This is a genomic window from Alloalcanivorax xenomutans (assembly GCF_900217905.1).
GTDB classification, from domain to species: Bacteria; Pseudomonadota; Gammaproteobacteria; order Pseudomonadales; family Alcanivoracaceae; genus Alloalcanivorax; species Alloalcanivorax xenomutans.
The window spans coordinates 114,741-171,217 of the sequence record NZ_OBMO01000008.1 but is presented as its reverse complement, the minus strand read 5'-3'; the positions used below and the strand labels follow the sequence as shown (position 1 = coordinate 171,217).

The following is a 56,477-nucleotide window of genomic DNA, read 5'->3' as shown; positions in this document are numbered from 1 at the left end:
GCTGGATTACGAGGCTTTCCTTGCCGAGGGTGATCCGGAGTTCCAGTGGCAATGGCCGGACAACGAGTGGAATGCGATTTCTCTCAACTACACCTCCGGCACCACCGGCGATCCCAAGGGCGTGGTCTACCACCACCGCGGCGCCTATCTGAATTCCCTGGGCAACCAGGCCACTTGGTCCATGGGGTTGCACCCGGTGTATCTGTGGACGCTGCCCATGTTCCACTGTAACGGCTGGTGTTATCCCTGGACCATCACCGCCCAGGCCGGCGTGCATGTGTGTCTGCGCCGGGTCGACCCGCAACGTATTCTGACACTGATCCGCCAACATCAGGTCTCCCATCTTTGTGGCGCCCCGGTGGTGTTGAACGCTCTGATCAATATGCCGGACGAGGCCAAGGCCGCCATTGATCATCCGGTCAACGCCATGACCGCTGGTGCGGCGCCACCGGCCAAGGTGATCGGCGCGGTGGAGGAAATGGGTATCAACGTCACCCATGTGTATGGGCTGACCGAAGTCTATGGGCCGGTCACCGTCTGTGCCTGGCACGGCCACTGGGATGAGCTGCCATTGGAGGAGCGGGCGACAATCAAGTCCCGCCAGGGTGTGCGTTACCCGACCCTGGAAGGCGTGATGGTGGCGGATCCCAAAAGCCTGCGGCCGGTGCCCAAGGACGGCGAAACCATTGGTGAAATCTTCATGCGCGGCAATACCGTGATGAAGGGCTACCTGAAAAACGAAGCCGCTACCCGCGAAGCCTTCGAGGGTGGCTGGTTCCATACCGGTGATCTGGCGGTGTGGCATGCGGACGGTTACGTGGAGATCAAGGACCGTCTCAAGGACATCATCATTTCCGGCGGCGAGAACATTTCCACCATCGAGGTGGAGAATACGCTGTACCGTCACCCTTCCGTGCTGGAAGCGGCGGTGGTGGCGCGTCCCGATGAAAAATGGGGTGAGACGCCTTGCGCCTTCGTCACCCTCAAGGCCGGGCAGGAGCACGCCGCTGTTACCGAGACGGATGTGATCGGCTTCTGCCGTGAACACCTTGCCGGATTCAAAGTACCCAAAACCGTGGTGTTCCAGGATCTGCCGAAGACTTCCACCGGCAAGATCCAGAAGTATGTTCTGCGGGAGTGGGCGAGAAACCTGTAGCTTTTGCCTCGCTCCGGCGCACTCAGCAAGCCGCCGGGGCGAGGTTTTTTTGAGTAAGGCCCGATAGCCGGGGCCCGCCCGGCGTTTCCGGTAGCAAGCTTTCCGACAACAACAATGACCCTGCCGGCGCTCGCCGGTCGAGGAGAACGACAATGCAAATGTATCAACGCAAAGACGGCGAGCAGCAACCGTGCTGGCCGTTGGGGCCCTTCCGAATCCGCTTACCGTTCGTTCATTACCGCTGGGAAATGGCGGAAATGATTCAGGCGCTGATCATGTTCGTGGTCAGTCTGGCGATGATCCCGCTGCTGCAGAAACACCTGGGCTTGCCTTATGACGTGGCACTGGCCTATGTGGTGATTTGTGGCATCGGCTTCATGTTGCCGGCGCTGCTGGGCGTGCCGCTGGTGCCGGGTTGGATCACCCCGGCGATACCGGTGGTGGTGTTGTATCTCGGCCAGTTCGAACCGGGGCCCGAGGCGATCCAGGGCCTGTTCGCGCTGCAGTTTCTGGTGTTTCTGATTTTCCTGATTCTTGGTGTCACCCGCCTGGGTAGCGCGCTGGTACGCATCATCCCCAACTCGATGAAGGCGGGGATCATCATCGGTGCCGGCATCGCCGCCATTACCGGTGAGATCAGCGAGGGGGGCCGGGTCGCCAATACGCCGATTTCGTTGGTGGTGGGCGGTCTGATCTGCCTGTACTTCATGTTCTCGGCATCGTTTCAGGAATACGTGAAGCACTTCCCTCTGGCGCGCAAGATCGTCAATTACGGCATGGTGCCGGGCATGTTGGTGGCGATCGGTGTGGGTATCGCTGTCGGCGAGTACACAATGCCGGAGCTGCAGTGGGGCATCACCCGCCCGGCCTTCGACCAATTGTGGCAATACCTGCCATTCGTCCACGGCATTCCGGATGCCAAGGTGTTCCTGTACGCGGTTCCCACCGCCGTGATCGCTTATGTGATTGCGTTTGGTGACATCATCGTCGGCCAGTCCCTGATGCAGCGGGCGGATGAATTACGCAGTGACGAAGTGATCGAAATTGATCTGGACCGTGTTCATCTGGTGACCGCCATCCGCAACGCGCTGCATGCTTTCTTCGCTCCCTATCCGGGGCTGGCCGGGCCGCTGTGGACAGCGGTCGGCGCCACCATGGCCGAGCGCTATAAATATGGCCGGGACGCCATGGACTCGATCTACAGCGGTGCCGGGACTTTCTGGATCGCCGGCTTCCTGGCGCTGTTCATGCTGCCGCTGGTCAGTTTTTTCCAGCCGGTACTACCGATCGCCTTGTCGCTGACGCTGATTCTGACCGGCTATATCTGCCTGATGGTGGGTTTCGAGCAGCTCAACAGCAACCTGGAGCGGGGCATCGCCGGCACCATGGGCGTGGTGCTGGCGGTCTATGGCGCTGGTTGGGGGTTGGCGGCCGGGGTCATTCTCTACCTGGCGTTGGAGCGGCCGCGTTTGCTGGGCGGCTGGAAGCAGGCCGGCGCCGCCGAGTGAGCAGGCCGGGACGCGCCGCCCCGATCAAGCTATCATGCGAGGCCAATTTTCATCATTCCGCCGGGCCCGGCCCGGCGTGACCGGGAGAGAGATTATGCAAGACGTGGTCATCGTCGCCGCCACCCGCACCGCCGTCGGTGCTTTCCAGGGGTCCCTGGCCAATCTGCCCGCCACCGCCCTGGGTGAAGCGGTGGTGCGCAAACTGCTGGCGGATACCGGAGTGGCAGCGGATCAGATCAGCGAGGTGATTCTCGGCCAGGTGCTCACCGCTGGTGCCGGCCAGAACCCGGCGCGTCAGACCGCGATCAACGCCGGCCTGCCGCAGCAGGTGCCGGCGCTCACCATCAACAAGGTGTGCGGTTCCGGTCTCAAGGCGGTGCATCTGGGCAGCCAGGCAATCCGCTGCGGGGAAGCCGATATCATCATCGCCGGCGGCCAGGAAAACATGAGCCTGGCACCTTATGTGCTGCCCAAGGCCCGCACCGGTCTGCGCATGGGCCACGCCTCGCTGGTGGATTCGATGATCCAGGATGGCCTGTGGGATGCCTTCAACGACTACCACATGGGCATCACCGCCGAGAATCTGGCGGAGAAATACGGCGTTACCCGGGAGGAGCAGGACACCTTCGCCGCCGCCAGCCAGGCCAAGGCGCTGGCCGCCATTGAAAGCGGACGTTTCAAGGATGAGATCACGCCGGTAACGATCCCCCAGCGCAAGGGGGATCCGAAGGTGTTCGACACCGACGAGCAACCGCGCGCCGGCACCACCGCCGAGACCCTGGCCGGCCTGCGTCCGGCGTTCAAGAAGGATGGCACGGTGACCGCCGGTAATGCCTCCACGCTGAATGACGGTGGTGCCGCGGTGATGCTGATGAGCGAAGCCCGCGCCAGGGAACTGGGGCTGCCGATCCTCGCGCGTCTGGCCGGGCAGGCCAGCGCTGGTGTGGATCCGGCGATCATGGGCATCGCCCCGGTGTCCGCCACCCGCCGTTGCCTGGAACGGGCCGGCTGGACTCTGGATCAGGTGGATCTGATCGAGGCCAATGAAGCGTTCGCCGCCCAGGCGCTGTCCGTGGGCAAGGAACTGGAGTGGGACGCGGAGAAGGTCAACGTGAATGGCGGCGCCATCGCTCTGGGACACCCGATCGGCGCGTCCGGTTGCCGTATCCTGGTCACTCTGCTGCATGAAATGCAGCGCCGTGACGTCAAACGCGGTCTCGCCACGCTGTGCATCGGTGGCGGTCAGGGCGTGGCCCTGGCGGTGGAACGCTGATCGAACCGAGTGCGGTGGCGGCTAATCGGCTACCGCACTCGACGCAAGAAATAATCGTCATTTCTTCTTTTTACGCTAGCAAGCCCCTCGACTCCCTCCTCGCCCCGGTTCAATGTTTTTTATATCCACAAAGCAAACCGGGGACGAGGGCTCAATCATGGGGGATTGGCCTATACGTTCCCTTCTGACATAGACTCATCCTGGACTCCCAATACCTGTAACAGGAGATTCATGGATACCCCGGACCGGCAACTTCGCTGTTTCGTTCACATCGCGGAACTCAAGTCACTTTCCAAAGCCGCTGAAGAACTGAATCGAACGCAGTCATGGATCAGTAAGGAACTGGCGGCGCTGGAGACGGGCCTGGGAAAGTCCCTGTTCACTCGAACCGGCCGTGGAGTGGTGCTGACCGAAGCTGGCGAGAAGCTGTACGAAGTTCTCAAGCTGTCTTATCAACAAATCGATCAGGCCGTGGATGCCATTCGCCAAGAGCACGGCATCACGCGGGGCACCGTGCGCCTGGCAACGGTGCATACGCTGAGCTATTACTTCATGTCGGATGTGGTGGCGAGCTTTGTTAGCAAACATCCCAGCGTCAATTTGTCACTGCTGGGGCGGAGCTCACCCGAAGTCGTGGAGCTGGTGGAAAGCGGAAAAGCGGATTTGGGCTTCGTCTACGACTCCGCTGTGGCGTCCCGTTCCTTGAACTCCCAACCCTTATTCGATGATGACATGTGCCTGATCACCCATCAGGAATCTGCCCTCGGTGTTGATGGCAGTATCGATCTGAATGATGTGGATCTCAGGCTTGTTGGCTTCCCGTCACATTATGCACTTCGGCGTATGCTGCAAAGTGGGGGACTGAAACCGATATATGTGGCGGAGGCGGAGACTATTGACGCTATGTTGAAGCTGGTTTCGTCGGACGTCGGTGCTTGCATTCTTCCCGGGCGTATTCCGGATGCGCTGCTTGCTGATTACCAGCTTCGAAAAGTCCGGATAGTCAATCCTTTGCTACGCCGGAAGGTCGTAGCTATCAGTCCGGGAAAACGATCATCCTTGCCTTTGGCGGAGGACCTTCTGCAATGTGCGTTACGCATATGCAGGCAATTGACATAAATCATGGAATAGCTGGTATGACTCTCACTCCATGGCTCTGAAAATATAGCCCTCCGATACTGACTCCTGATTATCAATGTACAAAGGAGTCAGCATGAATTCCTCCCTTAGAGAAAAATCCTATTTCGATCAGCGAGCGACGCAGGAGATGGAGAAGCATCTTCATGGCGTTGAGCGCGATGTTCGGGAAACCATGGCCTATGCCTGCCGCATCCTGGCGATGACCGAGCAAGAAGCCGGTCTGGCAGGGCAGATAAGCGTTCGCTCGCGGCGTCCTGGTGCTTATTGGACACTCCGGTTCGGGCTTGGTTTCGATGAGGCGACTCCTGATGATTTTATTGAGGTCGATCGCGATCTACATACCTTAACGGGAGAGGGGATGGCTAATCCCGCCACCAGATTCCATCTTTGGGTCTATGACGCGCGGCCGGACGTCAACGCCATCATTCATACTCATTCACCCTGGGCGTCGGCCCTTGCCGCGGCGCGGCAGCCGTTGGTGATTTCGCAGATGGATATGACGCCTCTGCACGATGATTGTGCCTTCCTGGCGGACTGGCCTGGGGTGCCTATCGCTGATCAGGAAGGAGTGATCATTTCCGAAGCTATCCAGGACAAGAAGGCGATTATCCTGGCTCATCACGGCTACTTAACGGCCGGCGTATCCTGTGAAGAAGCGACCTACCTATCCGTTTATCTGGAGCGCGCTGCCCGAATGCAGATCCGGGCGCGTGTATTCGGACCGCTAACTCCTGTGGACGACGAGCTTGCCCGGGAAGCCCACGATTACCTTCTCAAACCGTCGATCGTTAACGCCACCTTCAACTACTGGGCTCGACAGACACACGGCATTCCTCCATTGCCGACGAAATGAGCCTGGCTCTCCTCTGAAAACAACAAAAACGCATAAAGGAAACTAAAATGACTACGCATACGCCCGCGGCGGCGCGCTCTCGCCGCCAATACATCACCGCCGGACTGGCCAGCATGATGGGGACGACCATCGAATGGTACGATTTCTTCCTCTATGGCACCGCCGCGGCTTTAATATTCAATAAGATATTCTTTCCTGAGTTTGACCCCCTCACCGGGACCCTGGCCGCGTTCGCCACCTACTCAGTGGGGTTCTTTGCCCGCCCTCTCGGTGGCTTGATATTCGGCCATTTTGGTGATCGGGTCGGACGCAAATCCATGTTGCTCATTACACTATTTCTGATGGGGATCCCAACTATTCTTATCGGTCTGATTCCCACCTATGAAGATATAGGTTATTGGGCCGCAATCCTGTTGGTTCTGATGCGCTTCCTGCAAGGCATTGCCGTGGGGGGCGAATGGGGCGGTGCTGTACTAATGGCGGTGGAATCGGCGCCTCAGGGCAAGAAAGGCTTCTTTGGCAGCTTACCTCAAGCCGGGGTCGCTCCCGGCCTGATCCTGTCGTCGTTCGCCATGGGGTTAGTTGCCACTTTGCCGGAAAGCGACATGTTGAGCTGGGGGTGGAGGTTGCCATTTCTGGCTAGCGTCGTACTGCTTTTGATTGGTTGGTTCATCAGGGTGAAGGTGGCCGAATCACCGGATTTTGAGAAGATGGAAGAGAGGGGGAACAAGGTCGACGTACCCGCATTGAGAGTTCTGCGGTGCCACCCAAAGGAAGTGCTCGTGGTGATAGGAGGGCGCTTGGCCGAAGTCACATGGTTCTACACAGTGGTTACCTTTGCGCTTACCTATGCTACCGGTACGCTTGGACTGGATCGTGGCATTATGTTGGATGCTACTATCTGGGGCGCCTTCGCGGCCCTGATATTCATACCGTTATTCGGGATGCTGGGGGATCGGATAGGCTACAAATGGATTTTCATGGGAGGCTCTATCGGGATAGCGCTGTTTTCACCGGTGTTTTTCTCTCTGCTGCAAACTCTGGATGTAACGTACATCACCCTGGCTGTAGTGATTGCAATTGGTGGTGTGTATTCATCACTGTATGGCCCCGAGGGTGGGTTGTTCTCCGCTCAATTTCCGCCGGAAGTGCGCTACAGCGGCATCTCCATTGCCGTTCAGGTGTCGGGGGCCATTGGCGGTGGGCTGGCGCCCATCGTGGCGACCTCGTTGCTCGGCCTCGGTAATGGCGACCCTCGTTATATTGTTTGGTATCTGAGCATACTCGGAGCCATTGCCGTGGTCTGCTCATTCCTGATGCACGGCCCAAAGCGGTTCGCCATGCCGGATCGTATAACGGAAGGGGTGGGTGTATGAAAGTCGCGATAATTGATTACTACTTTTGGATGAACTCGGACTGGGCCTACCTTGGTGCGGATCGTCTGGAAGCTCTGGCGGAGCGATGGAATATTCGGGTGCGATACAGGCCGGTCGATCTGCCCGACGTCTATTCCAGAACAGGGGGGCAGCAGCTGAGTGATCGGTCACCTGAGCGGCAGGCTTATCGCGTACTGGAGTTAAAGCGATGGTGTCGTAAATTGGGAATATCGATTAATACGCAACCCGCTTTCATGTGCCCGAATGCGGATCTGGCTTCTTGCATCGTCATTGCCGCTGATCGTCAGGGACTCCCGGTAGGAGCATTGTATAAGTCGATTCTCCATGCCCAGTGGTGTCAAGACAGGGATATCTCTTCGGAGCGGACATTACTCGATATCTTGCGAGAGAGGGGGGTGGATGGTGATCGTCTGATCTCTCTCGCCAAACAAGACGATATCGTGGATCTTTATCGTCGCTATACTGATGAAGCAGTGGCCGCCGGTGTGTTCGGCTCTCCGTCTTATGTTTTTCAGGGTGAACTTTTTTGGGGGCAGGATCGACTGGAGATGCTGGAAGGCGCCATACAACGGACAACAAGGCTGGCTGACAGTTAAACAGACAGAAACAAAGACCCGCTTGGGCGTTGTCCTGCCGATGCTTCAAATGGAATACGATGGCGATATAGTCACCGTATTCCGCTGTCGAGGGGTTCGATGCTCGTTCAATCGGACCGCTTCAACGGGTCATGCCCTTATAGGCCTGATAACGCGATCCCTCTTCGTACTCTTTCACCCGCTCTTGAGCCAGGGCCTTGAACCCGTCCGGCTCCCAGGTGTATTCCTTGCGGCCGTCGTCGCGGGGGATGCTCAGCGTTACCGGCTTGCCGGCGATCAGCGACGCGCTGATATCGTGAGCGGCGTCCACGCCCTTGAACGAATAATGGGTGTGGCCCTCCAGGCAATTTTCCGAGGAGGGAAATTCCTGGCCGTTCACCTGCATCAGACGGGACGGATCCGGGGCGCTCAGGGTTATGGTCTTGCCGTCGCTCTGACCACAGCTCGCCGCCGGCGCATCGAATACGCCGAGGAACTGTTCGGTGCTGCCGATGATGGTTTCGAAGGTGAACACCATTTGCATCTCGCCGTCGGTGGACAACGCCGCCACGGACAGGCGGTTGTCTTCCTCGGCCTGGGCCACGGTTTTCCAGGTGGTGCCTTCGGCCTTGCCCAGGGGATACAGATCCCCGGCCAGGGCGGAGGGGCTGAACAGGGGGAGGGCGATCAGGGGGACGAGTACGCGTTTTTGCACGGGGGCTCTCCTTTGCGCGTCAAAAACGCGCAAGTTTAGGCATCGCGTGCGGCGTCTTCAAAGGCACCCTCTGGAACGGTGACCTGAGTCTCAAATGAGCGGATGGCACCCGGTGTCAGCTTACCCGCCGTTGCCGGCCTTCCCAGAAGGGTTTGCGCAGCTCGTACTTGAGGATCTTGCCGGCGCCGGACATGGGCAGAGCATCACGGAACTCGATGCTCTTGGGGCATTTGTAGCCGGCGATCAGATCACGGCAGTGAGCGTCGATGCGCTGCTCGTCCAGTTGCTGACCGGGCGCCGTCACCACCACCGCGTGCACGCGCTCGCCCCAGCGTTCATCGGGTACACCGATCACCGCGCATTGGACGACCTCCGGCATTTTCAGTAAGGCGTTTTCCACTTCCGCGGAATAGACGTTCTCGCCGCCGGTGACGATCATGTCCTTGATCCGGTCGACTACGTAGATAAAGCCGTCCTCGTCCATGTAGCCGCCATCGCCGGTGTGCATCCAGCCGTTGCGCAGGGCCTCGGCGGTCTGTTCCGGCTTGTTCCAGTAGCCTTCCATGACCATGGGGCCGCGCGCGATGATTTCGCCCACCTGGCCCGTCGGCACGTCGTTATCGTTTTCGTCGACGATACGGACTTCGGCGTTGGGCAGCGGATAGCCGGCGGACTTCAGTTTGCCGGCACGGCGTCCCTCGGCGGTGTGGTGCCAGCCGCTGAGGATCGAAATCACCGGCGACAACTCGGTCATGCCGTAGCTCTGCGAGAATTCCGCGCCGGGCAGGACTTCCATGGCCCGCAGCAGCAGCGCCTCGTCCATGGGGGAAGCACCGTAGCGAAGGTACTTCAGCGCTGAAAGATCGTGCCGGGAGAAGTCCGGATGATCCAGCAACATGCGCAGCATGGTCGGCACCAGAAAGGTTTCTTCCACGCCTTCCCGCTCGATGGTGTCCAGCACCACCGCCGGATCGAATCCCGGCAGAATCACATGGGTGCCCTGGCGCACCGCGATCTGTACCACGGAGGCCATGCCGGCCACATGAAACAGCGGCGAGGAGTACAGCGCCACCGGATGACGGCTGCGTTGCACCGCCGCCATCTGCCCCAGAGTGCCGGAGTACAGATTGCGATGGCTGAGCATTACTCCCTTGGGCGCGCCGGTGGTACCGCCAGTGTAGAGAATGGCGGCCAGTTGTTGGTGGCTGGCGATCTGGTCGCCCAGCTCGGGGGCATCGGCGATCCAGCTTTCATAGCCGGTGAGATCCGCCGGTGCGTCGTCGTCCAGATAGATCACTTCTTCCAGAGCCTCGGACAGTTCCCCCAATCGCGGCACCATGTGGACGAAGTTGCGGTCCACCAGCAGCACCCGGGTGCCGCAGTCGTCCAGGGAGTAGGCGATTTCCCTCGGGCTCCAGCGGATGTTCACCGGGTTGATCACCGCGCCGCGCCACCAGCAGCCGTAAATGGTTTCCAGATAACGGTCCGAGCCCAGGGCGAGAATACCGACGCGATCGCCGGGTGCCACGCCAAGTCCCTGCAGGGCTCCGGCCACCCGGGCCACCCGCGGGACCCACTCGGCGTAGCTGTGACGCCGCCCGTCGCAAACGGTGGCGGTGCGCTCGGGGCATTGTTGCAGGGCCTTGTGCAGGGATTGCGTGAGGTACATGAGGGATTTTCTCCAGGAACCATTACATGAGGTTGGGCAGGAAGGTGACCAGATCCGGGAACAGGATCAGGATGGCGACGGTGATGACATCCAGGACGATGAACCAGGTCACCCCGTGGAAGATCTGGCCGAGGCTGACGGAGCGGCCCACCACACCTTTTATGATGAAGCAGTTGATCCCCACCGGCGGTGTGATCATGCCGATTTCCAGATACTTGATCATGATGATGCCGAACCAGATCAGATCGTACTCCAGCCCCTTGATGATCGGGATCACCACCGGCAGCGTCAGCAGCATGATCTCGATGGAACCCATGAAGGTGCCCAGGAACACGTAGAGCACGGTCAGCGACAGCAGGATCACCACCGGTGGCACATCCAGATTGCCGGCCCAGGAGGTCAGCTCCGAGGCGATGCCGGTGAGGGCGGTGAAAGAGGTCACCATGTAGGCGCCGATCACCGCGGCGAACAGCATGGACGTGGTCTTCAGGGTTTCGTTCAGGGCGTTGCGGGTTTTTTCCCTGTCCAGACGACGGGTGACGATACACATCAGGAACGCCACCGCGGCACCCACCGCGCCCGCTTCCGAAGGCGTGAAAATACCGCTGTAGAGACCGATCACGATCAACGCGATCAGCGCCAGCATGTTCCAGCTTTTCTTCAGCGCCGCCATCTTCTCGGCCATGTCGACCTTCGGCACTGGCGGCGCCAGGGCCGGATTCATTTTGCTGCGAAGCATGACGAAACCGACATAAATACCGAGGGATAAAATGCCGGGAACGATGCCGGCGATGAACAGCTTGGCGATGGACTGGTCGGTGAACACCGCGTACAGGATCATCAGAATGCTGGGTGGAATCAGCGAGCCGAGGGTGCCGGAAGCGGCCACCACGCCGGTGGCGAGGCGCTTATCGTAACCGTGCTTGAGCATTTCCGGAATCGCCATGCGGCCCATGGCGGCGGCGGTGGCCAGGCTCGAACCACTGATCGCGGCGAACAGCGCGCAGCCCACCGAGGAGGCCACGGCCAGGCCGCCGGGGACCCGTGCCAGCCACAGCCGGGCGGTCTGATAGATATCACGGGTGAAACCGGCTTCGGTGGCCAGGTAGCCCATCAACAGGAACATGGGAATGGTGGTGAAGGTGTATTCCGCGGTGGAGGAATAGGGCAGATCCGACAGGAACTGATTGGCGGTGCTCAAACCGCGCGCCAGATCGAATTCGCCGGTGCGTACCGCCATGACCAGCACCAGGCCGACATAGCCGGTACTGACCAGTACCACGGCAATGGGAATACGCAGCAATAACAGGGCCACCATTACCACGGTGACCACAATGCCGATCGTAACCGGATCCATTGGATCTCCTGTTGTTATCGTTCTTGAAGGGGCGATGCGCCCGAAATATTCAGAGGACCCGTGCTATCCCGATAATGAACGGTCAAGCGTCCTCGGATTCGCGCAAAGTGCGTTCCACCTCGGACTCCGGCGGCTCGCGGGTCCAGGGCATCAGCAGTTGAATCAACATGCGCACGCACCACCAGGTCAGGCCCAAGGGAATCAAGGCGCGCACCGGCCATTCTGGTAACCCCAGCGTGCTGGCATAGGCGATTTCTCCCCACTCATAGGATTCCCAGGCCTTGCCGGCGCTGAGCCAGGCCATCCAAGCGAACATGACGATGCCGATGATCAGACCGATCGAGACCAGGGTTTCCTGCAGCCAGCGGGGCAGGTGATCGGTGAGCACGGTGACTTCGATGTGGGCGCGAATGGATTGGACGTAGCTCAGTGGCACGAACACGATCGCCACCATCAGCATTTCCGAAAGCAGCAGATCATCGGGGACCGGGCTGCGGAAAAAACTCCGCCCCACCACCGACACAAAGGTGATGCCGACCATGGCGGCGAGCAGGGCCTGGGACAGCCATACCAGGACCTGATCCACCCGGTCCATCACACGAACGGGCCACGGCATTCGAGACATGGATCAGTTCCCGGCGACTTTTTCGGATTGCCAGGGGTAGCCGTTATCCGCCACTTCTTTCTGCACCGCGCGCAACTCGTTCTGGAAGCTTTCGAAGATTTCCAGAGCGCGGGGGTCACGCTTCGCCAGTTTTTCCGCGTAGGCCCGTTCGACTGGTTCCAGGGCGGCTTGCCAGGCTTTTTGCTGCTCAGCGGTGAGGATATGGAATTCGGTGGGGAACTCCTTGTTGGTGCGCATCATCTCACGCGCATCCTCGGCCTCCTGGAGACCGGCGCGGGCCATGCGGGTGCGATACTCATCGTTCAACTCGGCAAAAACCTGCTGTTGTTCCGGCGTCAGGCTGTTCCAGGTATCCAGGTTCATGTTGACCACCACCATGGACTGGCCGATACCGGTTTCCACCGCGTACTTCGCTACTTCGTGGTGTTTGTAGGGGGGCATCAGATAGGTGTAGGTCTGGGCGCCGTTGATGGTGCCGCGATCCATGGCGGAATAGATATCGGCGAACGCCACCTGCACTGGTGTCACGTTCCAATTGGCTTGCTTGGCCGCCTGTACCGCTCTCGGTGTCATGCGGACCTTGTCGCCGTCGAAGTCATCCGGTGTCAGATAGGGGCGGCTGGTGCTGGCGTTGACGCGCGGGCCGCTGGAGTAAGCGATCAGATGCACCATGTTGTTCTTCTTCAGTTCCTCCGCCATGGCCGGGTTTTTTTCCAGTACACGGTGCCAGGCTTCATTGGCGATGTAGTTATCACCGGAGCCGATTTCGGTTTGCGACAGCGTCCACAGCGGGAAGCGGGATTCCACATATTCCGGGTTCATCGGCGAAATGTCGGCGAGCCCGGAGCTGAGCGCCTGGGCGGAGTCATGGTACTTGACCAGGCTTTGCAGCCAGTGGACTTCAATTTCGACTTCGCCGTTGGTGCGTTCCTTGACCTCATTGGTCCACCAGCGCAGCACCTCGTTGCTGGGGCGGTCGGTGGGCGGCGCGGGAGTGGCGTAATGAAGCGTACGGGTGTCCGCGCCGGCCAGAGCACTGGTGAGGGAGAAAGTGATGGCCGCGCCCGCGACCATCAGATGTTTTTTCAGCGACATTGGTAGGGCCTCCGCTATTACTATTCTTATTTAATGGGTCGATCCATTACATTCGAGGCAGGGGCGGCCAGCGGGCCACCCTATTCGAATTTCAGTCTGTCGGTCCCCCGGTTGGGCAACAATGACCTATCGCGACAAAAGATTTGGCGTAAAGCGCCAGCGCGATCATTGCTGATTGGTTTGTTTCGGCAAGACCTGTTCCGGCAAAAGCGGAGCGACCGCCGGTTCAGCGTTCCGCCACCTTATCCCGTTCCCAGGGGTAGCCGCTTTCCTTTACTTCCGCCGCCACTTCCCCGAGACGCTCCTGAAAACGCTCGAACACCGATACCGCCTGGGGCGCGCGCTTGCCGGTTTTCTCCGCGAAGGCACGCTCAACCGGCAGATAACCGGTTTCCCATTGGGCCTGTTGCCGGGCATTGAGAATGTGGTATTCGGTGGGGAATTCGCGATTGCTTCGGATCATCTCCCGCGCCTGTTCCAACTCTTCCAGGCCGGCTTCCGCCATTCGCACTTCCAGTTCCCGGTTTACTTCCTTGAATACCTGTTGCTGCTCCGGGGTCAGGCTGTTCCAGGTATCCAGATTCATCGCTTCCAGGATCATGGACTGGCCGTTCCCGGTTTCGACGATGTGCTTGGCGACTTCGTGGTGCTTGAACAGCGGCACCAGATAGGCGGCGGACTGGGCGCCGTTGATGGTGCCGCGATCCATGGCGGAGTAAATGTCGGTGAAGGTCAGATTGATCGGTGTCACCTCCCAGTCCGCCTGCTGCGCCGCCTGTACGCTCCGTGGCGTGAGCCGCACACGGTCACCGTCGAAGTCTTCCGGTGTCAGGTAGGGCCGGGTATTGCTGATCAGCACCCGTGGTCCGGTGGAGTACACAGCCATGAACGCCATGTTGTTGCGTTGCAGTTCTTCCCGCAGAGCGGGTGTGTCCGCCATCATCCGCCGCCACGCCTCGGCGGCAATATAATGATCCCCCGGACCCACCTCGGTTTGTGACAGTGCCCAGAGCGGAAAACGGGCGGCGGTGTAATCCGGTGTCATCCCGGCGATATCCGCCAGGCCGGAGCTGACCGCCTGGGCGGTATCCGCGTATTTCACCAGGCTCTGCATCCAGTGGATTTCGATCTCGATCTCGCCGTTGGTGCGGGCCTTGATTTGCTCGGCCCACCAATGCCGCGCCCGATTGTTGGGGCGATCGGTGGGCGCCACGGCGGTGGCGTAATGCAGGGTCCTCGGCTCGGCCTGGATAGGCGAGGAAAGACACCACAGCGATAACGTGAAAAGAACGCACAAAACACGAACAAAAGGCGTCATGGCATGGCCTCCGGTATTGTTATTGTTCCAATCATCCCGGCGCTGTTCCGGCGATGAACAGAGTGTGTCGAGCGGCGGACGGCGAGGTTCCCCACTGCAGGCCTGATTCCAGTCTGAAGGGGCGGGGCGTCGCCACAATGGCCGGCTCCGACAAAGCCATTGGCGAAAACGATCAAGGCCGGTACGGTATGGTTTTGGCCAACCAGGAGCGTAGGCCGTGGATACCTCCAGGGAACCTGGGATTTATACCCCTTTGAATCAATTGAAACCGGTGGCCGACTCGGTCTGGGTGGTGGATGGCCCGATGATCCGCTTCGGGCCGCCGGGTATGAAGATGCCGTTTCCCACCCGCATGACGCTGGTGCGTTCGGCCGACGGCGGATTGTTCGTGCATTCCCCCACCGCCTTGACCGAGCCGCTACGGCGGCAGGTATTGGCGCTGGGCGAGCCGCGCTGGTTGATCGGTCCCAATCGCATTCACTACTGGTGGCTGCCGCGGTGGCAGGCCGCTTTCCCCGCGGCTCGCACGTTCGTGGCGCCGGGGGTGCGGGAGAGGGCCGGGGAGCGCATCGACTTTCCCGTGGAAATACTGGATCGTGGCGGGCCCTGGCCCTGGGATGATCTGCTGCGGACCTTACCGGTGACCAGCCGCTACATGACCGAAGTGGTGTTCTTCCATCCGCACAGCCGCACTTTGATTCTCACCGACCTGGTGGAGAATTTCGAAGCCTCCCGCCTGGCGCCAGCCCACCGCTGGTTGGCCCGTCTGGGCGGTGTACTGGACCCGGACGGCCAAATGCCCCGGGACATGCGCCTCACCTTTCTCGGGCGTCGATCCGCGTTGCGTGACGCGGTGCGGACGTTGCTTGGCTGGCAGCCGGAACGGGTGATCCTGGCGCATGGCCGGTGGTACCGGGAAAAAGGCGAGGAAGAATTGCGCCGGGCATTTCGCTGGCTGTTGTAAGAGAGCACGGGGTTGTGATTTATGTTGATTTTGTTATGTTATAACAAATTGGCGTGACACCATGGAAAACCGGTTCTTCAGGGCAAGCGCCGGCGGTTTTTCGTATCATGGCACTTTTCCCGGACCCGACTGTTTTCCTATGACCGATACCCTGACACTTTGCCGGCCCGATGATTGGCACCTGCATTTTCGTGATGGCGCCATCCTGGCCGAAACCGTGCCGGTGACCGCGCGGGTGTTCCGCCGTGCCATCGTCATGCCCAACCTGACCCCGCCGGTCACCACCGTGGCCCAGGCCGAGGCCTATCGTCGGCGCATCGTGCCCCACATTCCCGCCGGCGTGGAGTTCGAACCGCTGATGGTGCTTTACCTCACCGACGAAACGCCGGTGGAAGAGGTGGAAAAGGCCGCCGCCAGCGGCTTTGTTCACGCCTTTAAACTGTATCCCGCCGGCGCCACCACCAACTCCGATAGCGGCGTTACCGATCCGTCGCGGATCGTTCACCTCTATGAGGCAATGGAGAAGCACGATGTGCCGTTGCTGGTGCATGGCGAGGTGACCGAGGCGGAGATCGACGTGTTCGATCGCGAAAAGGTCTTCATCGACCGTTATCTCACCGGCATTCGCCGTCGCTTCCCGGCCTTGCGTATCGTCTTCGAACACGTCACCACCGGTGAAGCGGTGGATTTCGTCAAGGAATCCGGCGACGCCACCGCCGCCACCGTGACGCCGCAGCATTTGCTGATGAACCGCAACGATCTGCTGGTGGGCGGCGTTCGCCCGCACAACTATTGTCTGCCGGTGCTCAAGCGCCGTACCCACCAGGAACGCATTCAACAGGCGGTGCTGGAAGGGCATCCGCGCTTTTTCCTCGGTACCGATTCCGCGCCGCACGCCCGTGACAAGAAAGAAGCCGCTTGCGGTTGCGCCGGCTGTTATTCGGCGCGGGCGGCCTTGCCGTTGTACGCCACTTTCCTGGAGCGCCACGGCGCGCTGGACAAGCTGGAAGGTTTCGCCAGCCATTTCGGCGCCGATTTTTATCGTCTTCCGCGCAATCCGGACACCGTCACGTTGCGGCGGGATCCCTGGGCGGTACCGCAACAAGTGCGGGCCGCGGGAGAGGAACTGGTGCCGTTCCTGGCCGGTGAAACGCTGCCCTGGTCGGTTGTGCCGTGACCATGGTGCCGGTGGTGGTGCTGACCGGATTTCTCGGCAGCGGCAAAACCACGGTGCTGAATCACTGGCTGTCCAGACGCGATGACCTGGCGGTGCTCATCAACGAGCTGGGACAGGTGGGCATCGACCAGGCCCTGGTGGGTGAGGCATCGGTGCCGGTGAGTCTGCTGGCCGGTGGCTGCGTCTGCTGCACGGTGCAGGGGTCGTTGCGCACTACCTTGCGCAACCTGTTCATGGCCCGGGCCGCCGGCGAGGTGCCGCGCTTTTCCACCGTATTGGTGGAAACCACGGGCGCCGCCGATCCCTTTGGCGTCACCTCGGTGTTGGAACAGGACCGCTGGCTGCGGCGCCATTTCCAGCTGCGATCGGTGATCACCACGGTGGACGCGCGATCCGGCATGGCGGGGTTGAGCCGGCATCCCGAAGTGATTGAGCAGGTGCGTGCCGCGGACGTGCTGTTGCTGACCAAGGCGGATCAGGTGGAACCGGAACAACGCGGGCCACTGGAAGCCGCCCTGGCGGAATTGAACCCCGCCGCCGAACGGCAGTGGAGCGAGCAGGGGCGGGTGGAACCGGCGTTGCTGGATCGCGCCTTTCCACGCCGTTGCCGGGTCACCGGGCAGCTGAGCGCGGTGGCCGGCGCCGCCAGCCCGCCATTGCTCGTGGCGTCCCAGGCAAGCCGGCATCGGCTGCATGCCGCCGACCTGCGTTGGCGCGGCGCGGTGGACTATTTCGCGCTGCAGTCCTTGTGGGCGGACCTGTTGGAACGGTGTGGGCCGCGTCTGGTGCGGCTCAAGGCGCTGGTGGCGGTGGATAAACTGGATGGGCCTTTGCTGGTCCAAGGTGTGGGTGGCCAGCCATTGGAGATGTCGCCGCTGCCGTCGTGGCCCGGTGATGATGATGACAGCCGGCTGGTGTTGATTACCGATGGCGACGACCCGGCCTTTCCCGGCCAGTGTCTGGCGGCGTTCCGCGCGGCTCTGGACCGCATACGGCACTGATATTCCGCATTTGAAGAGGAGCACCACCATGCGACGGTTGGCGATAGCGATGGCGTTGAGCACTTCGGTGGGGCTGGCCCAGGCGGCGGGCCCCCATGTGCACGGACAAGGCAATCTGGACCTGGCCATGGCCGGCGGCACGCTACTGGTGGAACTGTCGCTGCCGGCGGCGGACGTGGTGGGTTTTGAACATGCTCCCCGGGACGACGATCAGAAGGCGCTGGTGAAAGACGCCCTGGCCCGGCTGGGCAAGGGCACCAATGTGCTGGAGCCGGCGCCCGCCGCCGCCTGCAAGGTAACTCGCGAGAGCGTGCACAGTGGCCTCTCCGATTCCGAAACCGAAGAGCATGATCATGGAGAAGAAAGCCCTGATCATGACGCCGACCACGACCACGACCACGACCACGACCACGACCACGACCACGACCACGGTGGCCATGCCGACTTCGAGGCGCGCTATCGCTGGCACTGCGATCACCCGGAAAAACTGGAGTGGATCGATGTGCCATTACTGGAATTCCTTAACGGTGTCACGCTCAAGGTGCAACTGGTCACCGATCAGGGCGCCCGTGCTGACAGCCTGAAGGCGCCCCGTACCCGGTTGTCCATGGACTTGCGATAGTGGGACGTGCGATGAGGGAGGCGCAATGAGCACCGAAGTGTTGCGCTGCCAGGACCTGAGTTTTGGCTGGCGTGATAGCCCGGTACTGATACTGGAATCACTTTGCGTGGCCGCCGGGGAGAGAGTGTTTCTGGGTGGCCCCAGCGGTTCCGGCAAATCCTCGTTACTGGCCCTGATTGCAGGTTTGGTGCTGCCGCAAGAGGGCTGCATAACGGTGGCCGGCCAGGATCTGGCGAGCTTGTCCGCCGCCGGCCGCGATCGCTGGCGCGCGCGTCACCTGGGCATCATCTTCCAGCAGTTCAACCTGGTGCCGTACCTGAGCGGCCTGGACAACGTGCTGTTGGCCGCCGCGCTCTCCGGCATCGGCCGCGCGTCCGGCAGGGAACGCGCCCTGGCCCTGGCGGAACGCCTGGAACTGTCCGAAGCGCTGCTGGCCCGGAAAGCCATCGAGCTGTCGGTGGGCCAGCAGCAACGGGTGGCGGCGGTGCGGGCGATGGTCGCCGAGCCGGCGCTGCTGATCGCCGACGAGCCCACCTCGGCGCTGGACGACCGCCGCCGTGACCACTTCATGACGCTGTTATTGCGTGAGAGCGAGCGGCAGAACAGCGCGGTGTTGTTCGTCAGTCACGATCAACGGCTGGCGGCGCATTTCGACCGGCATCTCGATTTACCCACTCTCAATGGAGCGGCGCCATGCTCTGGCGATTAACCCTGCGCAGCCTCTGGCATCGCCGTGCCACCCTGGTGCTGGTGGTGCTGGCCATCGCCTTGAGTACCGCTTTGCTGACCGGAGTGGAGCGGGTCCGTCAGGAAACCCGTGACCGTTTCACCAGTACTGTTTCCGGGGTGGATCTGATCGTCGGCAAACCCAGTGGCGCTCTGAATCTGTTGCTCTACAGCGTGTTCCGCCTGGGCGAGCCGGTGGCGAACATGGACTGGGAAAGCGTCGAGGCGATCACCAAGCGGCCGGAAGTGGCCTGGGTGGTGCCGATCTCCCTCGGTGACAATCTGCGTGGTTTTCCGGTGGTGGGGACCACCACCGATTATTTCCGCTACTACCGTTATGGTCGCGATGAACCACTGCGTTTCAGTGATGGAGAACCGTTCGATGACGTGTTCGACACGGTGCTGGGCGCCGGGGTGGCGGCGCGGCTGGGGCTGAAGGTGTGGGACGAGGTGGTGCTGGGGCACGGTACCGGCACGGTATCGGTGCGCCGTCATGACACCATGCCGTTCAAGGTCCGTGGTGTGCTCGCCGCCACCGGTACGCCGGTGGACCAGTCGGTGCATATTTCTCTGGCGGCAATGACCGCGATCCACCTGGATTGGGTGGCGGGCACGCCGCTGCCGGGCCGCCACACCAGTCCGGATCAAGCGCGCTCCCGCGATCTGCAGCCGGATTCGGTGACGTCGTTGCTGGTGGGGCTGAATTCCAGGGTTGCCGTGTTCCAGATGCAACGCTGGATCAATACGCGGGCGCCGGAGCCGCTGCAGGCGGTGATTCCCGGCGTTGCCCTGGGCCAGATGTGGCGCATGCTGGGAATGGTGGAGCAGGCGCTGAGGGTGATCTCGGTGGCGGTGCTCGGCGTCGCCCTGCTGGTGATGCTCAGCGCCTTGCTCACCGCCCTCAACGAGCGGCGCCGGGAGATGGCGATTCTGCGGGCCCTGGGCGCGCGGCCCTGGCAGATCGGACTATTGATGGTGGGAGAAAGTGCTTTGTTGTCCCTGGTTGGCGTGGCGGCGGGCGTTCTGTTTTTGCAAGGTGTCGCTGCGTTGGCGATGCCGGTACTGAGTGAGCGTCTGGGCATGGCGCTGAGTCTGTGGCGGCCGGCACCGCTGGAGGTGTTGTGGTTGCTGGTGGTGCTGGTCAGCGGCACGCTGGTGGGATTGATTCCGGCCTGGCGGGCCTACCGTCACACCCTCAGTGACGGGCTCACGCCACGTTATTAGGGAGCCTCTGAATCAGTATTGCTATGCCTCTGGCCTTCAGGCCTTGCAGAGGCGCCGTAATACTGATTCAGAGGCTCCTTAGAGGAGAGAGTATGAGATTCGCTTTGGTGGTGGTGTTGGCGATGCTGACGCTGATGGCGCGGGCGGCGCCGGTGACACTGGAATGGGACCATCTGATACCGGAAGACTGGAACCCGGAAAAGGAAGTCAACGAACTGGCCGAGCGTATCAACCGCACCGAGGACGAAGACCCCGAGGCGATGTCGATCATGGACGACATCCAGGCGCTGTGGAACAGCGCGCCGTTGCAGCAAAGTCTGGACGACAAGGACATCCGGCTGACCGGCTTCGGCGTGCCGCTGGAGGGCGACGCTGACTATGTGCGCGAATTTCTGCTGGTGCCGTATTTCGGCGCCTGCATTCATGCGCCGCCGCCGCCGCGCAATCAGATCATCCTGGTCCGCGCCAGCGGCAAGGGCGTGCCGCTGGATGCCATCATGGGCGCCTTGCAGGTTACCGGCACACTCAAGGTGACGCCGGAAGAAACCGAGTACGGCCAGGCCGGCTACAGCATGAAAGCCAGCGATGTGAAGATTATCTCCGAGCCGCTGTATTAGGCGCCAGTGCCACACGTCGATTCGCTGCCCAGGCAGCGAATAGCGGTTGCGTCAAACGCTCCCTCTCCGCAAAACAATGTCTAACGTGTAGGAGCGGCCGGGCGGTCGCGATATGCTGTCGTCTGATCTGGAATGATGGAGTCAGCCATGCCGCAACACATGGACAACGCCGAACAGGCGGTGGACCGGGTTCTTGAACTCACCGGCGGCGAGGTGCGCCTGGGGCTGCCGCTGGGTCTGGGTAAACCCAATCGCTTCGTGAATGCTTTGTACCAGCGGGTGAAGGCCGATCCGTCCTTGTCCCTGGAAATCTACACCGCTTTGTCCCTGGGGCGGCCCGGTGCCGGCAGCGATCTGGAACGGCGTTTTCTCGAACCGTTCGCCGACCGTGTGTTCGCTGATTACGAGGAACTGGATTATTTGCACGCGGTGCGCAAGGACGCCTTACCGGAGAACATCCGCGTGTTCGAGTTCTTTTTCCAGCCCGGCAGTCTTTTGAACAGCACGGATGCCCAACGGCACTACATCAGCGTCAACTACACCCACGCCGCCCGTGATATCAATGCCCGGGGTGTTAATGTGGTGGCGCAACTGCTGGCCACGCGGGAACGTGATGGCCGGCGCCAATACAGCTTTTCCTGCAACCCGGAGGTGACTCTGGAATTGCTGCCCATGCTCAAGGCCCGCCGCGACGCCGGCGAAACCATCGTCGCGGTGGGGCAGGTGCACCATGATTTGCCGTTCATGGAGAACGATGCGTCCCTGGAGCGCTGGCTGCCGGAGATGGACATTCTTCTGGATGACGAACAGGCGCAGACCCGTTTGTTTTCCACCCCGAACATGCCGGTCAGCCACCAGGACCATTTCATTGGTTTGCACGCCAGCACCCTGGTTCGTGATGGCGGTACTTTGCAGATTGGTATCGGCGCTCTCGGCGATGCCCTGGTGCATCACACCCTGCGCCGGCAACACCACAACGATGAATACCGTGCCCTGCTGGGGCAATTGCCGATGTCCGACAGCCAGCGACAACTGATCGAATGTGAGGGCGGGGTGGGGCCGTTTCAGCAGGGACTTTACGGCTGCAGCGAAATGATGACCCACGGGCTGCTGACCCTGATCGATGACGGCATCATCCGCCGTGCGGTGTATGACTGGCCGGCGCTGCAACGGCGGGTGCTGGCGGACGCGGCGCTGACGCCGACTCTGGCGTTGCTGGATGATTTGCGTGAAAGCGGTGATCTGCCGGCGCGCCTCGGCGCTGACGATCTGAGCCGGTTGCGCCACTACGGCATTGTCCAGGAAGAACTGACGCTGCGGGACGGCGGCGATAACCTGTCGCTGCCCAATGGCGTGGTGGTCCCCAACGATCTTGAGAAACGCGCCACTCGTGAGGCGCTCAAGGCGGTACTGGGACGCGGACTGCTTGGCGGCACCGTCATGCACGGTGGCTTCTTCCTGGGGCCGCGGGCGTTCTATCAGCGTTTGCGCGAACTGGACGACGACACTCGCGCGGCGATCAACATGACGCGGGTGAACTACATCAACGACCTGTTCGGTGAGGAGGCGATCTGCCGTTTGCAGCGGCGCGATGCCCGTTTCATCAACAGCGCTTTTTCCATCACCCTGCTGGGCGCGGCGGTGGCGGACCAATTGGACGACGGCCGCGTACTCAGTGGTGTTGGCGGCCAATACAATTTCGTCGCCCAGGCCCATGAACTGGCCGGTGCCCGTTCCATTCTGATGGTACGGGCCTGGCGTGAACGTGGCGGTGAGGCGCAATCCAATGTGGTGTTCTCCTACCCGCACAACACCATTCCCCGGCATCTGCGCGATATCGTGGTGACCGAATACGGGGTCGCCGATTTGCGCGGGCGCAGTGACGAGGAAGTGGTGATGGCGACGCTCAATATCACCGACAGCCGCTTTCAGGCGCAGCTGCTGGAACAGGCCCAGGAAGCGGGCAAGTTGCGGCGGGATTATCAGATTCCGGAACCGCACCGCCACAATACTCCGGACGCGCTGGAGCGCCTGGCGGCCCGGGCCGGTGCCGGGGCTCTGCCGCCGTTCCCGCTGGGCAGTGATTTCACCAGTACCGAACAGCGCGTTCTGGAAGCGCTGACCTGGCTCAAGGCCAAGGTCAGCCAGAAGGAATACCTCAAACTGGGCCGCAAGGCGCTGTTCCAGGAGCATCACGCGGAACGCTATGGCGAGGAACTGGCACGAATGGGACTGGCCGACCCGGACGGCCTGCGCGAGCATTTGTACCAGCGTTTGCTGCTGACGGCGCTGGAAGCGACGAAGCCTCGCTAGTGTGAACAGGCCCTAGTGGACGGTCGACAGCGAGAAAGGACAATAACCGGATCTTTAGCCGCTGTGGGAGCTTGCCTGCAAGCGAATGGGGCACGCCCAGGCGTTTAGCGATATTCGCTTGCAGGCAAGCTCCCACGGAAAACTGCCTCAGCGGCCGTCGCCGCCGTTGTTGTCTTCGCTATCCTTCTCCTTGCCCGGCCGGCCCCGTCCGGACAGCACCCGCCAGAACGGAATGCGGCGGGTCACCGCCACCATTTCATCCACGGTATCGCCGATGCCGGAGAGCCGGTCCACGGTGTCGCGCAGTCCCACCAACTGGTCGACGTGCTCGGAGATCTTGAACACCACCATGTAGAATTCGAGCAGGGCGCGCAGAGCCGAGGCCATGAACAGGAACCCCAGCGGCGCGCCGATGAACAGGAAGAACAGGCCGCGCCAGGTGGAGGTCATGAACGCTTCCACGGTGAGATACAGCAGCCCCAGGGCAATGGCGGTGAGCGCCACGCCGTACACGCCGGGAATCACCTGGATGATCATGTAACGGTCGAAGCGAAAGCTCACCAGTTCCTTCCAGTACTGCACCATCCAGAACAGGCCGCGGCGCAGCTTTTCATTGAACGGATCCTGAGCTGGCGGAGTGGTAGCGCCGGCTTCGGGTGTGCTGTCTTCGTTATGCGGATCTACCATTTGGCGTATTGCTCCTCGACAAAGCCGGGCTGGCCGGAGAGAGACAGGGTAGTGCCATCGGGCAGTTTCAGCTCACCGTGGAACACCCCGAAAAGTTGATGGAAGTTGCTGGCGAACAGTCCCAGATTGAGGCGCTCGCGGTGTTCACCGCGCGGCTCGAAACGCAGTTGCAGACGGCCGCAACGGCTGCGCATCCGCCACGGGGCCATGAGGTCGTCCCGCTGATAGTCGAAGCTGACGCCATCGAGCTTGATCAGGCGGCCGTCCAGCCACAGGCAGTTTTCATTGACGCTGGTTTCGTTGACGCCGCAGGACACGTTCAGGCCCACACGGTGACCGTCGATGCGGGCGGAAAAACAGGCCCAGTTCCAGAAGGTTTCCCGCCGCATGTAACCGGCGGAGAAATCGTGGTGGCCGCCGACGTTGACCAGATCCGCCAGTGACCATTCACGGCCGCGCCATCGCAGCCGGCCGCGCAGGCCGACGCCGGCCACCTTGTTGGCATAGACCCAGCCGTTGACGCCGGTGCGGGTGCACAGGGACATGGGTTGGTAGCCCGCCGGTTCTTCCAGCACCACATCCAGTTCCAGACCGGCGCCGCGCACGGTCAGGGATTTCTCCCGGGCACCGTCGTCGGTGCGGTAACCCAGGGCGATGTCGATGCCGCCACGGCGGAAGCGGCTTTCACCGTTCACCGGCGAGTCCGACATGCACAGACCGCGCCCCAGCGGCGCCCGCCAGGTGTGTTCTTCCAGGATGCCGGTGGCGGGTTCGTAAATATAGAGAAAAGCCACCCCCAGGTAAGCGGTGTCCGCCAGGGCACAGCCGATCAGGAGATCGTTGCTGATCACGCCGAGATACTGGAACTGCTTGTAATGGAAATGACGGGCCCGGCGCGAGGCGGGCGACCCCATCGGCGTTCGGTAATCGCAGGCACGGCCGTTGATGGTGGTGACGGAATCGGGAAACAGGCCGAGCCGGACCTGTCCACACGGGGCCACCAGTGGTTCGGGTAAGGGATCGAAATGCATTAAAAGGGCCAAGTGTCCGGCACCAGAAAACCCGGTGCGTTGTTATCGGTGAGGATCATCACCACGGATTGTTTGCGCTGAACATAGTCGCGCAATTCGGTGGGGGCAACCGGTGCGGTGAAATTGTCCGACAACAACTCGGGAATGGCCCAAAAGGCCCGGGGCACCGGCCGGGCCGGGGTGGACCACTGCGCGGCCCGGCACCAGAAGCCGCGTTGATGCCCATGGGCCGCCTGTGCCGGTGGCGGCCAGGGTGGTGTCGGGTAAAACAAGCGCCCGCGAGTCAGGGCCTGCCGATGATCGACGGGGGCGATGGGAGGTTCCGCCGCGCTCACGTCCAGGCTGCGGGGCAGCTGGCGCTGAAACAGGTGTTCGGCTTTGCTTTGCAGAGTGTCGCGCGGATTGGGGCCGGGCCATCGGCCGTCGTGGCCGAGAAAGAACTTGAGCGCCAGTTCCCAGTGCAGGCGCCGGCCGCTGCCGTGGTCAAACAGCACCATATCCAACTCCCCCAGCGTGCGTCCCTGTCGGCGTGGCGGAACATTGCGTGCCAGCAGTTCAAGGCGCTGGCCATGGGCAAGCAGAGCGGCCACCAGGGCTTCGAACCAGTGGCCGAGACGACCTTGCAGGGGAGGGGCGCCCGCCGCGGCGGCGCGATGGGGCCAATCAGGATCCTCGGCCAGGCATTGGGCCAGCAGAACACCGGCATCCTGGTCGGCGCCCGCTGGTGTGGCGAACAGAGGCGGGGCTTCGATCAGCCATTGAAACAGGCGAATCGCCGGTGGCCCCTCGAACGGGATGGAGGTCTCAGTGTTGATGGCTCAGTGTGTCCTCCAGGACTTCCCGAACTTCCTCGGCCCAGGCCAGCCAGGCCTCCTGGTCGAGAATGCCCCGGCGCAGGGTAAGATGCTGAAAGCGGCTGTTGCCCTCGCTTTGTCGCTCCAGTTTTCTGGCCTCGGCTTCGAAGTTGGCGAGTCGCTCCTTGCGTTGCTGGACCAATTGATCCAGTTCGCCAAGCAGGGTTTCCGGATCGGCCAGGGCGGCTCCGGCGACCTTCACCATGAAGGCGTCCCGGACCCGGGCCGGCGCCGCTGGGCGGCGCAACCATCGCACCAGTTCCTGTCGCCCTTCATCGGTAATGCGGTACAGCTTTTTATCTGGCTTTCCGTCCTGGGGCACATGGCGATAATGCACCATGTTCTGCTCGTTCAATTTTCCCAGTTCCAGATAGATCTGCTGGTGGGTGGCGTTCCACACCAGGCCGATGCTGTTGGCGAACTCCCGCGCGAGGTCGTAGCCGCTGGCTTCTTCGTCTTGTAACAGGACAAGAATGGCATGGCGCAATGACACGGCTGGCTCCTCGTTTTTTGTTTATCGGTCTCTCTACTGCGATAGTAGAGAGCGAAATTGTGCCTGCGCAATCCGTTGTATAAGCAGTTTTGTAAAAACTTAGTGAGGTTATATCCCTGCCTGATACCTAGGTAATACTTTGTTATGAAAGCGTTTTATTGATGAGTACAACGGATACATTCAGTGACGACATGTGCACAATAAGGGGGAATAAACAAGGAAACCGAGCACGAAATCAGAATGTCCTCTGCATGCCACAGTAATAGTGTACGGAGTGGAGCAACTGCTGGCGCTCCAATTTGGGGATGACCTTGCCGATCACACCGAAACTGGCCCGCCGGGTGGTATCGATGCCAACGGCCGCTACTTTACGCAAAATGGGACCAAAATGAAGCAGGGCCACTGGTTTTTCAAAATACCAGTCCAGAGCAACCTCGGTCATTTCACGCAAATAGGCGACCAAAGCGTCGCGGGCCTCGGCCTCCCTACCTTCATCCGCCAGCCGCCGTGCCTGGCGGCCTTTTTCCGCCAGCGCCTCGTCGATGGGGAAAGCGACGTACCAGGTGCCGCCGTCCTCCGATTGGAAACGGATGTCATCCATATAGCGGGCGGCGGCCTGATTCTGCTCCAGATCCATCTTTCTGGCGCTGCGGCCCACCACCAGGCCGGTGGCCTTGGCGATGGTGTCACAGGCCATGCGGATCAGGCGGGTCTGCCCGCTGCCAAGACCGGCCATCGCCGCCGGTTTGAGAAAAAAAGTCCCCAGCGCCTCCTCGACGAAGGTCTTCATGATCGTTTCCACGGTTTCAGGCTCCGCTTTCCGCGCGCCCCCGTTCATGCGGCGGATGAAGCCGTCGGTGGTCCGGTGGAGGGTTTCGCTGGAGGGAAAAGCCACGTAGGTCGTTGTTGTCATCGTTTGCTTCCGGTCTTCAATGAACAAGGACAGAATTGGCATGTTAGCGGTTCCCGGCCGGGGTGGGCACGGCTGCGGCGTCGTCATGCCGGGCCCGGATCGGCAAACGGCGGGCGGATAGGCTCTTTCTTTTGCCCGGCGAATGCCGGATGATGCGCCTCCCAAGAGCCTGTTCATGATCTTTACGCCACCGCGTTGCTGCTGGAAAAGCCGCCAGGCGGCGTCGCGGACTGCAGGCTTTGGTGGGGCCAAAGTCAAAGGCCGGGGCGTCGTCTGGCGGCCCTGTGCCCTCCGGGTATTTTCCAGCGCAACCCGAAGGGCCGGGTCCACTTTCCTTAGGTGGAGAGTACCGCCAGGCCGCGATTACGCTTGTTTATGTAGATTGACTACACCGCACAATCGGAATCACGACCTGACGACACTTTCTGCCAGGTGAGAAGGGAACTCCGGCGCGGCGGCGTAAAGATTATGAACAGGCTCTACAGGAGAGACGGATGATAACGGTGGTCACTCCCGACGCGGAACAGGTTACGCGTTGGCTGCAGCAGGCGAATATCCAGCACTATATTTGCGATCAGTGCCATGGATTACACCTGAGTGAATTGCAGTCCCGGGAAGGAGTGGTGGACGCGCGCTTGTTCGTCGAGGAAGACGGTTTGCTGCTGACCACCGAGCTGGAGATTCGCCCCGGCGCCTTGTTCGCGGTGCAGGCGGAGCTTTCCGCTCTGAACATGCAATATCCGTCCCTGAAGCTGTTCCTGGACGTCAATGATGATTCCATGCCCAGGCTGGTTGCTTGCGACCTGTTGCTTGGCCGTCAGGGCGTCACCTTCGATCAGTTCATCTATTTCGTGCAGGCCACCGTGGACGGCACGGTACAACTGCTGGAAGAATGCCAGCAGGCGGGCTGGCTGTTCTGGCCCGACGAAGAGGGCGCGCCCGCGGAGCCCGGCGCGCTGCACTGAGCGTTTCCATCCGGATCAGTATCCCGGGACGCTTGAGGATGAGCGTCCCAGGACGCTTGAGGATTCACCGAGGATCCTTCGCTGGAACCCACAATCAGCCCTTTTGACGCGCAGGCCGGTGAACGGCGGGCGCGGCTCATCGACAGCCTGGTGGCCCGTCATTACGCGGTCATGCCGGGTTATTTTCCCACGCCTTTGATCCGCGCCCTGCGCCGCGAGGCGTTGTTGCGTGATGCCCGTGGCGAATTTCAGGAAGCCGGTATCGGCCGGCGCGAGGATCACCAGCATGACCAGCGCGTGCGCCGTGACCGCACCTGCTGGCTGAACGGCTCGACCCTGGCGCAATGCCGCCTGCAGGAAGAACTGGAGCAGCTGCGGCTGGCGGTGAACCGGGAGCTGTTTCTCGGGCTGTTCGATCTGGAAGCGCACTTCGCCATCTACGATCCCGGCGCTTTTTATCGGCGCCACCTGGATGCCTTTCGCGGCAACTCCGGCCGCGTGTTATCGGTGGTGCTGTACCTGAATCAGAACTGGAGCAGTGACCTGGGCGGCCGCCTGCGCCTGTGGCCGGAACCGCACAGCCGCGTGGTGGATACGGAAGTGGAACCCCTCGGTGGCACGCTGGTGTGCTTCCTGAGCGAGCACATTCCTCATGAGGTGCTGGAGGCCCAGGCCCAACGAATCAGCATCGCCGGCTGGTTTCGCTGCAATAACACCACCGCCGAACGGCTCGATCCGCCGCGTTGAAGGACGCTGGGTTTCCATCTTTACAGCGTCCGGCGAACTCCCCCTTGAAATCTTTTCACCACCCCCCATTTATCTCCCCGTGACCACAGCCGGCTGAAGTGTCACGTCCCAAACAGGCGTTCCGATGAGCGGGATGCCCGGTAAATTGTCCACCCCTTTGCCTGCGGGGAACGGGTGGTATGAATCTGGAGACGACGTGATGAATACTTTGGCACCTCTTTTTCGGCACAGTGTGGGTTTTGACCGCTTCGACGAATGGCTGGACGGCCTGCGTTCCGACCAGTCCGGCGGTTATCCCCCGTACGACATTATCCGTGACGCCGATGGCCGTTATCAGGTGGTGATGGCGGTGGCCGGCTTCCGTGAGGCCGAGCTGACCGTGACGGTGCAGGAGAATGTTCTGCGCATCACCGGCAAACCCGGCGCCGAGGAGCAGCAGGGCCGTACCTGGCTGCATCGCGGCATTGCCCGCCGTGCCTTCGAGCGCACCTTCCGATTGGCCGACCACGTGCAGGTGGACAGCGCCGCGCTGAACGATGGCCTGCTGGTGGTGCATCTGAAACGGGTGGTTCCGGAATCCGAGAAAGCCCGTCAGGTCCCGATCAACAAGGATTGATACCAATATACTCAGGGGCCGGTAACACCGGTCCCTGACATTCCCTCCCGTTATCAGGCTCCCTCCAATATAGCCAACTTGTCTATTCAACGCCCTGACACCGTTGTCGGCGGCGGCGCAGAATCGAAGATACAAGCCCGGAATGCACGCCCCCTGACGGGAGAACGCGTGATTCCGGCTGCGGACAAGGAGGCGGACCCATGAAACGCTTGTACTACGTTACCGGCACTCTCGACAGTGTCCAGAATATCTCCCGGGATCTGGACGTGACCGGGATCGACGAAGGCCGCATGCATGTTCTGGGCAAGGAATCCGGCCCGGTGATCCGGGCCCAGCTGCACGCCACCACCATCTGGGAAGATACCGAGATCATGCATGCTGGTTTTCTCGGCGCTCTGTTCGGCGCGCTCGGCGGTTTCATCATCGGCTCGGCGCTGGTGGCGATGGAGCCCTGGGGGCGGCAACTGGCCTTGAGCGTGGTGATCTTCAGCACCCTTTTCTGCATGTGCTTCGGCGCCTGGCTGGGCGGCATCTACGGTATTTCCAGCCGCAACCATCACCTGGAGCCCTACTGGAAAGACGTGGAGAATGGCAACTACCTGGTGATGGTGGACGCCGATACCGAAGTCCAGGCGCGCCGGGTGGAGCGGATGATGGAGCAACGCCACCGCGAGGCCAGGGAAGTGGGTCACGAGGACGGTTTCAGTCCGTTCAATTGAACTTGCAAAGGCATAAACGTTTGGCCACAATGCGCGCTCGCCTTTACGGGCGCGTTATGGCCGACCTGCCGGTCCCCTCGCAACGATAAATCGCGCAACCCGCCAGGCCCGGAAGGGAGCAACGGACGCGGTGGACTTGTGTGCCGAGGTGCGGCTGGCGGGAAGGCCTCCATCTCCCCCTTTTCCTCACCGCGTCATCACGGCATTCTCCTCCCGTGCTGTTGCAACCCGGCCAGATTCGCTAGCATACGGCATTCGCCTAGGGCCTGTTCACACTACTGTCGTCCCACCTGTTGTGGCTAAAAAGCCACCAGTGAAGGCGCGAGGAGAGACGTTTGGTGGCTCCAAATGAACGACGAGCAACGCGCAATGGTGGCTTTTTAGCCACAACCCGAAGGGCTGGAGCTTTTTTGCCTCCAGCGTCGTTGTCGGTCACTTATTTGGAATAACCAAACCGCGTTCCCTCCGCCTGGCTGGAGGCAAAAAGGCACCCAGCAGGCGGGACGACAGTAGTGTGAACAGGCCCTGACTTATCGCTTTTGCGAAGCCCGCATCCTTTTGGCTGGAGTACCATGAGTTACCAGGTTCTTGCCCGCAAGTATCGCCCGCGCACCTTCGATGAACTGGTGGGCCAGGAACACGTTTCCCGGGCGTTGATGCACGCGCTCGATCAGGATCGCCTGCACCACGCCTATTTGTTCACCGGTACCCGGGGTGTTGGCAAGACCACCATCGCCCGCATCCTGTCCCGCTGCCTCAATTGCGAGGAAGGCGTCAGCAGCCGCCCTTGCGGCGTTTGTCCCACCTGTCAGGAAATCGGCGAAGGCCGTTTTGTCGATCTGATCGAGGTGGATGCCGCCAGCCGCACCAAGGTGGAGGATACCCGTGAGCTGCTGGAAAACGTGCAGTACGCGCCCAGCCGTGGCCGCTACAAGGTCTATCTGATCGACGAAGTGCACATGCTCTCCGCGCACTCGTTCAACGCGCTGCTGAAGACGTTGGAGGAGCCGCCGCCCCATGTGAAGTTCCTGCTCGCCACCACCGATCCGCAGAAACTGCCGGTGACCGTCCTGTCGCGCTGCCTGCAGTTCAGCCTCAAGGCGTTACCGGCGGAACAGATCGCCCGCCACCTCAAGGATCTGCTCGAGCGGGAGATGATCCGCTTCGAGGAGCCGGCGCTGCTGGCGCTGGGCAAGGCCGCGCGCGGATCCATGCGTGATGCTCTCAGCCTCACTGATCAGGCCATCGCTTTCGGCGGTGAGCAGCTGACCACCGGAGCCGTGTCCGGCATGCTGGGGACCGTCGACCGCGCTCATGTGCGGACCTTGTTGCGGGCGCTGGCCGAGGATACGCCGGCGGCGGTGCTGAACGCGCTGGCGGCGGTGTCCGAACACGCTCCGGACGAGCTGGCATTGTTGGACGAACTGGTATCGGCACTGCATGAACTGGCGGTGATCCAGGCGCTGGGCGAAGGCGATGACGCCGACATGCAAGCACTGGCCGGGGAGTTCACCGCCGAGCAGGTGCAACTCTATTATGATGTGGCTCTGCGCGGCCGCCGTGATGTGCAGGACGCCCCGGATAGCCGCGCCGCGCTGGAAATGACGCTGTTGCGCATGGTGCTGTTCTCACCCAAGGGCGTGCTCGCCGCGGGGGAGGGCAGCGCCCCGGCAAAAAAGCCTCGGCCAGCCCGTAACGACGCCCCCGCGGCGTCGGGCCCCGGCGCCATGAAGGCCATGCTTGATGGCGGCACCGCCGGTGCCAACGAGCAACCCGGGGCGCAAGAGGCCGCCACGGTGAGCGCGCCGCCGGCTCAACAGGCGGTGGCGGCAAAACCGGAGCCCGAGCCTGCTCCGGCTCCGCAGCCTGAAGTCCGCGACCAGCCTCGGCATGAATCAGAGCGCCGGCCTGAGCCGTCCCCGCGGCCGGAGGCCGGAGCCACGGCGCTGTCGCGGGCGTTGGAGACCGCACCAGCGGCGCCCGAAACCGAACCCGAAGCCGAGCCTGAACCGGAACCCAAGCCTGCCGCCGCCGAGCGTCCCGCACGCCAGCAGCCGGATCCCGAGCCGTTGGGTGAGCCCCGGAACGACAGTGAAATCGGTTCCTGGTGGGCGGCGTTGTTGATGCGGCTGCCGCTGGATGGCGCCGTGCGCCACCTGGCCCGCAACGCGGTGCTGGCGGAGCGTGACGAGCATCAGTGGACGCTGGAACTGAGCAGTGGCCACCAGGTGCTGGTCAACAATGAGCGCCTGGAGGAACTGGGCGGCGCGCTCAGCGATTACTTCCATCGCCGTATCCGGGTCCAGGTGCGTTACCATGACGCGGTGGCCGACACGCCGGAGCTGCTGGACCAGCAGCGCCGTCAGGAACGGTTGGAGGAGGCGCGGGCGTCACTGCTCGCCGATGACACCGTGCAAACGCTGATGAGCCGTTTCGGCGGCCGCCTCGACGAAGACAGTATCCGCCCCCGCGACTAGAACAGGTACCAAGACGATGGATTTTGACATGAACGACCTTCTCAAGCAGGCCCAGGCCATGCAGGAGAAGATGAAAAAAATGCAGGAAGACGCCGCCAACGCCGAAGTCACCGGCGAGGCCGGAGCCGGTCTGGTCAAGGTGGTGATGAATGGCCGCCATGACGTCAAGAAAGTGGAGCTCGACAGCAGCCTGATGAACGAGGACAAGGAATTCCTTGAGGATCTGTTGGCCGCCGCCGTCAACGATGCGGTGCGCCGGGTTGAGCGCAGCCAGCAGGACGCCATGAAGAACATGGCCGGTGGCGGTCTTGGTGGTTTCCCATTCCCGGGCATGTAACGGATTGATGTTATGAAGCATCCGCCCCTGGTGGAAACCCTGATTGAAGCCTTCACCTGTCTGCCCGGCGTGGGGCCCCGATCCGCACAGCGCATGACCTACGCGCTGCTGGAACGTGGCCGCGAGCAGGGGCGTGAGCTGGCCGGTGCATTGCAGGCGGCAATGGATGGCGTCAGCCATTGCGAGCGTTGCCGCAACTATGCTGAGCGGACCAATGCCGAGCAGAATCTGTGCGCGATTTGTCTGGATCCGCGCCGGGATCCGTCGCTGATCTGTATCGTGTCCTCGCCGGCCAATGTGCTGGCGGTGGAGCAGTCCGGCGAATTCCGCGGTCATTACTTCGTGCTGATGGGCGAGCTGTCACCACTGGACGGTGTCGGGCCCCGGGAACTGGGCCTGGATATGCTGGAGCAGCGCCTGCGTGACGGTGAGATCCGCGAGTTGATTCTGGCCACCGGCACCACCGTGGAAGGTGAAGCGACCGCTCACTATATCCTTGATCTGGCCCGGGAAGCCGGCGTCAGTGTCACTCGTATCGCTCAGGGGGTTCCCATGGGCGGCGACCTGGAGTTCGTCGACGGCGCCACCCTGGCCCAGGCCCTGCGTGCCCGCCGCCCGTTCGCGGACTGAACTCCGGCGATCCTTATTGCACCCCCTCGATCACCATGTAACAGTCTCCTTGGCTCGGCTACACACAGAACAAGGAGAACAGCATGGCCTCGATCATATTGCCCCGTGTGCTGGAGGTGGGCGCCGGCGCCATGGCGCGCCTGCCGGCGGTACTGCAAGGGTTCGGTTGCCGTAATCCACTGATCGTCACCGATCGGATGATGGTGCAACTGGGTTATCTGGAGCGCCTGCGGGGGCTGCTGGCGGAGGCGGGCATGGGCGGCGATGTGTTCGCCGATACTTTGCCGGAGCCCACCGCCGCCTCCCTGGAAGGCGGGTTGGCGATGGTGCGCGATGGTGATTATGACGCCGTGGTGGCTCTGGGCGGCGGCAGCCCCATCGACAGCGCCAAGGCCATCGCCGTACTGGGCAGGCATGGCGGCGTAATCAATGATTACCGCTTTCCGCGTCAGGTGGATGAAGCCGGCTTGCCGGTAATCGCCATTCCCACTACCGCCGGCACGGGCTCGGAAGCCACCCGTTTCACCATCATTACCGATGAACGCACCGACGAAAAACTGCTCTGCGTCGGCGCCGCCTTCATGCCGGTGGCGGCGCTGGTGGACTACGAATTGACCGTGTCGGTGCCCCCGCGTACCACCGCGGACACCGGCATTGACGCCATGACCCACGCTATCGAAGCCTACGTCAGCCGCAAGGCCAACGGTTACAGCGACAGCCAGGCCCTGGCGGCGCTGCGGTTGATCGGCCCTCATTTGCGCCGTGCCTATCACGATGGCGAGGACCGCGCGGCCCGCGAGGCGATGATGCTTGGCGCCACTCTGGCCGGAGTGGCTTTCTGCAACAGCTCGGTGGCGCTGGTGCACGGCATGAGCCGTCCCATTGGCGCTTTCTTCCACGTGCCTCACGGCTTGTCCAACGCCATGTTGCTGCCGGCGGTGACGGAATATTCGTTGCCGGCGGCCTCGGCCCGTTACGCGGATTGCGCCCGCGCGCTGGGGTTCGCCGGGCTGGATGATGACGATGCCCGCGCCAACGCCAAGCTGCTGGATACCCTGGTGGCGATCAACGATGAATTACAAGTGCCGACGCCGGCGGGCTTCGGCATCGACCGCGACCGCTTTTTCGAGGTGCGCCACACCATGGCGGAACAGGCCCTGGCCTCCGGTTCGCCAGGGAATAATCCGCGGGTGCCGGAAGCCGAGGAGATCGTGCGGCTTTATGAGGCGCTTTGGTGACCCGGGCTCTGCATCCGTGCGCATCGAATCAACCCTGAACCACGAAGCCGCTGTGGGAGCTTGCCTGCAAGCGAATCTTTTCGCCGGAAGCCGAATTCGCCAACAGGCTGGCTCCCACAGCGGCTTCGTAGCCAGCTTCCACAGCAAAGCAATCTGTGAGAGCCAGCCTGCTGGCGAATCCCGGCCTTCCGTCGTTGACGAATTCGACCTTCAGATTGCGCATTCCGGTCTTTGTCCGGCCAGGCGGGTTTTGCTACCTTGTGAACCAAGCAAGCGCTAGGTATGGCTGAGGCCAAGGCGACAATCACAGGAGGTTCCGTGTCCGCACTCGATTATTTCAATGACACCCACCGGATGGTTCGGGAAACCGTCAAGGCCTTCGTCGAGCGGGAGATCCGCCCGCACGTGGATGAGTGGGAGGAGGCGGGGACTTTTCCCCGTGAGCTGTACGTCAAGGCCGCTCAGGCGGGGCTATTGGGGATTGGCGCGCCGGAGCGTTGGGGTGGCACCGGCGAGGATGTGTTCATGAAGGTGGCGGCCTGTGAGGAGATGGTGCGCTGCACCTCCGGGGGCGTCGGCGCCAGCCTGGGCTCCCTGGACATCGGTTTGCCGCCAGTGTGGAAGTGGGGCAGTGAAGCGCTTCAGGAACGGGTGGTGCCGGCGGTGCTGGCGGGGGAGAAAATCTCCGCGCTGGCGATTACTGAGCCTGGCGGCGGTTCCGATGTGGCGAACCTGCGCACCCGGGCGGTCAAGGACGGTGATCATTACCTGGTGAACGGCTCGAAAACCTTCATTACCAGCGGTGTGCGCGCGGACTATTACACCGTGGCGGTGCGTACCGGGGATGCGGGGTTCGGCGGTATCAGTCTGTTGCTGGTGGAGAAGGGCACCCCCGGTTTCACCGTGGGCAGACAGTTGAAGAAGATGGGCTGGTGGGCGTCGGACACCGCCGAGCTGTTCTTCGAGGATTGCCGGGTGCCGGTGGAGAATCTGATTGGCCCGGAGAACGGCGGTTTTTACTGCATCATGAGCAACTTTCAGATGGAGCGTCTGATCCTGGCTGTCACCGCCAATATGACCGCCCAGGTGGCGTTCGAGGAAGCGCTGGCCTATGCCCGCGAACGTCAGGCGTTCGGGCGACCGCTGGCCGGTTTCCAGGTGACCCGTCATAAGTTGGCGGAAATGGCCACGGCGGTGAAAGCGAGCACTGAATTTACCTATCGGGTGGCGGCGCGCATCGCCGCCGGCGAGGATTGCGTGCTGGATGTCTCCATGGCCAAGAACCAGGCCACCCAGTGCGCGGACCGGGTAACCTGGGATGCGGTGCAGATCTTCGGTGGCAGCGGTTTCATGCGCGGCACCGTGGTGGAACGGCTGTTTCGCGACAACCGTATCCTCTCCATCGGCGGTGGTACCTACGAGATCATGAACGAAATTATCGCCAAGCGGTTGGGGTTGTAGGGAGTGTCGGTTATACGCCAATCGCGGCTCACGAGCCGCGATTGGATCGTCCGCCTACGACGTTCAGGTGCATTCCGCCCGTGACGGGTTGAGCTTGCAGCGAATCCGTTTTTGCAGGTTGAGCATGTCGGCATTGTAGAATCCCTGTTGCTGCAACTGAGCGCGGGCTTCCTGCATCATGACTTCGTATTCCTGCTTGTCGGCGTCGGGAATCTGTACCCACCACTTCTTGTTGACCGCCTCGGCCTCACGGTCCAGTTGCTCGATCACCCGATCCAGAGTGTTGTAGAAGTACTCGCGGGATTTCTGCGCCATCTCTTCCGGGAAACGGGCCTTGTTGCCGATCAACTGAATCGAAAGCTGCATCAACGGATAGTCGATGATGCCGCCGTCCGGGCTCAGGCCTTTGTAAAGCTCCAGTATTTCGTAGGCGATCAGGGGGGCGGCAATCACGTCGACCACGCCGTTATTGAATTTGGTGGAGAAATTGGTGATGTCCGAGGACACCGGCGTGGCGCCCACCTGAGCCACCATGATGGCCTGGGTTTCATCGAACTCCAACACGGCCACTTTCTTGCCCGCGGCCTTGGCCAGCGAATTGATTTCCCGATCGTTGACGAAGATATAGGCGGCGCCCGCCGGTGCCACGCCGAGCACTTCATAATCACCGCTGGTCATGGGTTTGGCGCTGCGCGGATCGGACAGAACCTGCAGCAGCACTTTCATATGATCCATGGTCGGCAAGCTGCCGATGGAATCGATGGTGCCACTGTATTGATTGAACTGGCGGCCTCGCAGGCCGGTGATCAGGGAAGCGTCGCAGACGCCGGCCTTGAGATCCTCGGCGGCGATGGCTTCATTGGTGTAAGCCACCAGTTTGGCTTTCAGCCCCCATTGCAGCGCGGCGGTTTGCCAGTCCTTCATGGCGGTCATCACCGGACCGACGTTACCGGCCAGATCGAACACGCAGATACGCCTCTCGATCGGATCGGCGGCCTGGGCCAAGGAGGTGGTCAGGGTGGCGCACAACGCCAACACAACGCGAAGACTTCTTATCATGGTTATTGTCCTGCTTTTAATTAAAGTTGGATCATCCCTAAGAGACAGATCATGGCGGTGGCGGGCATCACCGCTCAATACCGGAGCGACAGCCGGCGACGGCGCCCCGGTCTTCAAAATGACGGACGCTTCGGCAGGTGCGTAGACCGTGTTATTGAGGGCGTCCTTGGGAAGACGGCCACGCCGGCGGGGTTACCTCCGGCGTGGCCGTTGCGACTCTGAACCGCTGACTCGGAACTGCCGGTTCAGAACTGCCGGTTCAGAACTGATAGTTCCTGAGCCGGTTGGCATGCTGGCGATAAAGGGTGACCGGGTCGGTACTGAACAGATCGCGCAGCCCGAGAACCTGGTTCACCTCATCCAGATGGTTCATGCGATAGTCGTCGCGGATCACCATGCCCAGGTGGCTGGAGCAACTGCTCACCAGCCCATCGTTTTTCTCGCCGAGAAAAACAATGGAAGTGGCGCCGAGCAGGGCGTCGGAAGGGTCGAGGAAATTGGTCAGCGGTTTGGCCCCGCTCCAGGAGAAGTAAGAGACACCATTGCTGCCTATCCTGGGACCTTCGCCGCAATACTCGCTGGGCATGCCTTCCGGATACCGCTGATTGAAGGCGATGGTCTCCTCGGTGGTGAGCGCCTTCAAGGCCGCCAGGATGTCCTGTTCATTGCCGCCGCCGGAGAACAGATCGATCAGCCCGGCAAGGGCATTGCCGAGAAAGCCGATCAGGTCACCGCTGAAAGGCACGTCGTCCACCACGCCCTGCAGCACGTCCGCCAGCCGGGCGCCCCAGTTGACGCCGCCAACACCGGTGGCGGAGGCGACCATGTCCGGGTAGACCGAGGCCACGTAACGGATGGTGGGGCTGCCGTGGCTGTGACCGATCAGGTTGACCTTCTCGGCGCCGCTGATGGCGAGAATATCCTCCACCTGTCGTGCCAGTTGCTCGCCGCGCACCTCGGTGTCCTGGGCGGCGGCGACCTGGGCCACGTAGACTTCGGCGCCGCTTCGTCGCAGTTCCTCGGGGATGCGATACCAATAGTCCACGCCGGCGGCGGTGTCGAAGCCGAACAGGCCGTGCACCAGTACGATGGGGTAACGGGTTTCAGTGTAGTCGTCGGCATGGGCGGCGCCGGCCAACCACGCGAGCAGCAGGATGCCGAGCAGAGCCCTCAGCGGTTTTTTTCCTGAGAAAGCGCTCAGAGGAGCTGCTCTCAAAAGAGTCTTTATTGACGTTTTCATAAGCTTCCCTGTTTATCTGTTGTTTTCGGAATCTTTTGTCGAGCCCGTGGCGGATGGACCACAACATCAATCGCGCCGCGCTCTTTCTTGCCAATGACCGATTCCATCGGCCACCCTTTACCAAAGGAACCCGATGGGTTCCGGACTGTTCGCCAACAGCCTGCTATGATCCTAACCAGAGCGGAACAGGTGTTCACTAATAAAAATGTCGTAATCCGACGAGCGGCACTTGCTGTCAGAGCGGCGGTGTGCGGGTCGGTAACGGTTGTCGTCGAGGACTGAACGTGAGCAAAGGACGCGTATACACAATCCTGATCGTGCTGCTGGCGCTGGCGGGCCTGGGCATGTGGGGATGGTCTGGCGAAGGCGATGGCTCCACGCCCGTGGCGGCGGCGCGCCAGGACCCGCTGCCTGCATCGGTGACATCGGTATTGCACGATTACGCCGTGCGTGGCCGGGAACTGGCCGACTCGCCGCCGCCGTCCTGGCGCGGCACCCGGCCGGATGGGGCTCTGGCCGAGGACGAGAATGGCAACCTGATCATCAACGAAGCGTTGCGGCGCCGCTTCGACTATGTGTTGTCGGCCTTGGGCGAAGAGGACCTGGAGACACTCAAGGCGCGCCTGGCGGCGGATTTCGAGGCGCGGCTGTCGCCGTCGGCGGCGGCCCGGGCCTGGGCGCTGCTGCAACAGTATCTGGGCTATCGCGAGGCGCTGGCGGAACTGACACCGCCGGGACAGGATCCGGCCGCGCTGCGCCAGAGTCTTGAACAACGTCAGGCATTGCGGGACCGCTTTTTCGACGCCGCCACCGCCGAGGCGTTTTTCGGCTTCGAGGACCGTTACGCGGACTTCGCCTTGCAGCGGCGCCGCATTCTTGAGGACGAGGACCTGGACGAAGCCACCAGGAGTGAGCGTCTGGATGCGTTGGAAGCCACCCTGCCGCCGGATTTGCGTGAGCAGGTGCGTGCCTCGCGGGAACCGATGCGAGTGCGTGAGGAAGTGCGGGCGTTGCGGGAGCAGGGGGCATCTCAGCGGCGGATCGACCAGTTGCGTGAGCAGCGGCTGGGCCGGGAGGCGGCGGACCGGCTGGCGGAGCTGGACCAGCGCCGGGCACTTTGGCAGGCCCGTTATCAGGATTACCGCGAGCAGCGCCGCGCCATTCTGGAAAGCGGTCTGGCGCCGAGCGACCAGCAGGCGGAAATAGAACGGTTACGGGAGCGTCTGTTCGAAGCGGGGGAACGGCGCCGGGTGGAAGTGCTGGACCGGAATCCGGCACCGGATTCCTGAATTCCCCGGCGGCGGGCGCCACCGGGGGAGGCCGTCAGGCTTTGCCTTGATTGGCCACCGCTTCGGCCGCGGCCGCGGCGGCTTCGGCGTCGCCCAGGTAGTAGTTTTTGATCGGCTTCAGATCGTCGTCGAGCTCATACACCATGGGAATACCGGTGGGGATATTGAGCTTGACGATTTCTTCATCGGAAATATTGCCCAGGTGTTTGACCAGGGCGCGCAGGCTGTTGCCGTGGGCGCAGATCAGCACTTGCTTGCCGGCACGGATATCCGGTTCGATCACGCTCTGGAAGTAGGGGACGAAGCGGGCCACGGTGTCCTTGAGGCTCTCGGACAGCGGAATCTCGGCGTCGCTGAGATCGCGATAAACACGGAAACGGCCCGCGTAGCGTTCGTCATCGCGGTCCATCGGCGGCGGCGGCGTATCGTAGCTGCGGCGCCAAACCAGTACTTGTTCGTCACCGTATTTGGCGGCGGTTTCCGCCTTGTTCAGGCCCTGCAGGGCACCGTAGTGGCGCTCGTTGAGGCGGTAGTCACGCACCACCGGGATCCACATCTGATCCATGGTGTCGAGGATTGTCCACAGGGTGCGGATGGCGCGCTTGAGCACGGAAGTGTAGGCGATATCGAACTCGAAGCCCGCTTCTTGCAGCAGATCGCCGGCGGTTTTCGCTTCCGCCCGGCCTTGCTCGGTGAGATCCACGTCCTTCCAGCCGGTGAAACGGTTTTCCTTGTTCCAGACGCTCTGTCCGTGGCGGACCAGTACCAGTTTCGTGCTCATGGTTGATTCCTGTGCGGTTTTCAAGGCGCGCCAAGGTTAGCAGAAAGCGGATTGCGGGCACACCTCCAGACGCCTCCGCATGGAGCCGGCGGGGCCTTGCCCGTATAATGCGCCCCATTCGGACGAGCCGGGAGCGGCATGAGCTATATATGGTGTGACAAAGACGAGCAGATCCAGGACTGGGCGCCGCCGGCGGGGCCGCTGTACCTGGATACCGAGTTCATGCGGGATCGGACCTACTGGCCACGGCTGGCTCTGGTGCAGGCGCACGATGGCGACGCCATCCGTCTCATCGACACCACCGGGGTGAGCGCGCCAGTGTTGGGCGCGGTGCTGACGGATCGGTGTCTGGTGATGCATTCCTGTTCCGAGGATCTGGAAGCCTTGCAGTACTTCACCGGCGAATGCCCGGAGCACATCGAGGATACCCAGATCGCCGCCGCCCTGGTCGGCGAGGATATGCAAATGAGCTACCAGCGGCTGGTGGAACAGCAACTGGGGGTCGCTCTGCCCAAGGGCGCCACCCGTACCGATTGGCTCAGGCGGCCGCTCAGCGCCGAACAATTGAGCTACGCCGAGGACGACGTGAAGTACCTGCCCGAAGTGACCGGCCGTTTGCGCGAACGTCTCCGCGCCCTGGGCCGGGAAGCCTGGTGGCGGGAAGAATGCGATCGTCTGGTGGCGGACGTGCGCCGGCGCGGGCAGGGCGGTGAGCCGTGGCATGCGGTCAAAGGCGCCGGGGTGTTGCAGGGCGAGGAACTGGCCGCCCTGGCGGCGCTGGCGCGCTGGCGTGAAGAGACCGCGCGGCAGCGCGATCTGCCGCGCAGTTTCGTGCTCAAGGACCCGGTGATGCTGGAATTGAGCCAGCGCCGCCGCCTGGACCGGAGCACGCTGCAATCGCTGGGATTGCACCCCAAGCTGATTCAGCGCGACGGCGAGCGGATCATCGCCTGCCTGGAGCAGGGCCGCCGGGAAACGCCGCCGCGGCCGCTGCCGGAACCGCTGGCCCGGTCGCAGCGGGATCAGGTCAAGCAATTGCGCGACCGGGTGACCGCTGTGGCCAATGATCTGGGATTACAGCCGGAGGTGCTGGTGCGGCGCCGCTGGCTGGAAGCGCTGGTGCGTGATCCGGAGTCCTTGCCCGAGCCGTTGCGCGGCTGGCGCCGGGAGCCGGTCGCCGAGCCGTTGTTGGAGATGCTATGACGCTGCAAGGCAAGTTGTTCTGTTCTATCTACCGGAGCAGCCGCCGGTCCGAGATGTACCTGTTCGTGGCCCGGGCCACTGGTCTGGACGCGGTGCCGAAGGTGTTGCTTGAGCAATGCGGCAAGCTGGTGCACGTCAGCGATATGATCCTGGACCCCAAGCGGCCGTTGGCGCGGGCGGATGTGAGCAAGGTCATGGATGAAGTACGCGATAAAGGGTTTTATCTGCAGATGCCGCCGCCGCCGGACGAGGATCTGTTTCTGGCCGCCGGCCACCCCGACAATCCGCGCGGAAAGCCGTCGTGACGCTGACGGACCCGCCTTTGCGCGACCGGTTCTGGACGCTGCCCCTGGGGCAGCTCAATAGCCGGGAATGGGAAGCGCTGTGCGACGGTTGCGGGCGCTGCTGTCTGGTCAAGCTGGAGGACGAGGACAGTGGCGAGGTGGTGTTCACGGACCTCAGTTGCCGCTATCTCGATATCCGCCGTTGCCGTTGTCAGGTGTACGCACAGCGACGGCGCAAAGTGCCGGGTTGCCTTCAGGTAACCGAGGAGATGGCCCGGTCCGACTGGCTGCCGGCCAGTTGCGCCTATCGACTGCGAGCCGAAGACAAACCGCTGCCTGAGTGGCACCCGTTGCTGTCCGGAGATCCAGGCTCGGTACGTGCCGCGGGAATCAGTGTTGCCGGCCATGTGGTTCCGGAAAACCGGGTTGCGGAGCGGGACTGGGAAGACCATGTCATCCATTGGGTGGAAAACTGATGCGGACGGACCCGATAGAGAGGCGAGCTCGGGACGTATAGAATGGCTCTAAGAGCCTGTGTAGGCTTGAGAGCGTGAATGGGCTCCAGGGAGTAACTGTGACAACGAATGCCTATATGATGGGATGGCTGGCTTACGTTTTGGGAAGTCTGGGAGTGCTGGTGGTACTGTGGTATCTGACCCGCCCCCTGATGTCCTGGTTGAAAACCCTGCTGCGGGGGCTGGCGACCGCCGTACTGCTGACTCCGTGGCCAGTGGCGGCGAATCAGGAAGAATGGGCGCCGGCCTGGGTGGTCAGTCTGTTCGACGGCCTGTTCGCCGGTAACGACAGCGGTCCCTGGCGGGCGGTGGCGCCGTTGGTGGCGGTGCTGCTGGTGGCGTTTATCGTTGCCTTGCTGGAGTCCTGGCGCCAGCGCCGCAAAGCGGTGGCAGGGGCCGATGAGGATTATGACGACGACTGACTGCATTTTCTGCCGGATTCTGAACGGGGATGCCCCCGCCAGCGTGGTGTACCGGGATGAGCGGGCCGTGGTGTTGCTGGACCTGTTCCCGGTCCGCGAAGCCCATTGCCTGGTGATTCCGGTGGCGCACCATGCGCTACTGGAAGAGCTGGAGCCGGATCTGGCGGCCCACCTTTTTGAACTGGCGCGGCGCACCATCCGTGCGCAGAAGCGGGCGGGGCTGGATGTCAAAGCTCATAACGTGGTGGTCAATGATGGCCGCGAAGCCAATCAACACGTACCCCATGTCCACCTCCACGTGATCCCCCGCCGTGGCGGCGATACCCTGGCCACGGCCCTCACCTGGGGGACCCGCATGATGAATGTGTTCGGCCTGTCGAAACGGCGCCATCGTCTGGATCGCCTTGCCGGTCTGCTGGCCGAGCATTTCCCAGGTACTGAAAGCTCCAGGTACTGAACCGGGTCGGAACATAGCGCTCCGCTTCAATACTCCCTGGGCCGGCGACAGGCGCGGACTCTCAACGGCCAGCGTACCTTGCGCGTCTTTTCCCCCCATGCTTGTTCCAGTTGCGGCAGGAAATCCCGCAGCGGATCCTTGCCGAAGCTGCGCGCTTTCGCCAAAGCTGACCAGGTGTCCAGATAGGCGGCCAGATCGCGCCAGTGCCAGTGACGTTCGATGCCCAGGCTTTCCGGCGCCTTGTGTTCCGGCCATGGCAGGGTGACGTTGCGATAGCCGCTGACCACGCTCCAGCGCGCCGCCGGCCACCAGGGCGCCAGCACCCGGTCGTGGAAATCGTCGATCAGGTCCGGCAACCCCTCCACCTGACACAAGCCATAGCTGATGATGGCCAGCAGTGCATCCTCGCGCAGCACCCGTTCCGCTTCCTTGAAGAACATCGGCAATGGAAACCAGTGCAGTGCCTGGGCCACGGTGATCAGATCGAAGCTGCCATCGGCGAAGGGCAGGGCGTCGGCGCGGGCGGCCAGATAGTGGCTGGCGCTGGCTGGAGCGCCCCGCAGTTGAGCGAGGCTGAGGTCGGCGCCGATGACGTGCTGGAAATGACCTTCCAGGGAGCGGCATGCCTGCCCCGTGCCGCAGCCCAGGTCCAGCGCCCATTGGTGCTCGAAACATTGATCGCCGAGCCAGCGGAATAAATTTTCCGGGTAGTCCGGCCGGTACAGATGGTATTGCCCGCCCCGTTGAAACAGCGACGGACGGTCAGACATCGGGATCGTCGAACCGGGCCGCCCAGAGGGCACCGTCGGTTCGCTCCAGATCAAGGGCTATGCCCGCGGACCAGCGCTGAGCTCCCTCGGCGCACCAGGCGATGGTGCCGAACAGATGCAGGGCCTCACCCTGGTTGGGTAGCTGCAGCCACAGTTCCACGTCGGTATCGGGCCGGATCGAATAGGGCAGTTCCACACCCAGACCGGCGCGGGATATATCCCGGCATGTCAGCGTGAGATCGTCGTCCTCCGTTGGTGGATCCTGGCGCAGACGCATGTTCAGGCCGCTCGGAGCGCGGTGGCGCGAATGACGACGTTGTTCCTTTACGTGCTTCATCGGCTTCACCCATAGATGAGACGGTCCACCAGGGCGGCGGCACCGGCGATGCACAGGGTTACGGCGACCAGAAAGAGCAACAAGAATAAGGCGGGACGAACGCTTTTTGGCAACGGCTCCGTGGGACGGCGCCGGTACTGTTCTTCGCGGGTCTTGTCATTCATAAGCCGGACCTGCTTTTTTCGTATCAGGGGGCCCGATTATCCGCTATCGGCGCGATGAAGCAAGGCCGATAGCGGAAGCGAGTGGTCACATGGCGATCTGGATTTTCTGGAACAGCCACTGATGCAGGCCTTCCGACAATAACGGCAGATAGCTCACCAGCAGCAGTGCGGTGAACATTACCGCGATCGGCAGCAGATACTTCTCGTAGCGGCGAAAGAAGGAGCCGTGCTGAAGTTTGGCGCTCTCCACTTCATCATCGCCCACCACCTGGCGGGTGAGCAGATGGTTCACCGCCACTGGCGGAGTCAGATAGCCCAACTCGAACGCCACCAGGGTGATCATCCAGAAATGCAGCGGGTCGATGCCGTTGTTGAAAGCGACCTGGGCGACAGTGGCATTGACCAGCACCACGGCGCCGAAGGGCTCCATGATCATGCCGAGAATCACCATGGTCACCACCAGAATACTGGTGGCGATCCAGATCGAGGAAAAGGACTCCGGCAGCATTTCCACCAGCCCCGAGCGTTCGATCAGCCCGCCTGTGCCTACTGACAGGGCCATCAGCATCAGCATGGCGCCGATGTGGGTGGTGGTGTCATTGGTGGCGAAACGCAGGGAACCTTCCAGTTTTTCGGAGACCCCTTCCTCGGGGGCGTAGTGAGGATCCGTGGCCTCGCTCTTGGCCATGCGTGGCGCGATCAGATAGTGCACCAGCAGAAAACCGGCCAGGAACAGGTTGCGCGAAAGCAGGCCCCACAGGTGGTTTTGCAGCGTGATATGAGTCCAGCCGGTGGGGAGCTCGCCGCTTTGAAGAGCCTGGTAACCCTGCCAGAGATCGTTGAATGACAGCGCTATCATGGGCACCAGGAACAGCGCGAACAGATGCAGCAGGTGGTGGCTGAGTTTTTCGTAGAACAGCACGGCCAGCAACATCACGGGCAGGATAATGGGGGCGGAGAACTCATCCAGTTGACGGTCCAGCACGTCGCTGAACAGTACCAGCACGGCGCCAACGACAATGGCGTAAGGCAGCAGAGGCACCAGACGTTTGAGACTGGCCGGCACGGCTTCCGAGAATGGGGCGATGCGGGCCGGCGAAGTGCGCGCGAACTGACTGTAAATGAAGAACAGCAGCAAGCTGAGCATGAATACCTTGAGGCCGGAGCTGAACAATTCGGTGGTGGTGACGTTCTTGTTCAGCGCGGCGATGATCACCACCAACAAGCAGGGGCGTAACACCACGCCCATGGAACCGGACATGGCGGTGGTGGCCAGGGCCAGCTGTTTACGGGCGCCGGCCCGTATCATCTCGTTGTAGACGGTGGCCCCGGCGGCGATCACGAAGATACCGGACGCGCCGGTGTAGGCGGTGGGCACGGCGGTCACCGCCAGTACCACGAAGGCCATGAGCTCCGGTGACATGCGCCAGGGCCGCAGCACGTCGAACACCAGATGGGTCAGCCGGGTCTGTCTCAGCATCATGCCGATCCAGATGTACAGCGCCAGATTGAGGAACATGGTGGACATTTCCATCATGATGCCCAGATACACAGCGATACCGTGATAGTAGCCCTGGCTGATGAATTGGGAGGATGCCGACAGACACATGAAAGTGTAAAGCGGAATGGTCAATAGGGCCTTACCCCAGGAGCCGCCGGATTCCAGCCCCTTGGGAAAGCGGATCAACTGATACAGCGACGCCGCGGTCAGCACGGCGAAGCCGGCGATCCAGAACTGGTGCAGATAGAAGTGGCCAACCCGCACGCCGGATTCCATGGCCGCCGCTTCCTCGACGCGATAGACGGTGGCCGAAAGCAGCAGCAGGGCATTGGCGGCCAATTGCGCGCTGGTGGAGACAATATGGTCCTTTACCGTTCGCTGCGGACGCAGGGCGATATGGTGGCGGCCCAGCGTGGTGCGGGTGGCGCAGATCATCAACAGCAGACAAAGCAACAACCGCTTGTAATCGCCCAGTGAGGACACCACCCAGGCCACGCCGCCTTCCACATTGCGAAACATCACCACCGAAGGGGTGACCCTTTCCTGAATGGTTTGGTAGCGGTCCCATTTTCCCCGGCAATTCTCCCGTGACCGCTGCAGTGACTGGCGGATGGCATCTTCGTTGACGCTGGGCGTGCCCAGCACGCCGGCAAGTGGATCGTCGGCGGCTTCAGCCTGTCGTCGTTGCAGGGTTTCCCGGGTCAGCCGGCTGATATCCGGATCGGGATTACAGGTCGGTTCCTCCATGAGACCGGCGCCACGCAGCAGAAAGTAACTTTCCCAGGTGTTTTCCCCGATCTTGAGCAGCTGTGAATGGATAATCTCTCCGGATGAGAGGAACAGTGCCAGCAGCAATACCAGCAGAGTGGGTAATGAAGAAAACCACTCCGCCGGCGACCGCCGAAGCCAGTGCCCGCTGCCCCTCTTCATGCTTTCCCCCATGGCACTTTCTTCCATTGCCATTTCTCCTTCTTATTGGTCTGAATTGTTGTTATTGGTGTTGCCTTGTGTCTATTGCCTCTTGGCGTTTAACACAAAAGGGGCCCGCGAGAGCCCCTTCCTGTGGTTACGGTGTTGATACACACCGGGTGATTACATGGCCACCTGTATTTTGTGGAACAGCCACTGGTGCAGCCCCTCGGACATCAGCGGCAGATAGCTCACCGCCAGCAGCGCCGTGAGCATGACCGCGATGGGCAGCAGGAACTTCTCATAGCGGCGGAAGAACGTGCCGCTGTGAAGTTTGGCGCTTTCCACCTCGTCGTCACCCACCACCTGCCGGGTCAGCAAGTGGTTAAGGGCCACCGGCGGGGTCAGATAACCCAATTCGAATGCCACCAGTGTGATCATCCAGAAATGCAATGGATCGATACCGTTGTTGAACGCCACCTGGGCGATGGTGGCGTTCACCAGAATCACCGCGCCATAGGGGTCCATGATCATACCGATGACCACCATGGTCACTACCAGAATGGTCATCGCGATCCAGATCGAGGAGAACGCCTCGGGCAGCATTTCCATCAGACCGGAGCGTTCGATGATGCCGCCGGTGCTCACCGACAGTGCCATCAACATCAAAAGCGCGCCGATGTGAGTGGTGGTCTCGTTGGTGGAGAAGCGCAGAGAGCCTTCCAGCTTTTCAGAGACGCCTTCCTCGGGAGCATAGTGAGGATCGGTATCGCCATTGCCTTTCATGCGGGGCGCCACCAGATAGTGAACGACGATGAAGCCGCCGAGAATCACGTTGCGCCAGAACAGTCCCCAAAGATGGTTCTGCAGTGTCACGATGGTCCAGCCGGTGGGGATCTCTCCGCTCTGCAAGGCCTGATAGCCGTTCCAGGTGTCCATGAAGGAGATCACCAGCATGGGGATCAGTGCCAACGCGAACAGGTGCAGGAAATGACGGCTGAGTTTTTCGTAGAACAGCACGGCCAGCAGCATTACCGGCAGAATGATCGGGGCGGAGAACTCATCCAGGTGACGGTTCAGAACGTCGCTGAAGAACACCAGCACGGTGCCGACCACGATGCCGTAGGGCAGCAGCGGTATCAGCCGCTTCAGACTGTGTGGCAGAGCCTCGGAGAACGGCGCGATGCGGGCCGGTGATGTGCGTGCGAACTGGCTGTATATGAAGAACAGCACCAGGCTGAGAATGAAGATCTTGATGCCGGAATTGAACAGTTCGGCGGTGGTCACGCTCTTGTTCAGCGCGGCGATGATCACCACCAGCAGACAGGGGCGCAGTACCACACCCATGGAGCCGGACATGGCGGTGGCGGCCAGAGCCAGCTGTTTGCGCGCGCCGGCGCGGATCAGTTCATTGTAGATGGTGGCACCGGCGGCGATCACGAAGATACCGGAAGCACCGGTGTAAGCGGTGGGGATGGCCGCAACGGCCAGCACCACGAAAGCCATCAGTTCCGGTGACATTTTCCATGGCCGCAATACATCGAACACCAGATGGGCCAGCTTGGTTTGCTTCAGCATCATGCCGATCCAGATGTACAGCGCCAGGTTCAGGAACAGCGTGGACATTTCCATCATCATGCCCAGGTACACGGCGATACCGTGGTAATAGCCCTGGCTGAGGAACTGCGCCGAAGCGGTCAAAGCCATGAAACTGTACAGCGGAATGGTGAGCAGGGCCTTGCCCCAGGAGCCGCCGGATTCCAGATCCTTGGGACGGCTCATCAACTGGTATAGGGAGGCGGCGGTGAGAATGGCGAAGCCGGCGATCCAGAACTGGTGCAGATAGAAGTGGCCGACGCGCACGCCGGAATCCATGGCGGCGACTTCCTCCATGCGATAAACGAAAGCGGAGGAAAGCAGCAGCGCGTTGGCGATCAATTGCGCCGTGGTGGAAACAAGATAATCCTTCACCGTTCGTTGCGGCCGCAGGGCGATATGGTGCCGGCCCAGCGTGGCGGTGGCGGCGCAGATCAAGACCAGAAGACACAACAGCAGACGTTTGTAGTCGCCGAGAGTGGAGACGATTTTCGCCACGCCGCCCTCGACGGTACGGAAGGCGATGACACCGGGTGTGACCCTTTCCTCTATGGTCTGGAAACGCTCCCAGCGGGTCCGGCAGTTTTCCCTGGAGCGTTCCAGAGACTGGCGGATGGCGTCCTCGTTGACTTCGGAAGTGCCGAGCACGTCCGCCAGCGGATCATCGGCGGCTTCCTGTTGGCGCTTGCGTACCGTTTCCCGGGTGAGCTGATCGATGTTCGGGTCCGGGTTGCAGGTTGGCTCCTGCACCATGCCGGCGCCACGCAGCAGGAAATAACTCTCCCAGGTGTTCTCACCTATCTTCAATAATTGGGAGTGAATAATTTCACCGGAAGAAAGAAAAATCGTCAGCAGAAGGATGATCAGGGTCGGCAGGGAGGATACCCATTCCTTGATGGAACGGTTCGCCACGGTAAAGGTTGGTTTATCCATTTTTCACCCGGTTTTTGTTATGCCAGCAATGAGATCGCCGCGTATGAAAACGACCTTTTCGAGCGAGCATATACTTCACCCCTTCGCGCCGGTATGGCCGAAGCGCCGGAAGTGGTGGAGGGAATGGAGAACGGGGCCGGAGGCCGGCCCCGCGGTTTCAGGTGTTACTCTTGAGGGTTGGCGCATTCCGCGCGGGAAGGGTCGTACTTGCAACGTACCTTCAACAGAAGGTTGGTCAGGTCCTTGCTGTAAATACCGTCCTGGGTCATCTCGATACGAGCCTCACGCAGCATTTCGTCGTAGCCACGCTTGTCTTCCTCGGGAAGCTCGATCCACCACTTCTTGTCCACCTCGTTTTCCGCGTTGTTGATGATGGTCATGGCGCGGTCAAACTGGCCGAACATGAACTTGCGGGACTGCTTGACGAAATCCTCGGAGAAGCGATCCTTGCGCAGCACGATCTGGGTGGTGAGCTGGCCCAGCGTATAGCGGATGATGCCACCGTCGGGTTGCAGCCCCTTGTACAGTTCGAGCGCGGAATAGGCCACTACCGGAGCAAAGCAGATATCCACGGAGTTATTGTTGAAGCGGCCGGCGAAATTGGTGATGTCCGACAGTACCGGCGACATGCCCACCTTGGCGGCCATTTGCGCCTGGGCCGGGTCGTATTCCATCACCGAGATGGATTTGCCGGACAGGGCGTTGACGTTGTTGATGGCCTTATCCTTGACGAACAGATAAGCCGCGCCCATGGGCATCAGGCCGCCAATGGTGTAGGGGCCGGAGGTCAGTTTTTCATTGATGGACGGGGTATCGCTGGACAGCACCTGGATCACGGTGCGCAGATGCTCGTAATCGGGAATCGCGCCAATTGCTTCCATGCTGCCGGAGTAGTGGTTGAACTGGCGTACCCGCAAACCGGTCAGCACCGCGCCGTCGCACTGCCCGGCCTTGAGGGCCTCGGCGGTGATCTTCTCGTCGGTGTAGGGCTTGAGGTCGATGTCGGCACCCCAGCCGGCGGCGGCGGTACGGTAGTCCTTCATCACGTTGTAGACGTCGCCACTGGCACCGATGATGTCAAAGACACACAAGGTCCGTTTCTCGGCGGCATGGGCGCCGGCCGCGGCCAGGCCCAGTACGGTCGCCATCACGGCGGTTAACGCTTTCTTGTAGCGCATGAGATCGTCTCTCCTGGTTTTTTTGATTATCGGGAGGAGAGCCTGCCAGCGGGGGAAGGCCCTCCGGTCCCGTTACAGCAGATCGTCGATGTCAACTTTGGAGCCGGAAGAGGGCTGGTCATCCCAGAAGGTGCCCAGACCGTTCACCGGAGTCCGCTTGCCCGTGGCTTCGGTCCACATGCGATCGGACAGGCCCTGTATCAGGACGCTGGCGATGGCGTCGATCATGGCGTAGTCCGGGTCCAGGTTTTCGTCGTTGGCGGCGAAATCGCGAATCGCTTTGCGCAGACGATCATTGTCGCCCTTGCTGTAAGCGCTCAGCGCCAGGAACGCGCTGCCCAGACGCACACCTTTCTCGAAGCCCATCTCGGCCGACTGTTCCAGCTTCGGCCAGGGTTGAGCGCCTTCCGGAGCCAGCTGCGGCAGCAGGTTCCAGATCGTGGCGCGCAGGCCTTCCGGAGCGCCCCACCAGTTCTCGTTGCTCAGGCAGGAGGCGTTGCGGGCGACTTTGCCAACGATATCCCGCGGCACACCGACCACGCCGTCGGCGGCACCGTCGGCCACCAGTGCCTGAGCGCCGGCAATGTTACCCACCAGCCACACCAGTTGATCCAGCTTGCGATTCAGTTTGGGGCACTCGCCTTCGTCCAACTTGCCGTATTCCACTTCCAGGCGCTGGTAGGCGGTGAGCAGGCGCTCGGCGGCCAGGGCGGACCAGCGTTTTTGCTCGATGCGGGCATCCTGGGCTTCGGCGACCCGGCCTTCCTTCATGGCACGCAGGTAGCGCAGTTCGGATTCCAGGGAAAGCTGTTCGGCGCACACCGCCGAGGTCACGAAGGTCATCACGCCCAGGCGGCCGGGATGGGAACCCACGGTTTCGAAGGACATCAGGAGAGGAGTCTGGGCTTCACCCATGATGCAGCCCATGCGGACATCGTCGTAGGCCAGCATATAAGGCAGTAATTCCGCCTGGCCGAAGCTGACCAGAATATCCCCGGTGGTTTTATAGATCATGCCACAGCCCTGCAGTGCGAGCAGGGCGCCGCCGGCGATCAGTACACGCGCGGGTCGCAGCATTTTGGTTATTAGAGAACGCATTCCTTTTAGCTCCTTTTTATTGTTCTCGACGTGGAAAATTTGACGGTACACAACGCACGCCCGTTGACACAAGCGCCAATTACAAAAATGCATGTAAGCCATTACATATGGACGCCAGCAAGGGGATCATGGATTTGCACGGGACCAGGGGAAATGACCGTACGTCGGCGCTCTCCTGTCGGAACAGCCAATGAAGTTTACTTAAACGCTGGGCCTCCCGGGATCTTGGTAATAAAATCAGACGGTTACCCTTTAAGCCCTGGATCTTTGAGTGGACAGTCGTGAACCAGGATAAAAAAAGGGGACAGAAAGACCGGCTGGTCATAATTAACCTCGAGGTAAAAATCGTCGCGGTTTTTATGGTTACCCTTTTCCGGTAGTTTAGCGGCCCAGGGCGATTCATTTTTAAACAGGGACACAGACGTGATGACACAGCCTTCTTCGGTTACCGGCGCTCGCGCCGATCTGTTGCGCGAGCGCTCCGGTCTGGCGCTGGCGAGGAACACGGCCCGGGGCGCCCTGCGCATCATCGAGACTCTCGGTGTGGTGGGCCGCCAGGGGTTAGGGTGGGCGCTCGGTGATCGTGATGCCCTGCCGGAACGGTTGCGCGCTACTTTTGAATCCCTGGGCGCGACGTACATCAAGCTGGGGCAGTTCATCGCCAGCTCGCCGTCACTGTTTCCGGAAGAGTACGTGGAGGCATTTCAGAAATGCCTGGATCGGACCCCGCCGCTGTCCTTCCACTATATCCGTGGGGTGGTGGAGGAGGAACTGGGCGGTAGCCTGGAGCAGCATTTCCAATGGGTGGATCCGCGTCCGCTGGCCAGCGCCTCCATTGCCCAGGTGCACGCGGCGCGCCTGCACAACGGTGCCGAGGTGGTGATCAAGGTGCAGCGCCCCGGAGTGCGCAATGTGCTGCTTACCGATTTCAACTTTCTCTATTTCTCCGCCCGGGTGATCGAATCACTGGCGCCGGGGTTGAGCCGCTCGGCGCTGTCCGGGGTCATCGAGGAGCTGCAGGCGGGAATGATGGAGGAGTGCGACTTCCTGCAGGAAGCCCGCAATCTGGAGCAATTCAACGACTTCCTGGCGCAGACCGGTAATCGCGCGGTGGTGGCGCCGCGGCCGATCCGTTCCCATACCACCACCAGGGTGCTGACCATGGAACGATTGCATGGCATGCCAATCACCGATCTTGGCGCCCTGCGTGAGTATACCGACGACCCCGCCGGGGTGCTGATCACAGCGCTGAATACCTGGTTCTCCAGCCTGATGCTGTGCGATTTCTTCCACGCCGATCTGCACGCTGGCAACCTGATGGTGCTGGAAGACGGCCGTGTCGGTTTCATCGACTTCGGCATGGTCGGGCGTATTCGCCGTGAAGCCTGGGAGGGCATGTCCAGTTTTCTTGAGGCGATTGGCAATGGCGACGTCCAGACCATGGCCCGGTCCATGGTGATGGTGGGCATGACCCGGGAAGAAGTGGATGTGGATGCGCTGGCGCGGGATATCACCGCTTTGCAGGAGCGCCTCACCCGGGTCGATCCGTCATCGTTGGTGCAGGCCGACCGCAACGATCGTGAGGTCAATCGTTTGCTGATGGATCTGGTGCGCATCGGCGAGGACCATGGTATCCGGTTCCCGCGGGAGTTCGCTCTGCTGCTCAAGCAGTTTCTCTATTTCGACCGCTACGTGCAGGCATTGGCGCCGGAACTGGATCTTTTCAATGATCAGCGCGTGGATATGTTTGGCGCTCTGGAGCAGATACCCACGGAAGATTCCTAGAACCGGTTTACTCCACCGGATTGGCGCACTCGGCGCGGCGTGCGTCCAGCTTGCAACGGATCCGTTGTTGCAGGTTGAGCATGTCGCCGTCGTAGTAGCCCTGCTCGCGCAACTGCAGGCGGGCATCGCGCATCATCACCTCATAGTCCTGTTTGTCCCGGTCCGGAATCGGCACCCACCAATGGTCCTGTACCTGGCGGGATTCCAGATGCACGCGATCCATCATCTTCCGGTACCCCTCGAAGAACAGCTCCCGCGAGATCTGCGCCATATCCGCCGGGAAGCGGTCCTTGTGGCCCACCAGCTGCAGGCTGATCTGCGCCAGCGGATAGTCGATGATACCGCCGTCCGGCGTCATACCCTTGTACAGCTCCATGATCTGATAGGCGGCTAACGGCGCCGCCAGCACATCCACCACGCCGTTGTTGAACTTGTTGGGCGCGCTGACCAGATCCGATGGCACCGGTGACGCTCCCACCTGGGCGACCATCTCCGCCTGCGTCGGGTCGTAATCCAGAACCGCCACTTTCTTGCCGGCGGCCTTGGCCAGGGTATTGATGCGTTTGTCGTTGACGAAAATATAGGCGGCGCCGGCGGGAGCGATGCCGAGGATTACGTAGTCACCTTCCACCATGCGCGGTGCCGATTTCGGATTGGCCAATACCTCCAGCAGGATGCGCATGTGCTCTTCACTGGGCACGCCGCCGATGGAATCGATGGTGCCGGTGTACTTGTTGAAAAGCCGCGCGCGCATGCCGGTCATCAGGGCCGCGTCGCACTGGCGTGCCTTGAGCGCCTCGACCATGACCCGCTCATTGGTATAGGGCTCCAGATCAATGTTGAGGCCATACTCCAGGAAACGGGCCTTCTGATCCTGGGCCACGGAGAAAATCGGCCCGTTGCGGCCGACCAGATCCCAAATGCAGATGGTCAGATGGCGGCGCTCCTGGAACGCCTTGGTGACCGCGCCGGGAGCCGGTTCTTCGCTCTGTTGAGCCATCAGAGCGGGGGGCAGGCCAAGCAGCGCCAGCAGGGGCAGGGCGGTATACAGCCAGCGGTGGATCATGGTTCGCGTCTCCAACTGGCGCTCAGGAATTGGAACACTCACCGCGAGACGGCGTGTATTTGCAGCGGATCCGCTTCTGCAGGTCGAGCATGCGGCCGTCGTAGTAGCCTTGCTTGCGCAATACATTGCGGGCGTCCTGCATCATGCTTTCGTAAACGCGGCGTTCCTTATCCGGGATATGGATCCACCAGCGGTCCGGCACCCGATCCTCCTCGATCTTCACCCGCGCGCGGATGCGGTCGTAGGCCTCGAACGACGCTTCGCGCACCAGTTGGGCGATCTCGTTGGGAAATTTGTCCAGCCGGCCCACCAGCTGCATGCTGATCTGCGCCAGCGGAAAATCGACGATACCGCCGTCCGGCGTCATCCCCTTGTACAGCTCCAGAAGCTCGTAGGCGATCAGGGGGGCGGCCAGAATATCCACCACGCCGTTGTTGAATTTGTTCGGGGCGCTGACGATATCCGAGGGCACCGGCGTGGCGCCGATACCGGCGACCATCTCCGCCTGGGTCTTGTCGTAGTCCAGCACCACCACTTTCTTGCCGGCGGCCTTGGCCAGGGAACTGATCTGTTTGTCGTTGACGAAGATATGGGCGGCACCGCCGGGGTACACGCCCATGATCACATAGTCGCCATGCACCATTTTGTCCGCCTGGCTGGGATGGGCGAGTACTTCCAGCAGGGTGCGCATGTGGTCGTTGTCCGGCACCCCGCCGATGGAATCGATGGTGCCGGTGTAGACATTGAAATCACGGGCACGAAAGCCGGTCATCAGCGCCGCGTCGCAGCGGCCGGCTTTCAATTCATCCACCATGATCGACTCATTGGTGAACGGGATCATTTCCAGATTGATGCCGTACTCCAGCGCCAGAGCCCGCTGCTCCATGGCGGCGTGAAAGATCGGTCCATTGCGGCCGGCGATGTCCCAGATACAGATTTTGCGCTTGAGCGCGGTGCCTGGCGGCATCTGGTCGATGCCCACCAACTTGCTGATCGCCTTGAGCCGCACCCGCACCGGCATGTCCCGTGAATAAAAGACACTGGCCAGTTCTGATACCAGCGAATCACTGATGGTGACCCCGGGCAGCAGCTTTTCCATTTTCGCTTTCTGTTCCGGTGACAGGCGCAGGTCTTCGGCACTGACGGTAGCGATACCGGTGAGCAGAACGAGAAGCGTGGCGGCCCTTATCAATAAGGCTTTCATAAAGGTCCCTTTTTGTTGTTGGCGTGGGCGCTATGACAGGAGGGCCGCTTTCTCGGGCCCGTGCAAAAAGTAATAGCACAGTTGTTCCGGTCGCCGGGCACCATGACGACGTTTGGCTTTGTCGCTATAGCCAAGGGGATGTTGCATATGGGGAGGGGCGCGGCCCGTGAGTGGGCCGCGATTCGTTATTTGG

At 61.5% G+C, this 56,477-nt stretch carries 56 protein-coding genes and 1 other RNA gene (2 of these 57 cut by a window edge); 32 read left to right on the top strand and 25 right to left on the bottom strand.

Going from position 1 to position 56,477, the window contains the following annotated elements; translation table 11 throughout:
- The 7 genes from CRO06_RS08260 to CRO06_RS08230 all read left to right on the top strand — a co-directional run.
- Positions 1 to 1,156 carry the 3' portion of an acyl-CoA synthetase gene (locus CRO06_RS08260; protein WP_022997125.1) on the top strand. 473 nt of this gene lie to the left of the window's left edge, so 1,156 of the gene's 1,629 nt are visible here — the last part of the coding sequence; its start codon lies beyond the left edge, outside the window; it ends in the stop codon at positions 1,154 to 1,156.
- Between the two features lie 152 nt (positions 1,157 to 1,308).
- A complete protein-coding gene (locus CRO06_RS08255; RefSeq protein WP_097058193.1) occupies positions 1,309 to 2,664 on the top strand; it encodes a solute carrier family 23 protein in 1,356 nt (451 codons plus the stop codon).
- Positions 2,665 to 2,758: 94 nt separating this feature from the next.
- Complete coding sequence (locus CRO06_RS08250; protein WP_022997123.1) at positions 2,759 to 3,937, top strand: acetyl-CoA C-acetyltransferase; 1,179 nt, start codon at positions 2,759 to 2,761, stop codon at positions 3,935 to 3,937.
- Between the two features lie 231 nt (positions 3,938 to 4,168).
- On the top strand, positions 4,169 to 5,056 hold the full coding sequence (locus CRO06_RS08245; protein WP_063139921.1) for a LysR family transcriptional regulator: 888 nt from the start codon (positions 4,169 to 4,171) through the stop codon (positions 5,054 to 5,056).
- 94 nt (positions 5,057 to 5,150) lie between these two features.
- Entirely contained in the window at positions 5,151 to 5,930 is a 780-nt protein-coding gene (locus CRO06_RS08240; RefSeq protein ID WP_063139922.1) for an aldolase, read from the top strand.
- Between the two features lie 47 nt (positions 5,931 to 5,977).
- Positions 5,978 to 7,306, top strand: a complete 1,329-nt coding sequence (locus tag CRO06_RS08235) for an MFS transporter (RefSeq protein WP_097058192.1) — start codon at positions 5,978 to 5,980, stop codon at positions 7,304 to 7,306.
- Positions 7,303 to 7,923 carry a 2-hydroxychromene-2-carboxylate isomerase gene (locus CRO06_RS08230; protein ID WP_097058191.1) on the top strand — a complete coding sequence of 207 codons (621 nt, stop codon included), beginning with the start codon at positions 7,303 to 7,305 and terminating at the stop codon, positions 7,921 to 7,923. The genes CRO06_RS08235 and CRO06_RS08230 overlap by 4 nt, the downstream gene beginning before the upstream one ends.
- 121 nt (positions 7,924 to 8,044) lie before the next feature.
- On the opposite strand, the gene CRO06_RS08225 is transcribed toward CRO06_RS08230, so the two are convergent.
- The 6 genes from CRO06_RS08225 to CRO06_RS08200 form a co-directional block, all read right to left on the bottom strand.
- Positions 8,045 to 8,617, bottom strand: coding sequence for a hypothetical protein (locus CRO06_RS08225; RefSeq protein ID WP_097058190.1), 573 nt, complete (start codon positions 8,615 to 8,617; stop codon positions 8,045 to 8,047).
- A gap of 115 nt (positions 8,618 to 8,732) precedes the next feature.
- The gene (locus CRO06_RS08220; protein WP_097058189.1) at positions 8,733 to 10,286 is read right to left on the bottom strand and encodes an acyl-CoA synthetase; all 1,554 of its coding nucleotides are present in this window, start codon (positions 10,284 to 10,286) and stop codon (positions 8,733 to 8,735) included.
- A gap of 22 nt (positions 10,287 to 10,308) precedes the next feature.
- Positions 10,309 to 11,643 (bottom strand): TRAP transporter large permease, encoded by a 1,335-nt coding sequence (locus CRO06_RS08215; protein WP_097058188.1) that lies wholly within the window; start codon positions 11,641 to 11,643, stop codon positions 10,309 to 10,311.
- A gap of 82 nt (positions 11,644 to 11,725) precedes the next feature.
- Positions 11,726 to 12,268, bottom strand: a complete 543-nt coding sequence (locus tag CRO06_RS08210) for a TRAP transporter small permease (protein ID WP_233916615.1) — start codon at positions 12,266 to 12,268, stop codon at positions 11,726 to 11,728.
- A gap of 3 nt (positions 12,269 to 12,271) precedes the next feature.
- Positions 12,272 to 13,363, bottom strand: coding sequence for a TRAP transporter substrate-binding protein (locus CRO06_RS08205; RefSeq protein ID WP_022997118.1), 1,092 nt, complete (start codon positions 13,361 to 13,363; stop codon positions 12,272 to 12,274).
- A gap of 226 nt (positions 13,364 to 13,589) precedes the next feature.
- Positions 13,590 to 14,681, bottom strand: coding sequence for a TRAP transporter substrate-binding protein (locus CRO06_RS08200; protein WP_081744297.1), 1,092 nt, complete (start codon positions 14,679 to 14,681; stop codon positions 13,590 to 13,592).
- A 217-nt stretch (positions 14,682 to 14,898) separates the two neighbouring features.
- On the opposite strand from CRO06_RS08200, the gene CRO06_RS08195 reads away from it, so the two are divergent.
- The 8 genes from CRO06_RS08195 to CRO06_RS08160 all read left to right on the top strand — a co-directional run bounded on the left by CRO06_RS08195 (position 14,899) and on the right by CRO06_RS08160 (position 23,325).
- Entirely contained in the window at positions 14,899 to 15,645 is a 747-nt protein-coding gene (locus tag CRO06_RS08195; RefSeq protein ID WP_218839883.1) for a DUF4336 domain-containing protein, read from the top strand.
- Positions 15,646 to 15,784: 139 nt separating this feature from the next.
- A complete protein-coding gene (gene pyrC / locus CRO06_RS08190; protein WP_026949523.1) occupies positions 15,785 to 16,822 on the top strand; it encodes a dihydroorotase in 1,038 nt (345 codons plus the stop codon).
- 2 nt (positions 16,823 to 16,824) lie between these two features.
- Entirely contained in the window at positions 16,825 to 17,823 is a 999-nt protein-coding gene (locus CRO06_RS08185; RefSeq protein WP_244902795.1) for a CobW family GTP-binding protein, read from the top strand.
- A 28-nt stretch (positions 17,824 to 17,851) separates the two neighbouring features.
- On the top strand, positions 17,852 to 18,445 hold the full coding sequence (locus tag CRO06_RS08180; RefSeq protein WP_179746522.1) for a DUF2796 domain-containing protein: 594 nt from the start codon (positions 17,852 to 17,854) through the stop codon (positions 18,443 to 18,445).
- A gap of 25 nt (positions 18,446 to 18,470) precedes the next feature.
- Positions 18,471 to 19,154 carry an ABC transporter ATP-binding protein gene (locus CRO06_RS08175; RefSeq protein WP_022997112.1) on the top strand — a complete coding sequence of 228 codons (684 nt, stop codon included), beginning with the start codon at positions 18,471 to 18,473 and terminating at the stop codon, positions 19,152 to 19,154.
- On the top strand, positions 19,139 to 20,395 hold the full coding sequence (locus tag CRO06_RS08170; protein WP_097058185.1) for an ABC transporter permease: 1,257 nt from the start codon (positions 19,139 to 19,141) through the stop codon (positions 20,393 to 20,395). The genes CRO06_RS08175 and CRO06_RS08170 overlap by 16 nt, the downstream gene beginning before the upstream one ends.
- 92 nt (positions 20,396 to 20,487) lie before the next feature.
- Complete coding sequence (locus tag CRO06_RS08165; RefSeq protein ID WP_022997110.1) at positions 20,488 to 21,012, top strand: DUF3299 domain-containing protein; 525 nt, start codon at positions 20,488 to 20,490, stop codon at positions 21,010 to 21,012.
- Between the two features lie 147 nt (positions 21,013 to 21,159).
- A complete protein-coding gene (locus CRO06_RS08160; protein WP_097058184.1) occupies positions 21,160 to 23,325 on the top strand; it encodes an acetyl-CoA hydrolase/transferase C-terminal domain-containing protein in 2,166 nt (721 codons plus the stop codon).
- Positions 23,326 to 23,472: 147 nt separating this feature from the next.
- On the opposite strand, the gene CRO06_RS08155 is transcribed toward CRO06_RS08160, so the two are convergent.
- The 5 genes from CRO06_RS08155 to CRO06_RS08135 form a co-directional block, all read right to left on the bottom strand.
- The gene (locus CRO06_RS08155) at positions 23,473 to 24,012 is read right to left on the bottom strand and encodes a DUF4282 domain-containing protein (RefSeq protein ID WP_022997108.1); all 540 of its coding nucleotides are present in this window, start codon (positions 24,010 to 24,012) and stop codon (positions 23,473 to 23,475) included.
- Positions 24,006 to 25,043, bottom strand: coding sequence for a DUF2804 domain-containing protein (locus CRO06_RS08150; RefSeq protein WP_097058183.1), 1,038 nt, complete (start codon positions 25,041 to 25,043; stop codon positions 24,006 to 24,008). Before CRO06_RS08150 ends, CRO06_RS08155 begins: the two co-directional genes overlap by 7 nt.
- Positions 25,043 to 25,795, bottom strand: a complete 753-nt coding sequence (locus CRO06_RS08145; RefSeq protein WP_280522543.1) for a DUF1853 family protein — start codon at positions 25,793 to 25,795, stop codon at positions 25,043 to 25,045. Before CRO06_RS08145 ends, CRO06_RS08150 begins: the two co-directional genes overlap by 1 nt.
- Before the next feature lie 52 nt (positions 25,796 to 25,847).
- A complete protein-coding gene (locus tag CRO06_RS08140; RefSeq protein WP_097058181.1) occupies positions 25,848 to 26,390 on the bottom strand; it encodes a PadR family transcriptional regulator in 543 nt (180 codons plus the stop codon).
- 235 nt (positions 26,391 to 26,625) lie between these two features.
- The gene (locus CRO06_RS08135; protein WP_097058204.1) at positions 26,626 to 27,303 is read right to left on the bottom strand and encodes a hypothetical protein; all 678 of its coding nucleotides are present in this window, start codon (positions 27,301 to 27,303) and stop codon (positions 26,626 to 26,628) included.
- A 494-nt stretch (positions 27,304 to 27,797) separates the two neighbouring features.
- On the opposite strand from CRO06_RS08135, the gene CRO06_RS08130 reads away from it, so the two are divergent.
- The 9 genes from CRO06_RS08130 to CRO06_RS08090 all read left to right on the top strand — a co-directional run bounded on the left by CRO06_RS08130 (position 27,798) and on the right by CRO06_RS08090 (position 35,032).
- A complete protein-coding gene (locus CRO06_RS08130) occupies positions 27,798 to 28,268 on the top strand; it encodes a YbjN domain-containing protein (protein WP_022997103.1) in 471 nt (156 codons plus the stop codon).
- A gap of 150 nt (positions 28,269 to 28,418) precedes the next feature.
- Positions 28,419 to 29,015, top strand: coding sequence for a 2OG-Fe(II) oxygenase (locus tag CRO06_RS08125; protein ID WP_342352125.1), 597 nt, complete (start codon positions 28,419 to 28,421; stop codon positions 29,013 to 29,015).
- 199 nt (positions 29,016 to 29,214) lie between these two features.
- On the top strand, positions 29,215 to 29,631 hold the full coding sequence (locus CRO06_RS08120) for an Hsp20 family protein (protein WP_080531218.1): 417 nt from the start codon (positions 29,215 to 29,217) through the stop codon (positions 29,629 to 29,631).
- 200 nt (positions 29,632 to 29,831) lie between these two features.
- On the top strand, positions 29,832 to 30,350 hold the full coding sequence (locus tag CRO06_RS08115; protein WP_097058180.1) for a hypothetical protein: 519 nt from the start codon (positions 29,832 to 29,834) through the stop codon (positions 30,348 to 30,350).
- Between the two features lie 66 nt (positions 30,351 to 30,416).
- Positions 30,417 to 30,513, top strand: an RNA gene (ffs, locus tag CRO06_RS08110) — signal recognition particle sRNA small type.
- A 409-nt stretch (positions 30,514 to 30,922) separates the two neighbouring features.
- Positions 30,923 to 32,827, top strand: coding sequence for a DNA polymerase III subunit gamma/tau (dnaX, locus tag CRO06_RS08105; protein WP_097058179.1), 1,905 nt, complete (start codon positions 30,923 to 30,925; stop codon positions 32,825 to 32,827).
- Positions 32,828 to 32,843: 16 nt separating this feature from the next.
- Positions 32,844 to 33,164: a YbaB/EbfC family nucleoid-associated protein gene (locus CRO06_RS08100; RefSeq protein ID WP_026949535.1), complete on the top strand. Its 321-nt coding sequence runs from the start codon at positions 32,844 to 32,846 to the stop codon at positions 33,162 to 33,164.
- A 12-nt stretch (positions 33,165 to 33,176) separates the two neighbouring features.
- A complete protein-coding gene (gene recR, locus CRO06_RS08095) occupies positions 33,177 to 33,794 on the top strand; it encodes a recombination mediator RecR (RefSeq protein ID WP_097058178.1) in 618 nt (205 codons plus the stop codon).
- Between the two features lie 83 nt (positions 33,795 to 33,877).
- Positions 33,878 to 35,032, top strand: coding sequence for an iron-containing alcohol dehydrogenase (locus CRO06_RS08090; protein ID WP_022997096.1), 1,155 nt, complete (start codon positions 33,878 to 33,880; stop codon positions 35,030 to 35,032).
- A gap of 28 nt (positions 35,033 to 35,060) precedes the next feature.
- Here the strand turns inward: CRO06_RS08090 and CRO06_RS08085 are convergent, their stop codons facing one another.
- Entirely contained in the window at positions 35,061 to 35,255 is a 195-nt protein-coding gene (locus CRO06_RS08085; RefSeq protein ID WP_097058177.1) for a hypothetical protein, read from the bottom strand.
- Positions 35,256 to 35,350: 95 nt separating this feature from the next.
- On the opposite strand from CRO06_RS08085, the gene CRO06_RS08080 reads away from it, so the two are divergent.
- Positions 35,351 to 36,493, top strand: coding sequence for an acyl-CoA dehydrogenase family protein (locus CRO06_RS08080; RefSeq protein WP_026949197.1), 1,143 nt, complete (start codon positions 35,351 to 35,353; stop codon positions 36,491 to 36,493).
- Between the two features lie 63 nt (positions 36,494 to 36,556).
- On the opposite strand, the gene CRO06_RS08075 is transcribed toward CRO06_RS08080, so the two are convergent.
- Together CRO06_RS08075 and CRO06_RS08070 are read right to left on the bottom strand one after the other, a co-directional pair.
- The gene (locus tag CRO06_RS08075; protein ID WP_026949196.1) at positions 36,557 to 37,552 is read right to left on the bottom strand and encodes a putative solute-binding protein; all 996 of its coding nucleotides are present in this window, start codon (positions 37,550 to 37,552) and stop codon (positions 36,557 to 36,559) included.
- A gap of 259 nt (positions 37,553 to 37,811) precedes the next feature.
- Positions 37,812 to 38,792: a lipase family alpha/beta hydrolase gene (locus CRO06_RS08070; protein ID WP_280522542.1), complete on the bottom strand. Its 981-nt coding sequence runs from the start codon at positions 38,790 to 38,792 to the stop codon at positions 37,812 to 37,814.
- Positions 38,793 to 39,076: 284 nt separating this feature from the next.
- Here CRO06_RS08070 and CRO06_RS08065 point away from each other — a divergent pair, with 284 nt between their 5' ends.
- Entirely contained in the window at positions 39,077 to 40,081 is a 1,005-nt protein-coding gene (locus tag CRO06_RS08065) for a lipase secretion chaperone (protein WP_097058176.1), read from the top strand.
- Between the two features lie 34 nt (positions 40,082 to 40,115).
- On the opposite strand, the gene gpmA is transcribed toward CRO06_RS08065, so the two are convergent.
- Positions 40,116 to 40,862, bottom strand: a complete 747-nt coding sequence (gene gpmA / locus CRO06_RS08060) for a 2,3-diphosphoglycerate-dependent phosphoglycerate mutase (RefSeq protein WP_097058175.1) — start codon at positions 40,860 to 40,862, stop codon at positions 40,116 to 40,118.
- A 138-nt stretch (positions 40,863 to 41,000) separates the two neighbouring features.
- Here gpmA and rnd point away from each other — a divergent pair, with 138 nt between their 5' ends.
- The 5 genes from rnd (at position 41,001) to CRO06_RS08035 (ending at position 43,743) form a co-directional block, all read left to right on the top strand.
- Positions 41,001 to 42,065, top strand: a complete 1,065-nt coding sequence (gene rnd, locus CRO06_RS08055) for a ribonuclease D (protein WP_022996418.1) — start codon at positions 41,001 to 41,003, stop codon at positions 42,063 to 42,065.
- Positions 42,062 to 42,370, top strand: coding sequence for a YcgL domain-containing protein (locus CRO06_RS08050; protein WP_097058174.1), 309 nt, complete (start codon positions 42,062 to 42,064; stop codon positions 42,368 to 42,370). The genes rnd and CRO06_RS08050 overlap by 4 nt, the downstream gene beginning before the upstream one ends.
- Positions 42,367 to 42,825, top strand: coding sequence for a YcgN family cysteine cluster protein (locus CRO06_RS08045; protein ID WP_218839882.1), 459 nt, complete (start codon positions 42,367 to 42,369; stop codon positions 42,823 to 42,825). The genes CRO06_RS08050 and CRO06_RS08045 overlap by 4 nt, the downstream gene beginning before the upstream one ends.
- A gap of 98 nt (positions 42,826 to 42,923) precedes the next feature.
- Complete coding sequence (locus tag CRO06_RS08040) at positions 42,924 to 43,286, top strand: hypothetical protein (protein ID WP_231504719.1); 363 nt, start codon at positions 42,924 to 42,926, stop codon at positions 43,284 to 43,286.
- On the top strand, positions 43,273 to 43,743 hold the full coding sequence (locus CRO06_RS08035; protein ID WP_022996422.1) for an HIT family protein: 471 nt from the start codon (positions 43,273 to 43,275) through the stop codon (positions 43,741 to 43,743). Before CRO06_RS08040 ends, CRO06_RS08035 begins: the two co-directional genes overlap by 14 nt.
- Positions 43,744 to 43,769: 26 nt before the next feature.
- Here CRO06_RS08035 and CRO06_RS08030 read toward each other — a convergent pair whose 3' ends face one another.
- From CRO06_RS08030 to CRO06_RS08005, 7 genes are all read right to left on the bottom strand, one after another.
- Positions 43,770 to 44,513 (bottom strand): class I SAM-dependent methyltransferase, encoded by a 744-nt coding sequence (locus CRO06_RS08030; protein ID WP_055099253.1) that lies wholly within the window; start codon positions 44,511 to 44,513, stop codon positions 43,770 to 43,772.
- Positions 44,506 to 44,850, bottom strand: coding sequence for a PilZ domain-containing protein (locus tag CRO06_RS08025; protein ID WP_022996424.1), 345 nt, complete (start codon positions 44,848 to 44,850; stop codon positions 44,506 to 44,508). Before CRO06_RS08025 ends, CRO06_RS08030 begins: the two co-directional genes overlap by 8 nt.
- A gap of 5 nt (positions 44,851 to 44,855) precedes the next feature.
- Entirely contained in the window at positions 44,856 to 45,014 is a 159-nt protein-coding gene (locus tag CRO06_RS20045; protein WP_014995326.1) for a hypothetical protein, read from the bottom strand.
- A gap of 85 nt (positions 45,015 to 45,099) precedes the next feature.
- Complete coding sequence (locus tag CRO06_RS08020) at positions 45,100 to 47,472, bottom strand: TRAP transporter large permease subunit (protein WP_097058173.1); 2,373 nt, start codon at positions 47,470 to 47,472, stop codon at positions 45,100 to 45,102.
- 135 nt (positions 47,473 to 47,607) lie between these two features.
- Positions 47,608 to 49,953 carry a TRAP transporter large permease subunit gene (locus CRO06_RS08015; protein ID WP_097058172.1) on the bottom strand — a complete coding sequence of 782 codons (2,346 nt, stop codon included), beginning with the start codon at positions 49,951 to 49,953 and terminating at the stop codon, positions 47,608 to 47,610.
- A 164-nt stretch (positions 49,954 to 50,117) separates the two neighbouring features.
- Positions 50,118 to 51,131: a putative solute-binding protein gene (locus CRO06_RS08010; RefSeq protein WP_026949186.1), complete on the bottom strand. Its 1,014-nt coding sequence runs from the start codon at positions 51,129 to 51,131 to the stop codon at positions 50,118 to 50,120.
- Positions 51,132 to 51,203: 72 nt separating this feature from the next.
- The gene (locus CRO06_RS08005) at positions 51,204 to 52,229 is read right to left on the bottom strand and encodes a hypothetical protein (RefSeq protein ID WP_097058171.1); all 1,026 of its coding nucleotides are present in this window, start codon (positions 52,227 to 52,229) and stop codon (positions 51,204 to 51,206) included.
- A 426-nt stretch (positions 52,230 to 52,655) separates the two neighbouring features.
- On the opposite strand from CRO06_RS08005, the gene CRO06_RS08000 reads away from it, so the two are divergent.
- Positions 52,656 to 54,014, top strand: coding sequence for an ABC1 kinase family protein (locus tag CRO06_RS08000; protein ID WP_035450962.1), 1,359 nt, complete (start codon positions 52,656 to 52,658; stop codon positions 54,012 to 54,014).
- Between the two features lie 7 nt (positions 54,015 to 54,021).
- Here the strand turns inward: CRO06_RS08000 and CRO06_RS07995 are convergent, their stop codons facing one another.
- The 3 genes from CRO06_RS07995 to CRO06_RS07985 form a co-directional block, all read right to left on the bottom strand.
- Positions 54,022 to 55,080, bottom strand: coding sequence for a putative solute-binding protein (locus tag CRO06_RS07995; RefSeq protein WP_026949183.1), 1,059 nt, complete (start codon positions 55,078 to 55,080; stop codon positions 54,022 to 54,024).
- A gap of 22 nt (positions 55,081 to 55,102) precedes the next feature.
- Complete coding sequence (locus tag CRO06_RS07990) at positions 55,103 to 56,284, bottom strand: putative solute-binding protein (RefSeq protein WP_097058170.1); 1,182 nt, start codon at positions 56,282 to 56,284, stop codon at positions 55,103 to 55,105.
- Positions 56,285 to 56,469: 185 nt separating this feature from the next.
- On the bottom strand, positions 56,470 to 56,477 hold the end of the coding sequence (locus CRO06_RS07985) for a YciK family oxidoreductase (RefSeq protein ID WP_097058169.1). The gene runs 769 nt beyond the window's last position; the window shows 8 of its 777 coding nt (coding positions 770-777); its start codon lies beyond the right edge, outside the window; it ends in the stop codon at positions 56,470 to 56,472.

Bases quoted from the DNA above. Each gene is read 5' to 3' on its own strand.
- CRO06_RS08255 (WP_097058193.1), top strand. From the start codon at position 1,309: ATGCAAATGTATCAACGCAAAGACGGCGAGCAGCAACCGTGCTGGCCG.
- CRO06_RS08250 (WP_022997123.1), top strand. From the start codon at position 2,759: ATGCAAGACGTGGTCATCGTCGCCGCCACCCGCACCGCCGTCGGTGCT.
- CRO06_RS08245 (WP_063139921.1), top strand. From the start codon at position 4,169: ATGGATACCCCGGACCGGCAACTTCGCTGTTTCGTTCACATCGCGGAA.
- CRO06_RS08240 (WP_063139922.1), top strand. From the start codon at position 5,151: ATGAATTCCTCCCTTAGAGAAAAATCCTATTTCGATCAGCGAGCGACG.
- CRO06_RS08235 (WP_097058192.1), top strand. From the start codon at position 5,978: ATGACTACGCATACGCCCGCGGCGGCGCGCTCTCGCCGCCAATACATC.
- CRO06_RS08230 (WP_097058191.1), top strand. From the start codon at position 7,303: ATGAAAGTCGCGATAATTGATTACTACTTTTGGATGAACTCGGACTGG.
- CRO06_RS08220 (WP_097058189.1), bottom strand. From the start codon at position 10,286: ATGTACCTCACGCAATCCCTGCACAAGGCCCTGCAACAATGCCCCGAG.
- CRO06_RS08215 (WP_097058188.1), bottom strand. From the start codon at position 11,643: ATGGATCCGGTTACGATCGGCATTGTGGTCACCGTGGTAATGGTGGCC.
- CRO06_RS08210 (WP_233916615.1), bottom strand. From the start codon at position 12,268: ATGTCTCGAATGCCGTGGCCCGTTCGTGTGATGGACCGGGTGGATCAG.
- CRO06_RS08205 (WP_022997118.1), bottom strand. From the start codon at position 13,363: ATGTCGCTGAAAAAACATCTGATGGTCGCGGGCGCGGCCATCACTTTC.
- CRO06_RS08200 (WP_081744297.1), bottom strand. From the start codon at position 14,681: ATGACGCCTTTTGTTCGTGTTTTGTGCGTTCTTTTCACGTTATCGCTG.
- pyrC (WP_026949523.1), top strand. From the start codon at position 15,785: ATGACCGATACCCTGACACTTTGCCGGCCCGATGATTGGCACCTGCAT.
- CRO06_RS08185 (WP_244902795.1), top strand. From the start codon at position 16,825: ATGGTGCCGGTGGTGGTGCTGACCGGATTTCTCGGCAGCGGCAAAACC.
- CRO06_RS08180 (WP_179746522.1), top strand. From the start codon at position 17,852: ATGCGACGGTTGGCGATAGCGATGGCGTTGAGCACTTCGGTGGGGCTG.
- CRO06_RS08175 (WP_022997112.1), top strand. From the start codon at position 18,471: ATGAGCACCGAAGTGTTGCGCTGCCAGGACCTGAGTTTTGGCTGGCGT.
- CRO06_RS08170 (WP_097058185.1), top strand. From the start codon at position 19,139: ATGCTCTGGCGATTAACCCTGCGCAGCCTCTGGCATCGCCGTGCCACC.
- CRO06_RS08165 (WP_022997110.1), top strand. From the start codon at position 20,488: ATGAGATTCGCTTTGGTGGTGGTGTTGGCGATGCTGACGCTGATGGCG.
- CRO06_RS08160 (WP_097058184.1), top strand. From the start codon at position 21,160: ATGCCGCAACACATGGACAACGCCGAACAGGCGGTGGACCGGGTTCTT.
- CRO06_RS08155 (WP_022997108.1), bottom strand. From the start codon at position 24,012: ATGGTAGATCCGCATAACGAAGACAGCACACCCGAAGCCGGCGCTACC.
- CRO06_RS08150 (WP_097058183.1), bottom strand. From the start codon at position 25,043: ATGCATTTCGATCCCTTACCCGAACCACTGGTGGCCCCGTGTGGACAG.
- CRO06_RS08135 (WP_097058204.1), bottom strand. From the start codon at position 27,303: ATGACAACAACGACCTACGTGGCTTTTCCCTCCAGCGAAACCCTCCAC.
- CRO06_RS08130 (WP_022997103.1), top strand. From the start codon at position 27,798: ATGATAACGGTGGTCACTCCCGACGCGGAACAGGTTACGCGTTGGCTG.
- CRO06_RS08120 (WP_080531218.1), top strand. From the start codon at position 29,215: ATGAATACTTTGGCACCTCTTTTTCGGCACAGTGTGGGTTTTGACCGC.
- CRO06_RS08115 (WP_097058180.1), top strand. From the start codon at position 29,832: ATGAAACGCTTGTACTACGTTACCGGCACTCTCGACAGTGTCCAGAAT.
- dnaX (WP_097058179.1), top strand. From the start codon at position 30,923: ATGAGTTACCAGGTTCTTGCCCGCAAGTATCGCCCGCGCACCTTCGAT.
- CRO06_RS08100 (WP_026949535.1), top strand. From the start codon at position 32,844: ATGGATTTTGACATGAACGACCTTCTCAAGCAGGCCCAGGCCATGCAG.
- recR (WP_097058178.1), top strand. From the start codon at position 33,177: ATGAAGCATCCGCCCCTGGTGGAAACCCTGATTGAAGCCTTCACCTGT.
- CRO06_RS08090 (WP_022997096.1), top strand. From the start codon at position 33,878: ATGGCCTCGATCATATTGCCCCGTGTGCTGGAGGTGGGCGCCGGCGCC.
- CRO06_RS08085 (WP_097058177.1), bottom strand. From the start codon at position 35,255: ATGCGCAATCTGAAGGTCGAATTCGTCAACGACGGAAGGCCGGGATTC.
- CRO06_RS08075 (WP_026949196.1), bottom strand. From the start codon at position 37,552: ATGATAAGAAGTCTTCGCGTTGTGTTGGCGTTGTGCGCCACCCTGACC.
- CRO06_RS08070 (WP_280522542.1), bottom strand. From the start codon at position 38,792: ATGAAAACGTCAATAAAGACTCTTTTGAGAGCAGCTCCTCTGAGCGCT.
- gpmA (WP_097058175.1), bottom strand. From the start codon at position 40,862: ATGAGCACGAAACTGGTACTGGTCCGCCACGGACAGAGCGTCTGGAAC.
- rnd (WP_022996418.1), top strand. From the start codon at position 41,001: ATGAGCTATATATGGTGTGACAAAGACGAGCAGATCCAGGACTGGGCG.
- CRO06_RS08050 (WP_097058174.1), top strand. From the start codon at position 42,062: ATGACGCTGCAAGGCAAGTTGTTCTGTTCTATCTACCGGAGCAGCCGC.
- CRO06_RS08035 (WP_022996422.1), top strand. From the start codon at position 43,273: ATGACGACGACTGACTGCATTTTCTGCCGGATTCTGAACGGGGATGCC.
- CRO06_RS08030 (WP_055099253.1), bottom strand. From the start codon at position 44,513: ATGTCTGACCGTCCGTCGCTGTTTCAACGGGGCGGGCAATACCATCTG.
- CRO06_RS08025 (WP_022996424.1), bottom strand. From the start codon at position 44,850: ATGAAGCACGTAAAGGAACAACGTCGTCATTCGCGCCACCGCGCTCCG.
- CRO06_RS20045 (WP_014995326.1), bottom strand. From the start codon at position 45,014: ATGAATGACAAGACCCGCGAAGAACAGTACCGGCGCCGTCCCACGGAG.
- CRO06_RS08020 (WP_097058173.1), bottom strand. From the start codon at position 47,472: ATGGAAGAAAGTGCCATGGGGGAAAGCATGAAGAGGGGCAGCGGGCAC.
- CRO06_RS08015 (WP_097058172.1), bottom strand. From the start codon at position 49,953: ATGGATAAACCAACCTTTACCGTGGCGAACCGTTCCATCAAGGAATGG.
- CRO06_RS08010 (WP_026949186.1), bottom strand. From the start codon at position 51,131: ATGCGCTACAAGAAAGCGTTAACCGCCGTGATGGCGACCGTACTGGGC.
- CRO06_RS08005 (WP_097058171.1), bottom strand. From the start codon at position 52,229: ATGCGTTCTCTAATAACCAAAATGCTGCGACCCGCGCGTGTACTGATC.
- CRO06_RS08000 (WP_035450962.1), top strand. From the start codon at position 52,656: ATGACACAGCCTTCTTCGGTTACCGGCGCTCGCGCCGATCTGTTGCGC.
- CRO06_RS07995 (WP_026949183.1), bottom strand. From the start codon at position 55,080: ATGATCCACCGCTGGCTGTATACCGCCCTGCCCCTGCTGGCGCTGCTT.
- CRO06_RS07990 (WP_097058170.1), bottom strand. From the start codon at position 56,284: ATGAAAGCCTTATTGATAAGGGCCGCCACGCTTCTCGTTCTGCTCACC.